General features: G+C 36.6%; 52 protein-coding genes and 1 rRNA gene (1 of these 53 running past the window's edge). 34 read left to right on the top strand and 19 right to left on the bottom strand.

Annotated elements, in window-relative coordinates; all coding sequences use genetic code 11:
• From pdxA to N0B16_RS13140, 8 genes are all read left to right on the top strand, one after another.
• Positions 1 to 1,005: the 3' portion of a 4-hydroxythreonine-4-phosphate dehydrogenase PdxA gene (pdxA, locus tag N0B16_RS13175; RefSeq protein WP_262991415.1), read on the top strand. Its footprint begins 87 nt before the window's first position; the window shows 1,005 of its 1,092 coding nt (coding positions 88–1,092); its start codon lies off the left edge, out of view; the stop codon is at positions 1,003 to 1,005.
• An 80-nt stretch (positions 1,006 to 1,085) separates the two neighbouring features.
• The gene (locus N0B16_RS13170; RefSeq protein WP_262991414.1) at positions 1,086 to 1,604 is read left to right on the top strand and encodes a YceD family protein; all 519 of its coding nucleotides are present in this window, start codon (positions 1,086 to 1,088) and stop codon (positions 1,602 to 1,604) included.
• Between the two features lie 70 nt (positions 1,605 to 1,674).
• The gene (rpmF, locus tag N0B16_RS13165) at positions 1,675 to 1,881 is read left to right on the top strand and encodes a 50S ribosomal protein L32 (protein WP_262991413.1); all 207 of its coding nucleotides are present in this window, start codon (positions 1,675 to 1,677) and stop codon (positions 1,879 to 1,881) included.
• A 123-nt stretch (positions 1,882 to 2,004) separates the two neighbouring features.
• Positions 2,005 to 2,487 (top strand): acetyl-CoA carboxylase biotin carboxyl carrier protein, encoded by a 483-nt coding sequence (gene accB, locus N0B16_RS13160; RefSeq protein WP_262991412.1) that lies wholly within the window; start codon positions 2,005 to 2,007, stop codon positions 2,485 to 2,487.
• 92 nt (positions 2,488 to 2,579) lie between these two features.
• A complete protein-coding gene (accC, locus tag N0B16_RS13155; RefSeq protein WP_262991411.1) occupies positions 2,580 to 3,935 on the top strand; it encodes an acetyl-CoA carboxylase biotin carboxylase subunit in 1,356 nt (451 codons plus the stop codon).
• A 101-nt stretch (positions 3,936 to 4,036) separates the two neighbouring features.
• On the top strand, positions 4,037 to 5,287 hold the full coding sequence (rocD, locus tag N0B16_RS13150) for an ornithine--oxo-acid transaminase (protein WP_262991410.1): 1,251 nt from the start codon (positions 4,037 to 4,039) through the stop codon (positions 5,285 to 5,287).
• A gap of 48 nt (positions 5,288 to 5,335) precedes the next feature.
• A complete protein-coding gene (locus N0B16_RS13145; RefSeq protein WP_262991409.1) occupies positions 5,336 to 6,094 on the top strand; it encodes a glycosyltransferase family 2 protein in 759 nt (252 codons plus the stop codon).
• Complete coding sequence (locus N0B16_RS13140; protein WP_262991408.1) at positions 6,091 to 6,837, top strand: polysaccharide deacetylase family protein; 747 nt, start codon at positions 6,091 to 6,093, stop codon at positions 6,835 to 6,837. The genes N0B16_RS13145 and N0B16_RS13140 overlap by 4 nt, the downstream gene beginning before the upstream one ends.
• Here N0B16_RS13140 and N0B16_RS13135 read toward each other — a convergent pair.
• A complete protein-coding gene (locus N0B16_RS13135) occupies positions 6,834 to 7,913 on the bottom strand; it encodes a glycosyltransferase family 4 protein (RefSeq protein ID WP_262991407.1) in 1,080 nt (359 codons plus the stop codon). The genes N0B16_RS13140 and N0B16_RS13135 overlap by 4 nt on opposite strands.
• Positions 7,914 to 7,974: 61 nt before the next feature.
• Here N0B16_RS13135 and N0B16_RS13130 point away from each other — a divergent pair, with 61 nt between their 5' ends.
• The 4 genes from N0B16_RS13130 to N0B16_RS13115 all read left to right on the top strand — a co-directional run bounded on the left by N0B16_RS13130 (position 7,975) and on the right by N0B16_RS13115 (position 12,533).
• A complete protein-coding gene (locus tag N0B16_RS13130; RefSeq protein WP_262991406.1) occupies positions 7,975 to 8,949 on the top strand; it encodes a WaaS/CpsH family glycosyltransferase in 975 nt (324 codons plus the stop codon).
• 2 nt (positions 8,950 to 8,951) lie between these two features.
• Complete coding sequence (locus N0B16_RS13125) at positions 8,952 to 9,932, top strand: glycosyltransferase (protein WP_262991405.1); 981 nt, start codon at positions 8,952 to 8,954, stop codon at positions 9,930 to 9,932.
• A gap of 92 nt (positions 9,933 to 10,024) precedes the next feature.
• Positions 10,025 to 11,530: a glutamate--tRNA ligase gene (gene gltX / locus N0B16_RS13120; RefSeq protein WP_262991404.1), complete on the top strand. Its 1,506-nt coding sequence runs from the start codon at positions 10,025 to 10,027 to the stop codon at positions 11,528 to 11,530.
• Positions 11,531 to 11,576: 46 nt separating this feature from the next.
• Positions 11,577 to 12,533, top strand: coding sequence for an acetyl-CoA carboxylase carboxyltransferase subunit alpha (locus N0B16_RS13115; protein ID WP_262991403.1), 957 nt, complete (start codon positions 11,577 to 11,579; stop codon positions 12,531 to 12,533).
• A 38-nt stretch (positions 12,534 to 12,571) separates the two neighbouring features.
• Here N0B16_RS13115 and N0B16_RS13110 read toward each other — a convergent pair whose 3' ends face one another.
• On the bottom strand, positions 12,572 to 13,264 hold the full coding sequence (locus N0B16_RS13110; protein WP_262991402.1) for a DUF6759 domain-containing protein: 693 nt from the start codon (positions 13,262 to 13,264) through the stop codon (positions 12,572 to 12,574).
• A gap of 148 nt (positions 13,265 to 13,412) precedes the next feature.
• Here N0B16_RS13110 and tsf point away from each other — a divergent pair, with 148 nt between their 5' ends.
• The 9 genes from tsf (at position 13,413) to N0B16_RS13065 (ending at position 30,393) form a co-directional block, all read left to right on the top strand.
• Complete coding sequence (gene tsf, locus N0B16_RS13105; protein ID WP_262991401.1) at positions 13,413 to 14,240, top strand: translation elongation factor Ts; 828 nt, start codon at positions 13,413 to 13,415, stop codon at positions 14,238 to 14,240.
• A gap of 193 nt (positions 14,241 to 14,433) precedes the next feature.
• Positions 14,434 to 17,775 carry an FIDD domain-containing protein gene (locus N0B16_RS13100; protein WP_262991400.1) on the top strand — a complete coding sequence of 1,114 codons (3,342 nt, stop codon included), beginning with the start codon at positions 14,434 to 14,436 and terminating at the stop codon, positions 17,773 to 17,775.
• Between the two features lie 79 nt (positions 17,776 to 17,854).
• The gene (locus N0B16_RS13095) at positions 17,855 to 20,674 is read left to right on the top strand and encodes a T9SS type B sorting domain-containing protein (RefSeq protein ID WP_262991399.1); all 2,820 of its coding nucleotides are present in this window, start codon (positions 17,855 to 17,857) and stop codon (positions 20,672 to 20,674) included.
• Between the two features lie 132 nt (positions 20,675 to 20,806).
• Positions 20,807 to 23,641: a T9SS type B sorting domain-containing protein gene (locus N0B16_RS13090; RefSeq protein ID WP_262991398.1), complete on the top strand. Its 2,835-nt coding sequence runs from the start codon at positions 20,807 to 20,809 to the stop codon at positions 23,639 to 23,641.
• A gap of 111 nt (positions 23,642 to 23,752) precedes the next feature.
• Entirely contained in the window at positions 23,753 to 27,175 is a 3,423-nt protein-coding gene (locus N0B16_RS13085) for an FIDD domain-containing protein (protein WP_262991397.1), read from the top strand.
• Between the two features lie 142 nt (positions 27,176 to 27,317).
• Positions 27,318 to 28,106, top strand: coding sequence for a hypothetical protein (locus N0B16_RS13080; protein WP_262991396.1), 789 nt, complete (start codon positions 27,318 to 27,320; stop codon positions 28,104 to 28,106).
• Positions 28,107 to 28,276: 170 nt separating this feature from the next.
• A complete protein-coding gene (locus tag N0B16_RS13075) occupies positions 28,277 to 29,059 on the top strand; it encodes a DUF6759 domain-containing protein (RefSeq protein WP_262991395.1) in 783 nt (260 codons plus the stop codon).
• Between the two features lie 76 nt (positions 29,060 to 29,135).
• Positions 29,136 to 29,813: a tRNA (guanosine(46)-N7)-methyltransferase TrmB gene (gene trmB, locus N0B16_RS13070; protein ID WP_262991394.1), complete on the top strand. Its 678-nt coding sequence runs from the start codon at positions 29,136 to 29,138 to the stop codon at positions 29,811 to 29,813.
• A 121-nt stretch (positions 29,814 to 29,934) separates the two neighbouring features.
• Complete coding sequence (locus tag N0B16_RS13065) at positions 29,935 to 30,393, top strand: DUF6759 domain-containing protein (RefSeq protein WP_262991393.1); 459 nt, start codon at positions 29,935 to 29,937, stop codon at positions 30,391 to 30,393.
• A 77-nt stretch (positions 30,394 to 30,470) separates the two neighbouring features.
• On the opposite strand, the gene rpsB is transcribed toward N0B16_RS13065, so the two are convergent.
• The 3 genes from rpsB to rplM all read right to left on the bottom strand — a co-directional run bounded on the left by rpsB (position 30,471) and on the right by rplM (position 32,290).
• Positions 30,471 to 31,238, bottom strand: coding sequence for a 30S ribosomal protein S2 (gene rpsB / locus N0B16_RS13060; RefSeq protein WP_162088218.1), 768 nt, complete (start codon positions 31,236 to 31,238; stop codon positions 30,471 to 30,473).
• Between the two features lie 204 nt (positions 31,239 to 31,442).
• Positions 31,443 to 31,829, bottom strand: a complete 387-nt coding sequence (rpsI, locus tag N0B16_RS13055) for a 30S ribosomal protein S9 (protein WP_054511446.1) — start codon at positions 31,827 to 31,829, stop codon at positions 31,443 to 31,445.
• A gap of 5 nt (positions 31,830 to 31,834) precedes the next feature.
• Positions 31,835 to 32,290 carry a 50S ribosomal protein L13 gene (rplM, locus tag N0B16_RS13050; RefSeq protein WP_262991392.1) on the bottom strand — a complete coding sequence of 152 codons (456 nt, stop codon included), beginning with the start codon at positions 32,288 to 32,290 and terminating at the stop codon, positions 31,835 to 31,837.
• 187 nt (positions 32,291 to 32,477) lie between these two features.
• Here rplM and N0B16_RS13045 point away from each other — a divergent pair, with 187 nt between their 5' ends.
• Positions 32,478 to 33,587: a DUF3667 domain-containing protein gene (locus tag N0B16_RS13045; RefSeq protein ID WP_262991391.1), complete on the top strand. Its 1,110-nt coding sequence runs from the start codon at positions 32,478 to 32,480 to the stop codon at positions 33,585 to 33,587.
• On the opposite strand, the gene N0B16_RS13040 is transcribed toward N0B16_RS13045, so the two are convergent.
• Complete coding sequence (locus tag N0B16_RS13040; RefSeq protein WP_262991390.1) at positions 33,584 to 33,916, bottom strand: hypothetical protein; 333 nt, start codon at positions 33,914 to 33,916, stop codon at positions 33,584 to 33,586. The two genes, N0B16_RS13045 and N0B16_RS13040, sit on opposite strands and share 4 nt — an antisense overlap.
• A 183-nt stretch (positions 33,917 to 34,099) precedes the next feature.
• On the opposite strand from N0B16_RS13040, the gene N0B16_RS13035 reads away from it, so the two are divergent.
• Positions 34,100 to 37,447, top strand: a complete 3,348-nt coding sequence (locus tag N0B16_RS13035) for a methylmalonyl-CoA mutase family protein (protein ID WP_262991389.1) — start codon at positions 34,100 to 34,102, stop codon at positions 37,445 to 37,447.
• Between the two features lie 63 nt (positions 37,448 to 37,510).
• On the opposite strand, the gene N0B16_RS13030 is transcribed toward N0B16_RS13035, so the two are convergent.
• Entirely contained in the window at positions 37,511 to 38,125 is a 615-nt protein-coding gene (locus N0B16_RS13030) for a tetratricopeptide repeat protein (RefSeq protein ID WP_262991388.1), read from the bottom strand.
• A gap of 109 nt (positions 38,126 to 38,234) precedes the next feature.
• Between N0B16_RS13030 and N0B16_RS13025 the strand changes: the two genes are divergently transcribed.
• Positions 38,235 to 38,957, top strand: coding sequence for a Dph6-related ATP pyrophosphatase (locus N0B16_RS13025; RefSeq protein WP_262991387.1), 723 nt, complete (start codon positions 38,235 to 38,237; stop codon positions 38,955 to 38,957).
• Between the two features lie 18 nt (positions 38,958 to 38,975).
• Here the strand turns inward: N0B16_RS13025 and N0B16_RS13020 are convergent, their stop codons facing one another.
• Positions 38,976 to 39,533 carry a hypothetical protein gene (locus tag N0B16_RS13020; protein WP_262991386.1) on the bottom strand — a complete coding sequence of 186 codons (558 nt, stop codon included), beginning with the start codon at positions 39,531 to 39,533 and terminating at the stop codon, positions 38,976 to 38,978.
• A 50-nt stretch (positions 39,534 to 39,583) separates the two neighbouring features.
• Complete coding sequence (locus tag N0B16_RS13015) at positions 39,584 to 39,907, bottom strand: PadR family transcriptional regulator (protein ID WP_262991385.1); 324 nt, start codon at positions 39,905 to 39,907, stop codon at positions 39,584 to 39,586.
• Positions 39,908 to 40,003: 96 nt separating this feature from the next.
• Here N0B16_RS13015 and N0B16_RS13010 point away from each other — a divergent pair, with 96 nt between their 5' ends.
• Positions 40,004 to 40,522, top strand: a complete 519-nt coding sequence (locus tag N0B16_RS13010) for a 2'-5' RNA ligase family protein (RefSeq protein ID WP_262991384.1) — start codon at positions 40,004 to 40,006, stop codon at positions 40,520 to 40,522.
• 44 nt (positions 40,523 to 40,566) lie between these two features.
• On the opposite strand, the gene N0B16_RS13005 is transcribed toward N0B16_RS13010, so the two are convergent.
• A complete protein-coding gene (locus N0B16_RS13005) occupies positions 40,567 to 41,931 on the bottom strand; it encodes a T9SS type A sorting domain-containing protein (protein ID WP_262991383.1) in 1,365 nt (454 codons plus the stop codon).
• Positions 41,928 to 42,413, bottom strand: coding sequence for a hypothetical protein (locus N0B16_RS13000; protein WP_262991382.1), 486 nt, complete (start codon positions 42,411 to 42,413; stop codon positions 41,928 to 41,930). Before N0B16_RS13000 ends, N0B16_RS13005 begins: the two co-directional genes overlap by 4 nt.
• Before the next feature lie 93 nt (positions 42,414 to 42,506).
• Here N0B16_RS13000 and ruvC point away from each other — a divergent pair, with 93 nt between their 5' ends.
• The 3 genes from ruvC (at position 42,507) to N0B16_RS12985 (ending at position 44,556) form a co-directional block, all read left to right on the top strand.
• Complete coding sequence (gene ruvC / locus N0B16_RS12995; RefSeq protein ID WP_262991381.1) at positions 42,507 to 43,061, top strand: crossover junction endodeoxyribonuclease RuvC; 555 nt, start codon at positions 42,507 to 42,509, stop codon at positions 43,059 to 43,061.
• Positions 43,062 to 43,198: 137 nt separating this feature from the next.
• Positions 43,199 to 44,269, top strand: a complete 1,071-nt coding sequence (locus N0B16_RS12990; RefSeq protein ID WP_262991380.1) for a DUF4407 domain-containing protein — start codon at positions 43,199 to 43,201, stop codon at positions 44,267 to 44,269.
• Positions 44,270 to 44,358: 89 nt separating this feature from the next.
• A complete protein-coding gene (locus N0B16_RS12985; RefSeq protein ID WP_262991379.1) occupies positions 44,359 to 44,556 on the top strand; it encodes a KTSC domain-containing protein in 198 nt (65 codons plus the stop codon).
• A gap of 97 nt (positions 44,557 to 44,653) precedes the next feature.
• On the opposite strand, the gene guaB is transcribed toward N0B16_RS12985, so the two are convergent.
• The 7 genes from guaB to N0B16_RS12950 all read right to left on the bottom strand — a co-directional run bounded on the left by guaB (position 44,654) and on the right by N0B16_RS12950 (position 50,891).
• On the bottom strand, positions 44,654 to 46,114 hold the full coding sequence (gene guaB, locus N0B16_RS12980; protein WP_262991378.1) for an IMP dehydrogenase: 1,461 nt from the start codon (positions 46,112 to 46,114) through the stop codon (positions 44,654 to 44,656).
• A 151-nt stretch (positions 46,115 to 46,265) separates the two neighbouring features.
• Complete coding sequence (locus N0B16_RS12975; RefSeq protein ID WP_262991377.1) at positions 46,266 to 46,766, bottom strand: DUF4252 domain-containing protein; 501 nt, start codon at positions 46,764 to 46,766, stop codon at positions 46,266 to 46,268.
• Between the two features lie 13 nt (positions 46,767 to 46,779).
• On the bottom strand, positions 46,780 to 48,045 hold the full coding sequence (locus tag N0B16_RS12970; protein WP_262991376.1) for a DUF4252 domain-containing protein: 1,266 nt from the start codon (positions 48,043 to 48,045) through the stop codon (positions 46,780 to 46,782).
• 54 nt (positions 48,046 to 48,099) lie between these two features.
• Positions 48,100 to 48,741 (bottom strand): hypothetical protein, encoded by a 642-nt coding sequence (locus tag N0B16_RS12965; protein WP_262991375.1) that lies wholly within the window; start codon positions 48,739 to 48,741, stop codon positions 48,100 to 48,102.
• Positions 48,716 to 49,225 (bottom strand): GFO_1088 family ECF-type sigma factor, encoded by a 510-nt coding sequence (locus N0B16_RS12960; protein ID WP_262991374.1) that lies wholly within the window; start codon positions 49,223 to 49,225, stop codon positions 48,716 to 48,718. The genes N0B16_RS12965 and N0B16_RS12960 overlap by 26 nt, the downstream gene beginning before the upstream one ends.
• Positions 49,226 to 49,324: 99 nt before the next feature.
• Complete coding sequence (locus N0B16_RS12955) at positions 49,325 to 50,485, bottom strand: putative sugar nucleotidyl transferase (protein ID WP_262991373.1); 1,161 nt, start codon at positions 50,483 to 50,485, stop codon at positions 49,325 to 49,327.
• Positions 50,486 to 50,639: 154 nt separating this feature from the next.
• On the bottom strand, positions 50,640 to 50,891 hold the full coding sequence (locus N0B16_RS12950; protein ID WP_262991372.1) for a type B 50S ribosomal protein L31: 252 nt from the start codon (positions 50,889 to 50,891) through the stop codon (positions 50,640 to 50,642).
• A gap of 184 nt (positions 50,892 to 51,075) precedes the next feature.
• On the opposite strand from N0B16_RS12950, the gene N0B16_RS12945 reads away from it, so the two are divergent.
• The 6 genes from N0B16_RS12945 to N0B16_RS12920 are packed head-to-tail and all read left to right on the top strand — an operon-like array spanning position 51,076 to position 57,139.
• The gene (locus N0B16_RS12945) at positions 51,076 to 52,479 is read left to right on the top strand and encodes a hypothetical protein (RefSeq protein WP_262991371.1); all 1,404 of its coding nucleotides are present in this window, start codon (positions 51,076 to 51,078) and stop codon (positions 52,477 to 52,479) included.
• The gene (locus tag N0B16_RS12940; protein WP_262991370.1) at positions 52,479 to 52,805 is read left to right on the top strand and encodes a nucleotide pyrophosphohydrolase; all 327 of its coding nucleotides are present in this window, start codon (positions 52,479 to 52,481) and stop codon (positions 52,803 to 52,805) included. Before N0B16_RS12945 ends, N0B16_RS12940 begins: the two co-directional genes overlap by 1 nt.
• A gap of 39 nt (positions 52,806 to 52,844) precedes the next feature.
• The gene (locus N0B16_RS12935) at positions 52,845 to 54,065 is read left to right on the top strand and encodes a carboxyvinyltransferase (RefSeq protein WP_262991369.1); all 1,221 of its coding nucleotides are present in this window, start codon (positions 52,845 to 52,847) and stop codon (positions 54,063 to 54,065) included.
• On the top strand, positions 54,062 to 54,721 hold the full coding sequence (locus N0B16_RS12930) for a hypothetical protein (protein ID WP_262991368.1): 660 nt from the start codon (positions 54,062 to 54,064) through the stop codon (positions 54,719 to 54,721). Before N0B16_RS12935 ends, N0B16_RS12930 begins: the two co-directional genes overlap by 4 nt.
• Positions 54,721 to 55,515: an SDR family NAD(P)-dependent oxidoreductase gene (locus N0B16_RS12925; RefSeq protein WP_262991367.1), complete on the top strand. Its 795-nt coding sequence runs from the start codon at positions 54,721 to 54,723 to the stop codon at positions 55,513 to 55,515. Before N0B16_RS12930 ends, N0B16_RS12925 begins: the two co-directional genes overlap by 1 nt.
• A gap of 19 nt (positions 55,516 to 55,534) precedes the next feature.
• Positions 55,535 to 57,139, top strand: a complete 1,605-nt coding sequence (locus N0B16_RS12920; RefSeq protein WP_262991366.1) for a BamA/TamA family outer membrane protein — start codon at positions 55,535 to 55,537, stop codon at positions 57,137 to 57,139.
• A gap of 448 nt (positions 57,140 to 57,587) precedes the next feature.
• On the opposite strand, the gene rrf is transcribed toward N0B16_RS12920, so the two are convergent.
• Positions 57,588 to 57,671 (bottom strand): 5S ribosomal RNA (gene rrf, locus N0B16_RS12915); the annotation flags it as partial.

Genomic DNA, 57,671 nt, shown 5'->3' with positions numbered 1-57,671 from the left:
CAGGACAAAACAATCACCGATTTTTTTACGCCCGTCATTTTTGGCTCTGGAAAGCTTTTTACTTATCAGAAAAATATATTTAAGCTTACGATCAATTTTAATTACATTACAGAACCGTCGCAGGCACAGAACGGCAAGATCAATATGCTGAATCTTGTGAAAGATAATGTAACCGTAGAACTGGGAAAACCTACAGAAGATTCTACCAGAATGGCAATCGATTCTTTAGAAGCCGCAACAGAAGCTTTAATGAAAGGAGAGATTGATGTATTGGTAACGGCCCCTATTAATAAGGATGAAATGGTGAAAATGGGTTTTAAACATGCAGGGCATACCGGATATTTTGAAGAAAAATTTAATAAAAAAGGACTGATGTTTTTAGTATCAGACGATCTAAAAGTAGCCGTTTCCACCCACCATATCCCGATTTCCCAAGTCGCGGAAAATATTTCTAAAGAGAAAATTAAAAAACAGATCCGGGCTTTAAATCAGACATTAATAGAAGATTTTTCCATTCCAAGACCGAAAATTGCTGTTTTGGGTTTAAACCCGCATTCCGGAGACGGCGGTGTTATCGGGAATGAAGAAATTGAAATTATTTCACCGGCGATCAAAGAACTTTCTGACAATGGCATTTTGGCTTTCGGCCCATTTCCCGCAGACAGCTATTTCCAGCCCGGAAAATACAAAAATTTTGATGCCGTTTTAGCGATGTATCACGATCAGGGTTTGGCGCCTTTCAAAACACTTGCTTATGAGGAAGGAGTAAATTATACTGCAGGACTTCCGTTTATCAGAACCTCTCCCGATCACGGAGTTGCCTATGATATCGCCGGAAAAAATATCGCCGACGAACAGAGTTTCAGAGAAGCTGTTTTTGCCGCGATCAGGATATTTAAAAACAGAAACGATTACAGCGAAATGATGAGTAACCGCCTACAGCCAAGAAGAATGCCTGCCGATAATGGGGTGGATGAAGATCTTCCTGTTGAAAGCGAATTGTAATCAATCCTAATTAAAAATAATTTAGTTATCAATTTTATTTGCAATATTAAAAAAAATGCATATTTTTGCACACTCATTTTATGGACAGGTTAAGAAACTATGATATAAGCTTTTCCGGACTAAAAACCGGTAAACACGAGTTCAGCTTTGAGATAGATAAAGAGTTCTTTCAATTATTTGACACTGAACAGGAATTTACAGATCCTAAGATCAATGTACATGTTTTTTTAAATAAACATACTACATTTTTAGAATTTGAGATTAAGGTAAAGGGAACAGTAGAATTGGTTTGTGATATCACTACCGATAACTTCAGTTATCCTATTGAAAACGAGATTGGTATTTTGGTAAAATTCGGGGAAGAATATGATGACAGCGAAGAAGATGTGATTACCATCCCTACGAATGACCATGCTTTCAATGTATCACAACTGATTTATGAAATTGTGGCCCTATCAATACCTATGAAAAAAATATCACCGAATATCAGTGATGAAGATTTAAAAATACTTGAACAGTTCAGTCCAAAAGAAATTGAAATAGAAGAGGAAGTAGACCCGAGATGGGAAGCTTTGAAGAAATTAAAAGATAAAAATTAAAAATAATTATAATATGATGAGATGATGCAAAGATTCTCATCGCTCATCAAATTAAAAAAGTTATTACAAAATGGCACATCCAAAGAGAAGACAGTCGTCCACAAGAAGAGATAAGAGAAGAACTCATTACAAAGCAACAGTTCCTCAATTAGCAAAAGATGCAACAACAGGAGAAATGCATTTATACCACAGAGCTCACTGGCATGAAGGAAAATTATATTACAGAGGTAAAGTAGTATTGGAAAAAACTGTTGAAACAACTACAGAAGAAAACTAAGAGCTTTTATCTGAAAAAACTCTATTTAATACAAAAAACCACTCATTTTAATAAAAATGAGTGGTTTTTTGTTGCTTTTTGTCTTTTTTTGGTATCTTTGACGCCAAATTAAATATCAATTTTATGGACATTAAAGACATACAGAATCTTATTAAATTTGTATCCAAAGCTGAAGTTTCAGAAGTAAAATACAAAACTAAAGATTTCGAAATTACTATTAAAACCCCGCTTGGAGGGAATGAAGTAAGCTATGTTGCACAACCTGCAATGTATCATTCTGCGGCTCCTCAACAAGCTGCTCCTGCACAAACTCCTGCCGTTGCACCGGTTTCTGCAGAACAGACAGAAGCTGCTTCCGATAGTAAATATGTAACAATTAAATCTCCAATGATCGGAACTTTCTACAGAAAGCCATCTCCAGATAAAGATGTTTTCATCAACGTAGGTGATGAAGTTTCAACCGGAAAAGTAGTGTGCGTTATCGAAGCAATGAAATTATTTAACCAGATTGAATCTGAAATCAGTGGAAAAATCGTAAAAATTTTAGTAGACGATGCATCTCCGGTAGAATATGATCAGCCTTTATTCTTAGTAGACCCATCTTAAGGAATTTTAGATGAAAGATTATAAATTTTAGATGACTTGTTTCATTTAAAATAATTTAAAATTCAAAATTTAAAATTTAAAATTTCAGAGAGATGTTCAAAAAAATATTAATTGCCAATCGTGGCGAAATTGCAATGCGTATTCTGCGTACTTGCAAAGAAATGGGAATCAAAACCGTTGCAGTCTACTCGACTGCAGACAAAGACAGCCTTCATGTGAGATTTGCTGATGAAGCAGTTTGCATTGGCCCGCCAATGAGTAAAGATTCTTATCTGAGAATTCCAAGCATTATCGCAGCCGCAGAAATTACCAATGCCGATGCTATTCATCCGGGATATGGTTTCCTGTCTGAAAACGCTAATTTTTCAAGAATTTGCCAGAAAAACGGCATCAAATTCATTGGTGCAAGTCCTGAGCAAATCGAAAAAATGGGTGACAAGGCAAATGCAAAAGCTACTATGAAAGCGGCAGGTGTACCATGTGTACCGGGTTCAGAAGGATTAATTGAGTCTTACGAACACGCGGTAAAAACTGCAGAAGAAACAGGATATCCTGTCATGATCAAAGCGACCGCAGGAGGAGGCGGAAAAGGAATGAGAGCGGTATGGAAAGCAGAAGACCTTAAAGATCATTGGGAATCTGCCATTCAGGAAGCTGTTGCAGCCTTCGGAAACGGAGGAATGTATATGGAGAAACTGATTGAAGAACCGAGACATATCGAAATTCAGGTTGCAGGTGACCAGTTCGGAAAAGCTTGCCACCTTTCTGAAAGAGACTGTTCCGTACAAAGAAGAAATCAAAAATTAACCGAAGAAACACCTTCACCATTTATGACCGACGAGCTTCGTGAGAAAATGGGTGAAGCAGCCGTGAAAGCAGCCGAGTTTATTGGATATGAAGGGGTCGGAACAATCGAATTCCTTGTAGACAAGCACAGAAATTTCTATTTCATGGAAATGAATACGAGAATTCAGGTGGAGCATCCGATTACTGAGCAGGTCATTGATTATGATTTGATCAGAGAACAAATACTTTTGGCAGCAGGAACCCCTATTTCAGGAATCAACCATTATCCTAAATTGCATTCTATTGAATGCAGGATCAATGCGGAAGATCCGTATGCTGATTTCAGACCTTCTCCGGGAAAAATCACAGGATTAAACATTCCAGGCGGACACGGAATCCGAGTGGATACGCATGTATATTCAGGATACACCATTCCTTCCAACTACGATTCTATGATTGCAAAATTAATTACAACGGCACAAACCCGTGAAGAAGCGATTGCAAAAATGAAACGTGCCCTGGAAGAATTCTACGTAGAAGGGGTAAAAACAACCATTCCTTTCCACAGACAATTGATGGAAGACGAAAGATATCTTTCAGGAAATTACACGACAAAATTTATGGAAGATTTTGTAATGGATAGAAAATATGAAAATCACTAAGATTTTTTTTAAATACAACAGAAACTGCTTCATTTTGAAGCAGTTTTTTTGTATTCGCCTTTTTCGTATTAAATTATTAACTTTGCCAAAATCCTTATTTTATGTCAACAGCAGAACAAACAAAAAATTCACAATATTTCATCGAACTTGAAGAAAAGCACGGTGCTCACAATTATCATCCGCTTCCGGTGGTTTTGGATAAAGGTGAAGGTGTTTTTGTTTGGGATGTGGAAGGCAAAAAATATTATGATTTTCTTTCAGCTTATTCTGCTGTAAATCAAGGACATTCGCACCCAAAAATTGTGGAGGCTTTGGTAAATCAGGCTAAAAAACTGGCATTGACTTCAAGAGCGTTTCATAATTCTGTTTTAGGGGAATATGAAAAAAAGATTACCGCTCTTTTTGGTTTTGATAAAGTGTTACCAATGAATTCCGGAGCGGAAGCAGTAGAAACAGCCGTAAAATTAGCCCGAAAATGGAGCTATGAAGTAAAAGGCATTGCTGAAAATGCAGCGAAAATTATCGTTTGTGAAAACAATTTTCATGGAAGAACAACCACGATTGTTTCTTTCTCCAACGATCCTGATGCCAATAAAAACTACGGTCCGTTCACGCCCGGATTTATTAAAATTCCTTACAATGACCTTGCTGCACTGGAAGAAATCTTAAAAAATGACGCTCAGAATATTGCCGCATTTTTAGTGGAGCCTATTCAGGGAGAAGCCGGAGTGTATGTTCCGGATGATCATTTCCTGAAAAACGCTTCTGAACTGTGTAAAAAATACAATGTCCTTTTTATTGCGGATGAAGTGCAGACCGGAATTGCAAGAACCGGAAAACTCATCGCCTGTTATCATGAAGAGGTACAACCGGATATTCTGATCTTAGGAAAAGCACTTTCGGGAGGGATGTACCCTGTCTCGGCAGTTTTGGCGAATGATGAGATTATGAATGTAATTAAACCAGGACAGCATGGTTCTACCTTTGGTGGAAATCCTATTGCATGTGCGGTTGCCATTGCCGCTTTAGACGTGGTTGCAGATGAAAATCTATCAGAAAGAGCTGAAGAATTAGGCCAATTATTCAGAGCTGAGATTCAAAAACTGATTGAAAAATCTGATCTCATTACTAAGGTAAGAGGAAAAGGTTTATTAAATGCAATCCTGATCAACGACACGCCGGAAAGTTCTACTGCATGGAATCTTTGCTTACAGCTTAAAGAAAACGGATTATTGGCAAAGCCCACCCACGGAAATATCATCAGATTAGCACCGCCATTGATTATTACCGAAGAGCAGCTTTTAGATTGTGTGAAAATTATTGAGAAAACAATTCTTGAATATAAAAGATAATATTAAAATATACTGAATTAAATATTTGCAGAAGTAAGTTACTGATCTATGAGTCTTTCTGTTGCCATTATTACTTTTAACGAAGAAAGAATTCTCGAAAAAACATTACGTTCGGTTCAGGACCTTGCGGATGAAATTATCATTGTCGACAGCTTTTCCGAAGACAATACTGCAGAAATCTGCGCAAAATTTCCGAATGTTACATTTTATCAACATCCGTTTGAAGGTTTCGGGCGCCAAAAAAACTTTGCCATCAGTCTGTGCAGTTCAGAATGGATTCTTTTTCTGGATGCCGATGAAATTCCTGATGAAAAGGCAAAAAAAGAAATCGCAAAAATAGTTTCTGAAGCACGAGCCGAATTTTCTGTTTATGAGATTGAGTTTAACAACATTTTTTTGGGCAAAAACCTAAAATATGGAGGTTGGGGAAATGTCAAAAGAGAACGGCTTTTTAAAAAAAATGCAGGAAAATATTCTGAAGATATTGTGCATGAGGAGTTTCTCACAGATCAGGAAAAAGGTAAATTAGAAGGCAAAATCAATCACTATACCTATAAAGACATTCACCATCATATTGAAAAATCAAATAAATATACTTCACTGATGGCCGAGAAAATGTATAAAAACGGCAAGAGGTCAAGTGTGGCTAAAATCTTATTCAAACCGTTCTACCAGTTTATCAAATCTTACTTTATACGACTTGGTTTTCTGGACGGTCTTGTGGGATATTATGCCGCCGTAACAGCCGCATTTTACACATTTTTAAAATACCAGAAACTTCACGAAATACATCGTTGCAGACCATGATAGTATTTCATTTTTTAAAAAATATTGCCGGAATTCAGCGTCATAAAAGCGTTCGTATTCTGATGTACCATCAGGTTTTACCTCAAAGTATCAGCTTTAAGAATGATCTGGTTGTCACGGCAGAAAATCTCGAAGAGCAGTTTAAATATATTAAGGAACATTTTAATCCTGTTTTTTTTAAAGATGTACAAGAAAATACATTTCTTAAAAATAAGATCATCATCACTTTTGACGACGGATATTATAATAATCTTCAATATGCAATCCCTTTGCTTGAAAAGTACAGGCTTAAAGCTACCATTTTTATCCCTACAAAACTCATTGAAGATCAAGATAATAGCTCTGAAAGATATTTGATGAAATTTGAAGAATTGCAGGCTCTTCCCTCAGAATATATAGAAATCGCGCTGCACAGTCATTCCCATACAAATTACACACAGCTGACTTTAGAAGAAGCCGAAAATGACCTGCTGAAGAATATGGAGGTTTTAAAAAAGCATCATATTCCTTTCACCAAAGTACTTGCGTATCCTTACGGAAAGTTTCCTAAAGGTAAGACTGAAAAAAAACTATTCTTCTCTATGCTTGAAAAACTGGGAATTATGGCTGCTTTGAGAATCGGGAACAATATCGAAACTTTTCCCTGGAAAAATAAATTTGAGATCAACCGAATCAATATCAAATACAGTGACAGCCTGAAAATATTTAAGTGGAAACTCAGATTGGGAAAATTAAAATTTTAAATTAGTAGAGATTCGTAAAGCTGTTCATAAGAATCTGCCATTTTTGTATAGCTGAATTCCAAGGCTCTTTTCTTTAGTTTTGCAGAATATACTTCTTTATTTGCATCATACACTTCCATACCAGACTCGTATACTTTTTTCATATTTTCGGCAGAAAAATCATCAAAATAAAAAGCCAGATCACCCCCGATTTCCGGAAGGCTCGTTAAACGGCTTAAAAATAGAGGTTTCCCGAAAAACATGGCTTCTACCGGCGGAATTCCAAAACCTTCTGCCAAAGACGGATGACAATACGATTCACAGTTCTGAAGGAGATTATACTTTTCATCATTCTCAATATTTTCCAAAATATGAACTCTTTTTTCAAGACCTAAAACCCTTATCTTTTCCAGGAATTTCTCCTTATAGTCTGATTTCGCTGATGAAGTGACCAAAACCAGGTCTCTGTCGGTTTGTGAAATCAAATCCAATAAAACTTCCTGGTTTTTCTTGGGAAATAAAACCCCGATATTGAGTATATATTTTTTATTGATAAAATGATATTCGGATTGAGACTCAAAACAATTCTGATCCGGAAAAATCAATCCATTGTAGATGACTTCAATTTTTACATTGCTTTTTAAATGAAAAAGAGACTTATTTCTTAAAAAATCTTCTTTTACAAATTCAGAAATACATACAATCGCGTCTGCATTGCCAATATTTTTCTGAACAAGAGCCGTACTTTTTCTGATTTTCCTTTCTGAGCTTTGATCGTGAAGAAAATTTAAATCATGTAGCGTTACCACTTTTTTCTGTTTGTTATGAATCCGGTGAAAATATTCTGAAAGCTGGTGTGTGGTATGTATAAGTGAAAAGGAAGATTTTTTTACCGGAAGTTTTTTCTGCCAGAATTTCCAATTAATGACCTGAAAATCAGAGCGTATAGAAGGAATATTTTTTTTGGGGCCATAAATAGTATAGGCAAATTTCTGTGTCTTTTCATCAAGCCCTTTTATCAAAGCAATGCATACGTTTGCAATTCCTGATCTTGGATATTTTAATCGCTCTGCATCGATAAGGACTTTCTTTTTCATATAAAAACCTTGCTTTGCTTCAAAAATATACATTTAAAATTAAAATCTTTATTTTTACAGGATGAAAATTTGTTTAATCAGTTTCGACTTTTGGCACTACGACGAGCATATTGTCCGCAAGCTAAAGGAAAAAGGTATTGAAGCACATCACATCAATATCGGCGCTTTCACCCACAAAAACTTCGGAGAAAGAGTAAAAAATACCTTGAGCAAAATTTTCGCAGGCAAAAATCTGAAGCATGAAAAACGACAGAATTTCATCATAGAATCTTTACATACAATAGGGAAACAGGATCAGATTTTAGTGATCAATCCGGAAGCGATTGAAGAGCGTGTACATCAGGAAATACGAAAATTTGCAAAACGAAATATTGCCTATCTCTATGACAGTATGTCCCGGAATCCGGCGCAACATATTCTTCATTTTTTCGATTCTGTTTTTTCGTTCGATGATGAAGATGTTAAAAATTTCGGATTCGAAAAAATAAACAATTATAATTATCTGAAATACATTCCTGCCGAACAGCAAAACCCTGAAAATGACTTATTTTATATTACGTCTTATGACAAAAACAGAATAAGCCGGCTCAACGTTTTAGTCAAAAAGCTGAAATACCTGTCGATACAATTCAGAGTGATTATTGCTGGGAAAAAAAGCTGGAAGCATAAAGTACAGCAAATTTTTGATCAAACAAATGCTGATATATTGACGTTTAAGACTAAAAACATTCCTCATCACGAACTTCCCGATTATTACAAAAACACAAAAGTAATTCTTGATCTCATGCGTAAAAACCAGACCGGATTGAGCTTTAGGATTTTCGAAGCCATGGCGCTGGAAAAAAAGATCATTGCAGATAATGAAACCCTTAAAAATTACGATTTTTATAATCCTAACAATATTTTGATCCTGAATGAATCGTATAATAACATCGAGCGAGACTTTTTTGATACTCCGTATGAAAAACTGCCAGAAGATATTTATCAGAAATACACTTTGGACCATTGGATAAACACCGTTTTTAAAATCAATTAATCATGAAAACTTCTGTAGCGTTATGTACTTATAACGGAGAACATTTTTTAAGAACGCAGATCGAAAGCATCTTGGATCAGACTGTTTCTATTGACGAAATTGTAGTTTGTGACGACCGTTCCACTGATGACACGCTAAAAATCCTCAATGAATATCACGAAAAACATCCCGGGCTTTTTAAAATATTTGTTAACGAGAAAAATCTGAAAAGCGTCAAAAACTTTGAAAAAGCAATTTCATTATGCAGCGGAGATCTTATATTTCTGAGTGATCAGGATGATAAATGGAGGAATGATAAAGTTGAAAAAATCACCGACTTTTTAAACGCCAACCTCAATATTACTGTGGTTGCCACCAATGGATATGCGATTAATGATCAGGATGAGTTGATCGAAAGATATTCTCTATGGGATGTTCCCATGTTTTTACGTGAAAAAAATCAGAAGCCTGATTATTTTAAAATGATTTCTAATGTGTCTAATATTGCGACAGGAGCGAGTATGGCAATAAGAAAATCTTATTTGGGGCATATTCTTCCATTCCCTGCAGTAGAAGGTCTGCATCACGATGAATGGATCGCGATGGTTTCTTCATATGAAAACAAGTTTGAGATGCTGGATGATAAATTATTTTATTACAGAGAGCATTCTTCTCAACAGGTAGGAGGTGTTTTTTTTAAAAAAACCGAAGACGACAAATTATTTCTGATTCAGTTTTTTGATTTAAGCCTTGAGCATCAGGATTTTTCATCGCTTAAAAAACTCATTAAAAAATTCTCAGTATCTCATCAGAAAACAAAAAATCTGTTGTCTAAGGTTGAGGATAAACAGAAATTCCATTTTATAGAAAAAAATCTGCCGCTTATAGAAAAAGCATACCATGAAGCTAAAAAGAGAATGGCAGAAAAATATCCCGTCCGGTTTTTTTTATTAAACCTTACCGATAAAATACTCAACAAAAGACAGCTTACTAAAAACGGCTAAATATTCTTATCTCAAAGAAAAGCAAAGATAAAACGGGTATAAAAACTAATAAAAAATATAATTTAAGTAAATTTGCACCAAAATTTGATAAAATGGGGAAAGTGAGAGTCCGTTTTGCACCCAGTCCTACAGGACCGCTGCATTTAGGAGGAGTGAGAACTGCATTATATGACTATCTTTTTGCGAAAAACCAGGGTGGTGATTTTGTATTGAGAATTGAAGACACCGACACGGCAAGATATGTGGAAGGTGCGGAAGAATACATTGAAGAAGCCTTGGAATGGTGCGGAATCATCCCGGATGAAAGCCCTAAAAAAGGGGGGAAATTTGCCCCATACAGACAATCGGAAAGAAGAGACATTTATGACCGGTACACGAAACAGATTTTAGAAACCAACTATGCTTATCTTGCTTTTGATACATCAGAGGAGCTGGACGCCATACGTGCTGAATATGAATCAAAAGGAGAAGTGTTTTCTTATGATAACCAAACCCGAAACCGCCTGAGAAACAGCATTGCGCTTTCTGAGGAGGAAGTTCAGAGATTACTTGACGAAAAAACACCGTATGTTGTCAGATTCAAAATGCCGGTTGACAGAACCTTAAATCTGGTAGATATTATCAGAGGAAATTCTGCGGTAAACACCAATACTTTAGATGATAAGGTGCTGGTAAAAAACGACGGAATGCCTACTTACCATTTTGCCAATATTATTGATGATCACGAAATGGAAATCACCCACGTTATTCGGGGTGAAGAATGGCTGCCTTCTTTAGGTTTGCACACTTTATTATATGAAGCCATGGGTTGGGAAGCACCACAGTTTGCTCATCTTTCATTGATTCTCAAACCCGAAGGAAAAGGAAAACTAAGCAAAAGAGACGGGGATAAATTCGGATTTCCGGTATTTCCCTTAGATTTCAAAGATCCTGAAACCGGAACGGTTTCCAAAGGATACAGAGAAAACGGTTATCTTCCGGATGCATTCATCAATATGGTTGCATTATTAGGCTGGTCTCCCGCAAACGATAAAGAAATTTTAACTTTAGAAGAAATGATTCAGGAATTTGATCTTCATAAAGTTCACAAAGCCGGTGCGAGATTCAGTAAAGAAAAATCAGAGTGGTTTAATCATCAGTATATCCAGTTAAAATCAGATGAAGCATTGCTGCAGATCGTAAAAAGCTCAGGTTTAAACCTCAATATCGAAGATGAAAAACTGTTAAAGATTATTCACCTGATGAAAGAACGAGCAACCTTCCCTAAAGATATTTATGAAAACGGAAAATTCTTTTTTGAAGCGCCTGTTTCTTATGATGAAAAAGCATCAAAAAAAGCGTGGAATGATGAAACTTCAGACATTTTAAAAGATTTTGCCCAAAAATTGGAAGTCACAGAATTTAATTCGGAAGCCTTGAAGCAGCAAATCCACGATTTTGCCGAAGATAAAGGTTTAGGAATGGGTAAAGTAATGATGCCGCTACGTTTGGCATTGGTGGGAGAACTGAAAGGTCCTGATGTTCCGGATATATTGGAACTCATTGGAAAACAGGAAAGTATCTCCAGAATAAACAATGCAATCAATAATTTCTCATAAAATTTCATTATTTTTCATAAATTTGAAAGATTAATTTACTTCAAGAATGGAATATTTAAGTTTCGAACTCCCTATACAAGAACTGATGGATCAGTACCAAACCTGTTCACTGGTAGGAGAAGAAAGTGGTGTTGATGTAAAATTAGCATGCAGCCAGATCGAAGATAAGATCATAGAAAAGAAAAAGGAAATCTACGGAAATCTTACGCCTTGGCAAAGAGTACAGCTGTCCCGTCATCCGGATCGTCCTTATACGATAGACTATATCAACGGTATGGTAGATAAAGGAAGTTTTCTGGAGCTGCACGGAGACAGAAATTTTGCAGATGATCCTGCCATGATCGGTGGCCTGGCTACGCTTGACGGCCAGAAAGTCATGATTATCGGTACTCAGAAAGGCAGAACAACCAAAGAAAGACAGTACAGAAGATTCGGGATGCCGAATCCTGAAGGATACAGAAAAGCTTTGCGACTGATGAAGCTTGCTGAAAAATTCAGAATTCCTGTAATCACTTTGGTCGATACACCGGGAGCTTATCCTGGTTTAGAAGCTGAAGAAAGAGGACAGGGAGAAGCCATCGCCAGAAATATTTTTGAAATGACGATGCTCAAAACCCCGATTTTCACCTACATTATAGGTGAAGGAGCAAGTGGCGGAGCATTGGGAATTGGTGTCGGAAATAAAGTATACATGCTTGAAAACACTTGGTATACCGTAATCGCACCGGAAAGTTGTTCTTCAATTTTATGGAGAAACTGGGAGCATAAGGAAGATGCTGCAAACGCGCTGAACCTTACTCCAAAAGATGCTTTAAGAGAAAAGTTCATAGACGGAATCATTGAAGAACCTCTTGGAGGCGCCCATTATGATCCGGAAACGACATTCCTCAATCTGAAAAGCTCCATTTTACAAAACATCAAAGCGTTTTCAAAATTTACAGGAAAAGAACTGGAAACCCAAAGACAGGATAAATTTATTGCAATGGGTCAGTTTAAAGGATAATAAAAAAAGCTAAGAACAATTTCTTAGCTTTTTTTGTTTTAATCAGACACATTCAACTCAAGCTCGATATCTTTCGTAATCTTCTTGAGGGAAGAATATTTTGCATCACACACCATGGTTGTTAAAATATATTCTCCTTTATCAATCAGGATAAAATTCTGCCCTTTTGCCGGAACATCGAGATTATAATATTTTTTGCCGCTGATTTTTACAATCAGTCTGCAGTTGGATTTATTTTTAATATTGATATATGCTTCCTTATCACTTGGGTCATTATTAAAAAGGTGAGTGAGCATCGCTGCAGTCTTTTTGCTTTTCTCGCTGGGTTCAGATTTTTTTACAGCTGTCCCTGTACTTGCAAAACTAACATCTCTTGCGGGTGTCGCTGCTTTTGAATTTGATGCGGCCGGTTTGTTAAGTTCACTATTGCTTACAATTTTTGCAATCTTATCTTTACTGATCGGTTTGATCGTCGGTTTGGCTTCCGGTGAATTATCTGCCATGATGAGATCGATCAATCTTCTTTTCAGTTTATCGGTTTTAGCATGACCCGGGTTTTGCTTCAAAAAACCTGCGATAATTCTCGCTTCATTGGTACTTTCTGCTTCAGCTTCAGTATATATAATCGCGGTCTCCTTTTCGGCCACTACTTTAGATTTAGCTTTTTTCTTCTTTTGGGAGAAGCCCAGACTGAATATGCATAAGAATATAATTAGAAATATTTTTTTCATTAAACGGAATCTTTTAAAAAATTATTAAATAAATACTATAACGTGAAAACTCGTTTTTTAGTTTATCATTAAAATCATTATCTTTGCACAGCTCAAAAATAAACGATTAAAGTTAATCCTAATTTAAATAAAAAAAATAATAAATATTATGTCTTATACACCAGCTGCTGCAGACGTAGCAAAATTGAGAAACCAAACAGGTGCAGGTATGATGGACTGCAAAAAAGCTTTAGTTGAAGCAGAAGGAGATTTCGAAAAAGCAGTAGATATCCTTAGAAAAAAAGGTCAGAAAGTAGCGGCTAACAGAGCAGACAGAGAGTCTTCTGAAGGTGCTGTAATCGCAAGAGTAAACGAAGATAATACTTTAGGTACGATCATTTCTTTAAACTGTGAGACTGATTTTGTTGCTAAAAATGAAGCTTTTATTGAGTTAGCGTACGAATTGGCTGAGATGGCTGTTTTTGCTGCAACTAAAGAAGAATTGTTGGCTACAGATTTCCACGGAGTAACTGTTGCTGAAAAATTAATCGAGCAAACTGGGGTAATCGGTGAAAAAATCGAGATCGGTGCATTCGAAAGAATCACAGGACCTTACTTAGGCGCTTACATCCATGCCGGAAACAAAATTGCTGCAATCACTTCACTTTCTGCAAAAGTAGACGGTGCAGACGAAGCTGCAAAATCTGTTTCTATGCAGGTTGCTGCCATGAACCCTATTGCGCTTGACGAAACGATGGTTTCTCAGGAGACAATCGATAAAGAATTGGAAATTGAAAGAGAATTACTGACTAAAGAAGGAAAACCTGCCAATATTATCGATAACATCCTTAAAGGTAAAATGCAAAAATTCTACAAAGAAAATACTCTGGTACACCAGTCTTTCATTAAAGACGGCGGGATGTCTGTTGCTGATTATGTAAAATCTGTAAACGGAGATCTTAAAGTAACAGGATTTGTAAGAGTAAGCTTAACATAATCTTTCTTTTATTATACAATATAATCCCGGTGGAAATTTCTACCGGGATTTTTTATGATGGTATTGCTATATTAATTTTTTATGACCTGTATCTTAATTTTATGATATTCCTAATGCATCAAACGATAGATTAAAAAATTTATGTAAAAATTTGATTATTAATGCTTAAATTTGTCGCCCTTCAAATTTAGGCATGAAAAAATTTTTACTAAGTATCTTTACATTTCTTTGTGTAGTCGTGAATGCTCAATTGGATACGGATCATTGGTTTGCTCCAATGGCGGCAAGAGCCGGTACCAATGGGTTACAAAGTTATTTGTACCTGTCGACAAATGAGGTTACACCTTTTTCCGTACAGATTTATAACAGCAATACGCTTTATACCACCGTACAGATCAGTAAAGGAAACCCTCAGCAGGTCGATATCCCCGGTAATTTTTTACTGGCTACGGATCAGTCTGATATTCTGACACCCAATTCTATGGGAATGTATGTGAAAGGGCCGAAGAAATTTTTTGCCAATTACCGTTTTTCGGTCACCAATCATGCTGAAATTATCACCTCAAAAGGCTTAGCCGGATTAGGAACAAAATTTTATGCCGCTATGGCTCCGCTTACAGCGGGTGAATTTTATATCAATTCAACAATTGGCGTTACTGCCACTGAAGACAATACAAACGTTGTGGTTTCCGGTTATGATCCTGCCGTGGTTTTTTCTGACGGAACCTCTTCTGCTACCAAAACTTTTACCCTGAATAAAGGCCAGTCTTACATTCTGGATGCCATAAGCACAGATGGAACCGCCAATTTTGACGGATTGGTAGGCGCTAAAATTGAATCTACAAAACCCATTTCTGTAACCAATGGTAATTTTAACGCCATTTATACCAATCAGAATTTTACCAATAATGATATTCTGATGGATCAGGCTGTCCCTACAGACCGGCTCGGTAAAGATTTTGTTGTGGTAAAAGGAAACGGACCTGCAACATCGGGAATGGAAACGGTTTTAGTGATTGCTACCGAAAACAATACTCCTGTTAATGTAAACGGTGTTTATTCTGGAGTTACATTGAATGAAGGAGAATATTTTATGGTTCCCGGAGCGGCCTACAACAATCAGGGGAATAATAATTACAACATGAGTATTTCTTCAACGAAAAATATTTATGTTTATCAATTACTAGCAGGTGTTTCCACAGGGACCATCTACGCAACCGGAGGATTTAATTATATTCCGCCATTGAGCTGTTTTTTACCTAATAAAATTGATGAGATCGGTTTTATCAACCGGATCGGTTTTCAAACGTACAATACTAAACTTAATATTATTACCCAAACCGGTGCAACAGTTACCATCAACGGGAACCCGATTATTTCGGCAAACGGACCTTATCCGGTAACAGGAAATCCGAATTGGGTATCCTACTCTATCCCGAATATTACGGGAAATGTTACCGTAAACTCTACAAAATCTGTGACAGCAGGTATTACCGGTGGAAGCGGCGCGGTAGGATATGGCGGTTATTTTGCGGGATTTTCTTCCGTTCCTTCGATTTCAAAAACCGGGGATTGTTATACCGGCGTTATTTTGCAGGTAGATAATACATATGATGCCTATCAGTGGTTTCTGAATGGAAATCCTATTCCCGGAGCAATCTCCTATTCTATCAACCCGGAATTGTATGGCGCAGGAAATTACACGTGTTTGATTACTAAAAACAACTGTGATTCTAAACTGACAAATCCGTACGCGTATACGGTTTGTCCTCCTATATCTACAACGACATATACGATAGGATCTTGCAACACAAAAGTAATCACCCCCGTTTTTACAGCTTCTACACAAATGGTTACCCCAGCAAATACCAGCATCATTGTAGCGCCTACTTCAGGAACGGCAACAATTAACCCTGCAAACGGACAGATTACCTATACTCCTAATCCAGGACTCACCACAGATACTACCGATACCTTTACTTATTACATCCAGGGCAATGGCAATCCTGCTGATTTTGAATATTTTAAAATCAATATGAATATTGATGTTTTACAGACTAATAATGCTACGCTTACTTCGTGTACCAATGCTTCAGGAAGCGGAACATTTAACCTGACCAGCGCAGGGGTCACCCCGGATGCGGGAACTACTGTAAGTTATTTTTCTGATGCGGCATTAACACAACCGATTACAACTCCGGCCGCTTATAATTCCGGTTCAGGGATAGTATATGCAAATGTGACTTCAGCGTATGGCTGTTCAAAAACAGCTCAGATTACTTTGACATTAAGCCCTGCTCCCAACATCAATACGGCAAATTATAATGCCAGTCTTTGTGATGATAACTTTGACGGAATTATCAGCGTCAACTTTACAACGGTTACTCCGCAGATTGTTTCGAATTCTGCTAATTTTAATGTAAGATACTACCTCGTTCAGGCAGATGCCACCGCGGGAAACAACAATACACTTCCTTCTAACTGGACTTATACTTCCAATACTACAGTTTACGTAAGAGTAGACAGCAATAACAATTGTCCTCCCGTATTTGGGCAGATAAATTTCACAGTCGGAAATAAAATACCCTTACTTACCACACTTGTTAACACACAAGTGTGCGATACTGATCTGAATGGTTCTGAAACAGTCAATCTCAATGATTACAAAAACCAGTTTACTGCTGATCCTGCAGTGGTCCTAACTTTTCATTCAACATTAGCCGATGCACAGGCTGGTGTAAATGCAATAGCTGCTTCACAGATTATCACAACCACCAGTACTTTTTATGTAAGATTTACAAGCCCTACAAGCTGTCCCAATATAGGAACCCTTAAAATCACTTTGAAAGCCGGGAAAAAATCTGATGTTTTAAGAGATCAGGTGGTCTGTTCTGGTGAGCAGGCTGTTTTGGATGCAGGCTCCGGATTTACATCTTATCTTTGGAGTACGGGTGCCACGACACAGACCATCAGTGTTGGTGCGGGGAATTATTATGTAGATTTAGGGTTTAATGGGTGTATATACAGACAAACCGTAACGGTAACCACCGCACAATCTCCAACGATCACGAGCATTGTGGTAACAGGACCTAATGCAACTGTTAACGTTTCCGGCGGAACAGCACCGTATCAATACTCGCTGAATGGCTATGATTATCAGACTTCTAATATTTTTACAGGTTTAACAAGAGGAATTCATACGATATATGTTTTGTCGGCAGACGGCTGTCAGCCAGTACGCAAAGAATTTTTAGTTCTGAACCTCATCAATGCTATTACTCCTAATGGTGACGGAAGGAATGATGTACTGAACTATTCTGATTTAAGGATAAAACAAGATGTAAGCATCGAAATAGTAGACAGATACGGGGCAGCAGTTTATAAATCTTCAGATAAAAATTATATCTGGGACGGAAAATCTGCCGGAAGAACTCTTCCAACAGGTACGTATTGGTATATTCTGAAATGGATTGAGCCGGATACCAAATTACCAGTTTCGTACTCGGGATGGCTTTTAATTAAGAATAGAGAATAATCTTTCAACATTCTTTAAGATTTATTAACAATATATTAAATTTTGTTTTAATTTTGTAGAAATCCTAATTCAATTTCACATGAAAAGATTTCTACTCAGTTTTATATTATTTTTCTGTACCGCAAGTACGCTTTTTGCACAAAGAGATACAGATCACTGGTTTGCACCATATTATGATGTTTCGGGTAGCTCATACACCAACGCATTATATTTATCTACCGATTCTGTAACCCCATTTGTTGTTACCATCTACAACGGTACAGGGAGTACGGTGGTAGGAACATCAACGATCAGTAAAAACAATCCGCAGGTATTTACTTTACCGGTTACGGCCGGAGTTGACTTGATAAGAGCCAGCTCATTGACGGATGCCTTTACCAATATTACAAAAGGGCTGTACGTAAGAGGGGATAAACCTTTTTTTGCTACTCTTAGATCTGCGGTAAGTTCTCATGGTGAAATTGTGACCAGCAAAGGAAAAGCTGGAATCGGGAAATTATTTTATGCCGCTTATACACCGACCAACTTTACTGGAAATAACTTTACGGTAGGTATTCTTGCCACCGAAGACAATACAGTAGTGACGACCACATGGACTACTGCCGGATTGGTATTTATCAATGGAAATCCTACAGGAACCACTCATACGATCAATTTAAATAAAGGGCAATCTTTCATTTTTTCAGGAAATACAACCACAGTTGCCAACAGAACCGGATTTATCGGGGCTAAAATTGTTTCTGATAAACCCATCAGTGTAACCAATGGTAACTCAAATGGTAATTTTGGAGCAGGCAGCAGCTCAGGTTCAGATTTAATCTTAGATCAGTCTGTTCCGGTGGAAAGATTAGGAAGCACTTTTGCAATGGTAAAAACGAGATCGACTGAACCGAGTGAAAACATGGAAGGTGGAATTGTTATTGCTACAGAAAACAATACCCAGATATTTGTAAATGGATCTACAACTCCTCTGACCACTTTGAATGAGGGCCAATTTTACAGAATTGATGAAACAAATTATGTAAATCAAGGCACAAACGGACACGCCAATATGTTGGTGACTGCCTCAAAAAATATTTATCTTTATCAGTTAGTCGGAGTAGGATCAGCCAATAATACGGGAGGATATAATTTTATCCCGCCTTTAAGCTGTTTTTTACCTCGTAAGATTGATGAGATAGGGAAAATTAACGAAATGCCTACCATTGGAAGCGGCGGGATCAATGTCAAACTGAATATCTTGACCGAAGCAGGAGCGACTGTAACTGTAAATGGTGTCGCACCTACTGCTGCACAGGGACCATATCCTCTTACCGGTAACGCAACATGGGTAACATACGCTGTTGAAAACATTACAGGGAATGTTACCATTGAATCCAATAAGGCAGTAACTGCCGGAATTAACGGAGGATACAGCACCGCAGGATATGGAGGATATTTTGCCGGATTCTCTTCGATCCCTATCATTTCTAAACAAACGGGAGAATGTGTACCAGGAATTATTCTTGAAGTGGATGACAGCTATGATACTTATCAGTGGTTCTTAAATGGTGTTGCCATTCCGGGAGCGACCTCACATACCTTTACACCAACTGCTGCAGGAAACTATACTTGTAAAGTGACCGTAGGAACTTGTCCGCCGGTTACAACACCTATCTACAAGGTATATCCTTGCTTGAAATTAACTACGAAATCTTTAAATATCTGTGGAACGACTTTAATTGTACCTGCCTTTACGAGCTCAACCCAAAGTCCGGTTCCAAGTACGGTAATTATCCTTACACAGCCTACCCATGGTACTGCCACTCTGAATACCTCTACAGGAACTATTACCTATGTACCGACAGCGGGATATTTAGGACCAGATAAAATCGTATACAGATTCTGCGGGAATGCCACTGAATTTACGGATTGTGAAGAAATTACCTTAAATTTAAATATTGTTCCATTTGTTGTAAATGATAAAACATTGACCTCATGTAACTTTGCTGATAAAGCGGTATTTGATTTAACATCGGCAGCGGTAACAACCTACAATGCAGCTGTTAAAGTATTTTACCCGACTTTAAATGATCTGAATACCAATCAAAATATCATTACCAATCCTACAACGTATCTTTCCGCAGGGGGCTTTGTGTATGTAAAAGTAACCACAGCCGAAGGATGTTCTGCCAACGCAAAAATTACGCTGATTGCGATTCCTATTAAAAAATCGCCGACATTGGTTGATAAATACATTTGTATTGATGACAGAACAGATCTAGATGCAGGTCCTGGTTACAGCAGCTATTTATGGAATACAGGAGCAACAACACAAAGCATTCAGGGCGTTCCGGTAGGAGAATATTGGGTGAAACTTGAAAATAACGGATGTTTTGTAACACAGATCGTCAACGTGAAGAAAACTCCGGATCCTGTAATTACCTCTATTGAAATATCAAACACGACTGCAACAGTGATGGTAAACGGCGGAAAAGCACCTTATAAATTTGCTGTTGACGGAATTACCGTTTGGCAGGATTCAAATGTATTTACCGGTCTTTCCAGAGGGCAGCATACATTCTATGTAAAAGACGCATATGACTGTACCCCAACCTCTACAGAAATTACGGTTCCTAATTTATTGAATGCCATTACTCCAAACGGTGATAATGTAAACGATTTTATCGACTACAGCGAATTATCTTATAAACTGAATCTTACTTTTGTAATCTACGACCGATACGGGAACAAGATATTTACGGGAGATAAATTCAACGATTATAAGTGGGACGGGAAGCATTTTGACAAGAAAATACAGACCGGAACATATTGGTATCATATCAACTGGAATGAGCCGAATGCCGCGAAGACTCCAATAAAATATACCGGTTGGATCTTGGTAAAAAACAGAGAATAATTCAATATAAACTACAAAGCCACGATAAATAATTATCGTGGCTTTTTTATATCTGCAATACAGATTCTAAAAAATATTGCAAACATTATAAATATTCTGCTATTTTTGTAAAAACCATAATATTTTTTGCTTATGAGAAAACTTTTACTCTCTTTATTATTAATTTTTTCAACAATTAATACGCTGTTTGCTCAGCGGGATACAGATCATTGGTTTGCACCAATGGCAGCAAGATCTACCAATCTCAGCAGTCCGCAACAGGCTTTATATTTTTCTACCGATTCTATAACCCCTTTCCCGGTTCAGATTTTCAGCAATAATGTGGTGATAGGAACGGTAACGGTAAGTAAGGGAAATCCACAAACATTTACAGTGCCGTTAGGAAATATAATTGTCAGCAATACTTCAGATTTGTTTAATCCTGTTAATAAAGGTTTATACACAAAAGGTACAAAGCCTTATTTTGTTACCTTGAGATTTTCAGTACTGAGCCATGGAGAAATCTTAACCTCTAAAGGAAAAGCAGGGATCGGAACCACATTTTACGCAGTAGTTTCTCCTATTGAAAACCCTTCTACAATCCTGAATTTTACAACCGGAATTCTGGCAACAGAAGACAATACCACGGTGACGGTTTCCGACTATTCTCCGGATGTGATTTTTACCAACGGATGGACCGGAATTACAAATCCTACCCTTACTTTCACCTTAAATAAAGGACAATCTTACGTCATAGAAGGAGTAGGAGATAAACAGGGAAACAGGAAAGGGTTTATCGGAGCAAAAATTGTTGCCAACAAACCCATTTCGGTAACCAATGGAAATTTTAACGGGCAGTTTGCCTTGACCACTTCATTTGACGGATCAGATATTGTGATGGATCAGTCTGTACCCGTAGACCGTTTAGGAAACGAGTTTGTTCTTGTAAAAGGAAATGGCAACATCAATGAGAGAATGGAAGATGCTTTAATCGTAGCGACGGAGAACAATACACAGGTTTTCATCAATAATAATCCTACACCGGTTACCACATTGGGCGAAGGCGACAGCTATAGAGTAAATCAGCTGAGCAACACCAATTATATCAATCAAGGCAACGAGCATTACAATATGTACATTAAAACAACGAAAAACGTATATGTTTACCAGCTTCTTGCAGGGGTTGCAGCAAGTAACGCAACGATAGGATTTAATTATGTTCCGCCATTGAACTGTTATCTTCCAAGGAAAATTGATGAAATAGGGCTGATTAATATCCTCCCTCCCACTACGAATAATGTAAAGCTGAATATCTTAACGGAAGCAGGAGCCGCTGTTACCGTAAACGGAGCGACACCTCCCACTGTACAGGGACCTTATCCTGTAACAGGCACCGCAAATTGGGTTTCGTATTCTGTACCGAACGTTTCGGGGAATATGACCATTACTTCCACAAAAGCAGTAACCGCGGGAATTTCCGGCGGGAGTGGCGTTGTAGGATATGGTGGTTATTTTGCAGGATTTTCTTCGATTCCTGTTATCGCAAAGCAAACGGGAGATTGCATTCCCGGTATTGTTCTAGAAGTGGATGACAGTTTTGAAACGTATCAATGGTATTTTAATAACACCCCGATTCCGGGTGCAACTACCAATTCTTACACTCCGAATCTGGCAGGGAATTATACGGTCAGAATTACAGTAGGATCTTGTCCTCCTGTATTTACACCGGTGTATAAAGTGTTTACCTGTCTTAAAGAAACGACTATTGCTAAAACGGTCTGTGAAGGGTATTTAACGATTGTACCGGAATTTACCTCATCCACTCAAAATTTTGTTCCTGCAACAGTTCAGATTCTTACATCACCGGCCAATGGAACGGCGAGTGTGAATCCTACCACAGGAATTATCAGCTATACTCCGAATTTTGGATTTGCAGGTACAGATACCATTGTTTACAGATTCTGCGGGAACGCCCCCGAATTTATTGATTGTGAAAAGATCACCTTAAATCTTACGGTCTCAGAAAGCCCGATTGTAAACAGTGCAATATTAAGATCCTGTTTTCTTGAAGCCAACCCTTCTACCGCGTTGTTTAATCTTACAGTTGCTACCGTAACATCGCAGCCCGGAGTTACTAAAAAGTATTATCCTTCCCCTACGGATGCGGTAAACGGAACCAACGAAATTACCAACCCTTCTGCATATATTGCCCCGAATGGCGTGGTATACATCAGAGTTACCAACGCTAACGGATGTTACAGAGTAGCCGAAGTTACTTTAGTTGTTCTCCCTCCAGTATTTTCTACCGTTTTAGTTGATAAAATTATCTGTATAGAAGATAAAACAACATTAGATGCCGGAATCGGTTTTGACGGATATCTCTGGAGTACCGGTGCAATTACGCAGTCTATTTCTAATGTAGGAGTAGGTACATATTGGGTAAATTTAAAAAAAGGAGATTGTATTACAAGACAGAACGTAAAAGTATATGCTTCTGAACAGCCGGTTATTTCGAATGTAAATATTGACAATAACGGAATCTCTGTAAGTGTCGTTTCAGGAACCCTTCCTTATCAATACTCAATAGACAATATCAACTGGCAGGATTCTAATGTATTTTCAAATCTGCCGAGAGGAGAGATCAATGTATATGTAAAAGATGCTTATGATTGTGAGCCAATAGAAATCGGGATTACGGTTCCTAATTTAATTAATGTTATCACACCAAATGGTGACGGGGTAAATGATATCCTGGATTATTCTGCACTTGCGGGAAAACCTAATCTGATCTTTGATATTTTTGACCGGTATGGAACCAAAATTTATCAGGGAAATAAAGAAAACGGATACAAATGGGCCGGAACCACCAACGGAAGCAAAAAAGTTTCTACAGGGAGCTACTGGTACAGCATAAGCTGGAACGAAAATAATAAGAATCAGACTCCTGTAAAATATTCGGGCTGGATCTTGGTTAAAAACAGAGAATAGGTTATTCTTACCATATTAAAATGAAACCGCGATTTTATATCGCGGTTTTTTGTTTATTTTTTAGCAGATAATACTTTTTATTATTAAATTTGTTGTCAATGCAATACCTGAATGAAGAAAATTTTATCTTTTTTTCTTATTTTTTTTATATTCTCTATCACATTCGCACAGCTGGATAGAGATCACTGGTTTGCGCCTATGGTAGACCGTACGGGAAATCCCAATCCTTATCAAAAACTATACTTATCAACTAACCGCACCACTCCTTTTCCGGTAAGCATTTATAACAATAATGTTTTAATAGGTACAGTAACCATCAGCAAAAACAATCCTCAGAAATTTGATGTTTTAAGAGATTATATTATTACCACACTGCAGGCAGATCTATTTACTCCCACCACAAAAGGGATATATGTGAAAGCAGAATTTCCTTTTTACGCCAATCTGAGATTTTCGGTTTTTAATCATGCCGAAATTATCACTTCTAAAGGCATTGCCTCCATCGGGAAAAATTTTCATACCGCCAGTGCACCGATTACGGTGAGCAATGGGATTTTAAATTTTATGACCAGTATTTTGGCTACGGAAGACAATACGACGGTTACCGTTTCGGGATATAAGCCGACCGTTCAGTTTTCCAACGGAACCACCGGAGCCACCAATCCTACCCTGACTTTTACCCTTAATAAGGGACAATCATATATCATCGACGGAATTGGAAATATTACGGGAAACTTTGACGGATTTATCGGCGCAAAAATTACATCCAATAAAGACGTCAATGTCACCAACGGAAATTTTAACGGTCAGTATGCAGGGAATAATCCCAACAGTTCTGATATTTTGATGGATCAGTCTATACCCGTTGAGAAATTGGGAAACCAGTTTGCTCTGGTCAAAGGCAATGGAAGCATAGGATCAAATATGGAGGGAGCTTTGGTGATTGCCACACAAGATAATACCCAGGTTTTTGTTAACAATGAAGCTACTCCTGTTACTACTCTGAATACGGGACAATACTTTGTAATTCCCGATACCAAATATCAGCTTCAGGGTACCAATCATTACAACCTGTACATCAGAACCACAAAAAATGCCTATGTGTATCAGATGCTTGCCGGAAATTCCAGTGTGGGAAATGAGATTGCAACCGGCGGTTTTAATTTTATTCCGGGGCTTAACTGTTATCTTCCGAAGCAAATTAATGAAATAGGATTGATTGATGAAAATTTTGTTCATACCAATGTAAATCCTTCCGGGGTATTAAACATTCCGACAAAATTGAATTTAATTACAGAAAGAGGAGCAGTAGTTACCGTAAACGGTGTCACGCCGCCTGCTGTTACAGGCCCTTATGATATGACGGGAAATCCAAATTGGGTTACCTATGGAATCCCGAATACGGTAGGAACCATAACTGTAATTTCCACCAAAGCGATTACAGCGGGGATTACAGCGGGAAGTGATGCTGTAGGATATGGAGGTTTTTTTGCAGGATTTCCAACGCAGCCGGTCATCTTAAAATCAGGCGGAGATTGCGTTCCGGGAATTGTACTTACAATTGATCCTATTATTTATGACACGTATCAATGGTACAGGAACGGTAATTTAATACCCGGCGCAACATCTGCATCCTATACTCCTACGCAATCAGGGTATTACACCTGTTCAGTAACATTGGGAAGCTGTGCACCTCTGGTAACCGAGCAGTATAAAGTTTTAAACTGTACGAAGCAAAGTACGGCAATATATGATGTCTGTACATCCAAAACCATTACACCCACATTTACAACATCCGCACAAACACCGGTAGTTTCTACGGTAGCCATTGTAACGGCTCCAACTTTGGGAACTGTAACCATCAACGCTACAACAGGAATTATTACCTATAATGTTACCAATCCCGGGACAACAGGAACAGATACTTTTACCTATACATTTTGTGGAAACGACCCGGATTTCCCTGATTGCGAAACGGTAACCGTCACTCTAAATATTCAGGCTTTAACCGTAACGAATGCTACTCTCAACTCTTGTAATCTGAATAACGGGCAGGGAAATTTTAATTTAACATTAGCCAATGTAACGTCGAATTCTCCTGTAACAATCACCTATTACCCGAGTTTAGCAGATGCACAGACCGAAAATGCAGCCGCGCTTATTGCAACGCCCACTAATTATCCTGCTGTAGGCGGAACTATTGTGTATGCTGTGGTTAAAAACTCGCTGGGTTGTAAAAATATCGCACAAATTACACTTAACGTATATCCTTTAGCAGTAATAGCTCCATTGAACGTTATTGCATTATGCGACGAAAATGTGGATGGGATTGTAGATGTTTTATTATCTGATATTACGCAACAGGTGCTTAATAATCCGGCCTATTTTACCAATGTAAGATATTATGCAGTTTTAGCTGATGCCAATGTAGGAAACAATAATACCCTTCCTAATGCATGGAGCTACAGCACCAATACTACGATTTATATACGCGTAGATTCTCCGGACGGGTGTGCTCCGGTGATTGACAATCTGAATTTTGCGGTTAACACTAAAATTCCTTTGCTGACAGGCAGTGTTATTACCAATTTCTGTGATGACGATTTAGATGGCATTAAACAGGTCAATCTTGCACAATATGTCAGTCAGTTTACTACAGATCCTTTAGTGACTATAAGTTATCACACCACTTTAGCAAATGCTCAAAATGATGTTTCACCTATCGGAAGTACCGTATCTGCTACGGGAACACAGACCTATTATTTACGATTTGAAAAAGCAGGAGCCTGTCCGAATATCGGGTCAGTCAGCATCACCATAAAAACGCCTAAAAAATCTGATATCCTTGTCGATAAAAAGATATGTACCAATACATTAACCAACCTTGATGCGGGTCCCGGTTTTGACAGTTATTTATGGAGTACGGGTGCAACTACACCAAGCATTAACAATGTCCCTGTAGGGAATTATTGGGTTGATCTTTCTTTCAACGGATGCGCTTACAGACAAAATGTAAGTGTTACAGAATCTCCTTTGCCATCAATTACATCCATAGACATTAACGGCACTACCGTTACAATTGGAGTCAGCGGAGGAATACCTCCTTACGAATATTCTTTAGATGGTTTCAGCTGGCAGGATTCTAATATATTTAATAATGTTCCGAGAGGAAATAATACGATCTATGTAAGAGATTCCCAAAGATGTGAGGTTGTAAAAAAACCATTTATCGTTATCAACCTCATCAATACCATCACGCCAAACGGAGACGGATTGAATGATGATATTGATTATTCTTCTCTAATGAATAAGAAAAATATCGAGTTCAGAATATTTGACCGATATGGAGCAGAAGTATTCAGAGGTGAAAAATTAAATAAGCTGACCTGGGACGGCAATATGCAAGGCAGACCTGTACCTACAGCGACCTATTGGTATTTTATAAGCTGGACAGAAGACGACAATATAACTTCCGTGAAATATTCGAGCTGGCTGTTGGTAAAACACCGAAATGACAATTTGTGGGATAAATAAGCTGTTCTTCTTAATCATATAAAAATTCTTACTTCTATAACATTCCTTAACATTTTCGGGTGAAAGTTTAATATACTTTAACCTGCTTTCTGAAATTTCGTGATAAAGTATTCATATATTCTTATGTAATTTTGCACATTATATGAAAAACCTTATTACCCTTTTACTGTTAATTTTTATTGCTGAAATTAATGCTCAGACTTTTTCCGGACAGGTGTTTTTAAGAGATAATTCCGTTTTATATCTTAATCAGGCTTATGTGACCAATCTCAACACACAAAAAACCGTTCTTACGAATTATAACGGCGATTTCAGCCTGGAAGCGACTTCCGGAGATGTAATCCGCTTCACCTCCATTGTTACAGAGAGAAAAGACATCATCCTTACTCCGCAGATGTTTAATGCTAAAAGTTTAGTAGAACTGAAAATTGCATATCATGATATTCAGGAAGTGGTAATCAACAGATTCCGGCCCACCGGAAATTTGCGGTATGATGTGAATTCTTTAAGGAAAGAAGATAAAGCATATGCCTTAAAAAAGGTAATCGGGTTGCCGGAACCGAAAGGTGATGGCAGTTCTCCTGTTTTACCGGTTGCGGGTTTCAGAGACGGTGGTTTGACGTTCAGCTTAGAAAGTATATTTGATATTTTATCGGGAGAGAGAAAGAAAAAGCAGCGCTATGTCGCATACGAAAGAATGAATACTTCCGTTACTCAAATCAAGAATTATTTAGGAAAAGAGTATTTTACCAAATTTAAAATCCCTGAAAATCTTATTGATAATTTTTTGCAGTTTGTCTATACTTCAGAAAATATTGATGTTTTTGTACAGTCCGGAAATTTTGAAGCAGTAAAAATTCCTATTGAAAAATATGTACCTATCTATCAGCGAAGGCTGAAAAATTCTCATCTTCAGGAAATTATTAAATAGATATTTTAAAAGTATGATAAAAAATATGCACGTATAACATTTAAAAATTGTTTATTTTTATTCTTTCATATTGATATTTATTATGCATTTAAGTAATTTTAATGATACTGTATCGATGATAATCAAAAACATCTTAAAAAAAATAACTTTGACCGTATAATTATTATTCAATGAAAAAGTTACTTATATTCTTTTGCACTTTACTATCTGTAAGCATTTTTTGCCAACAGAAAGGCAAAGATTACAGCAATATTTTGAAAAGCAAAAGTATTTACGAGATCAACGCTTTTTTAAGAGACGCGCATCCAGATGATCCACGCAGATCTGTCCTGAAACCAAAAGTAATGGACATGATGAAAGAGTATATCAAAACCGCTCCGCCCGGAGATCAGAAAGTAAAACAGATTCAGGAATGGCTTGCCATGTTGAAAAGGAAGCCTTCTACAAAAATTACTTTTGATGAGATGAATGCCATTATCAGGCAAAAACAGATTGCAAAGTACCAGAAACAGCTTCAGGTTGGCCAGTCTGCGGTAGTATATATTCCCAGCAAACCTCAGAATGTCTATGTTGCCCCTACAGCAGCTATAAAAACCGTTGTTGCCATTGCAGATACGGAAGCGGCAGAATTTAATATGCTTATGGCAGATAACCCGGTAGAACATAAAAATAAAACCGTAAAAATACTGAACTCTCTGTTTGATAATGACCCTAATGCAAAAGAATGCATTATTATGATTGAGAATAAGTCTGACTGCAATATTATCATGAGAATAGATGGCATTGGAAATACTAAATACAGGCTTCCTATTCCTGCTCATGGTGATAATTCTATTGTAATACAAAAAGGGGATTATTTGCTTACAAGCATAGTCTGCGGAGCTCAGTATGCCTCCCAAAAAACAATTCAGAAACCATTAATGGTCGCTTTGGGAAGTTCTTCATCTAAATAAATATTTAAAACTAAAAGTCTTTAAAAGCAAGTTCTGTTTTATTTTTGTTAATTTTGCGGCTTTCATATACATTTTCATGGGCAAAAACAAATTAGCGAGATTCGCTGAGAATAAAATATTACCAAATGTCATCCAGCCGACCAGAGAAGAAGCACTTAACGGTTTTGAATTAAAAGGAAACTGGAGAAAAACATTCTTTAAGAATGACAAACCTATTGTGCTTGAATTAGGCTGTGGTAAAGGAGAATATACGGTAGGACTCGCAAAAACATTTACAGAAAAAAATTTCATCGGAGTTGATATCAAAGGAGCAAGATTCTGGTTTGGCGCAAAAGAAGCCATTCAGAATGACATGCATAATGTTGCTTTCATCCGTACTCAGATTGAGCTGGTAGATTATTTCTTTGCTGAAAATGAAGTTGACGAAATCTGGATTACCTTTCCGGACCCGCAAATAAAGTACAAACGTACCAAACACAGACTTACCCATCCCGATTTTCTCGAACGCTACAAAAAATTCCTGAAACCGGGCGGAATCATTCATCTTAAAACTGATTCAGAATTCTTACACGGGTATACTTTAGGATTTTTACAAGGCGCAGGATACGAAATCATTTCCGCGCACCACGATATTTACGGAGCATTGGAATACGATCCGGATACGCCACACTTAAGAGATATCAGAACCCATTATGAAGAACTTTTCTCGGCAAAAGGAAAAACGATTACGTATATAAAATTCAAGATCAATTAATCTTTACTGAATCAAAAAATAACTAAAAGCTGTAATCTATACAGCTTTTTTTGGCAAAAGAAAGTAGATACATTCAGATTTAAAAGAATAACATTTAAATTTACATTACGAAAATATTAATATGATAAAAACTTTTTCAATTTCGACCCTGGTTATCTTGTTCCTGACCAATTGCGGAGGTACAATTCACCATACGAAACAACCTGTAAAAAGACCTGCTGCGCCTGTAATCTCAACCACCGGAACAAAAACCAGCCCTGCAGCCCAAACTGAAATAGAATATCAGACATTAATAAAAACCTATAAATCTGAAACAGCAGATGTTTTAAATGATTTGCTAAATGGTTCATCCCAAAACTCCAAGACCTCAATTATTGCGGAAAACCAATCTGCGTGCAACATGGTTTTAACGATAAGCGGAAATAATTATTTTAAAAAGATACCGATTGGCGCAAAAAAAACAGGATCGGTTATGGTTCCCAAAAATCAGAATTACAATTTATCCGGAATGATATGCAATTCAGTTTATCAAAAGACAAAATTTGTTACCGACTCATATTCTGTAAAGCTTTCAAACTAATTTAATTAATCCACATGAAAATAAAAAACTCCGCTAAACAAGTTTAGCGGAGTTTTTTATTTTAAAGATAATTTTAATTATTCAGCAGCAGCGTCGAAATCTGCATCTTTATCAGCAGATACTACTTCTCCTTCTTCTTTAGATTTTTCTTTATCAGCTTTTCTCTGAGACTGACCTTCTTTGATAGAATCTGAAACTACGTTTAAGATCATATCGATAGATTTTGAAGCATCATCGTTTCCTGGGATAACGAAGTCTACTTTTCTTGGGTCAGAGTTGGTATCAACAATTCCGAAAACAGGGATCCCTAATTTCTTAGCTTCCGTTACGGCGATGTGTTCTCTCATGATATCTACTACGAAGATTGCAGAAGGAAGACGCACCATATCAGAGATAGAACCTAAGTTCTTTTCTAAGTTAGCTCTCTGTCTGTCAACCTGTAATCTTTCTTTTTTAGATAAAGTTTCGAACGTACCGTCTTTTTTCATTTTGTCGATAGAGTTCATCTTCTTTACAGCCTTTCTGATGGTAACAAAATTTGTTAACATCCCTCCCGGCCATCTTTCTGTAATATAAGGCATATTAAGTTCTGAAGCGTGTTTTGCAACAACCTCTTTCGCTTGCTTCTTAGTAGCTACGAAAAGAACTTTTTTACCTGCAGAAGTTAATTTTTCTAAAGCGCTGCACGCTTCATCCAATTTAACAGCTGTTTTATGTAAGTCTACAATGTGAATACCATTTTTCTCCATAAAAATGTATGGAGCCATATTTGGATTCCACTTTCTAGTCATGTGACCGAAGTGTACACCAGCCTCTAGAAGGTCTTTTACATTTGCTTTTGCCATGTTTTCTGTTTTTGTTAGTTTACTTTCCGTCTTTTAAACAATCAACAACTTCTTTAGATGGGAGAAGTGTTTGGATGCTAAACGTAACGGGCAAAGTTGCTGTTGGCTTATTGCATTGGCAACTGGCTTTCCAGCATTGGTTAAAAAATAATTTTAAAAATTTTTCTAAAGCTATCCGCCATAAGCCAATAGCCATACGCTTTTTTAACGTTTTGAGAATTGGAATCTCTTTCTTGCTTTTTTCTGACCTGGTTTCTTTCTTTCTACCATTCTTGCATCTCTGGTAAGTAACCCTGCAGGTTTCAATGCTAACCTGAATTCTGCATTGATCTCACAAAGCGCTCTAGAAATCCCCAATCTGATCGCTTCTGCCTGACCTGTATTTCCACCACCGAAAACATTTACGGTAACGTCGTACTGACCAACAGTTTCAGAAAGGATAAACGGCTGATTTAATTTATAAACCATTACGTCTGTAGAGAAATACGTTGCAGCCTCTTTACCGTTTACTGTAATAATACCAGAACCCGGCTTTACATAAACTCTTGCTACAGAAGTCTTTCTTCTTCCGATTTTGTGAACTATAGACATATTAATTATTTAAATTCGTTAATATTAATTGTTTTAGGCTGCTGCGCTTCATGCTTATGCTCAGTTCCTTCATATAAATAAAGGTTTTTGAACAAAACAGATCCTAATCTTGTTTTTGGAAGCATTCCTTTTACAGATTTTTCCAATACTTTCAGAGAATCTTTCTTTAGAAGTTCAGTTGCCGTCATAGACTTTTGACCTCCAGGATATCCTGTATGCCAGATATAAGTCTTGTCTGCCCACTTGTTTCCGGAAAGCGTAATTTTCCCAGCATTCAAAACAATAACATTATCACCACAATCTACGTGAGGTGTAAAGTTTGCTTTGTGCTTACCTCTCAAAATCTTTGCAACCTGAGAAGCTAATCTTCCCAATGGTTGTCCTTCAGCGTCTACCACAACCCATTCTTTATTTGCAGTAGCTTTGTTCGCTGAAACAGTTTTGTAACTTAATGTATTCACACGTTTTAGTTAAAGATTAAACATAATTTTCCCTTTTACGGGTGTGCAAAGATACAATTATTTTTTTACTGTAAAAGTATAATTTATCTAATATCTAGAAAAGAATTGAAAATAAAGCACTTATGCTAAATAATAAAAATATCTATATCTTACTCCAAATAATTATATTTGCTGAAAACTATAAAAAATGAGCCACGGAAAAATAAGAGATGATAAAACGTGCCTGAACTGCAGCCATATCGTAGAAGAAAGATTCTGCCCGTACTGCGGCCAGGAAAATACTGAAAGCCGACAACCTTTTTATTTTCTGTTTACTCATTTTATTGAAGACTTCACACATTATGACGGCCAGTTCTGGAAAACCTTACAATACCTTCTTTTTAAACCCGGGAAATTAACAAAACAATACCTTTCAGGTAAAAGACAGGTATTTGTAGCGCCTGTAAAGCTTTATATCTTTATCAGTTTTATCACTTTTTTGCTTCCGGGTCTCTTGCCTGAATCTAAGAAAGAGGCACCTGCCTTCAAAACACAGACTAATTTAAATCTCGAAAAAGAAAACACCAAAAAAACACTGGAAAAAATGCAGCAGACCGGTATTTTATCAAAAGCTACTTCTGATAAGATCAAAAAAAAGATGGATTCAAAAGATTATGTAAAAATTACAGACTCTACCGGTAATGCGATGACCAATGAGAGCAAAATTATCCGGGAAACGTTTTCGGATAAAAGCCGCACCATTATGGGTGCAGATTCTATGAAAGAATATGATTCTATAAAAAAGACTGATAAAAGCGGAACGTATACCGTTTTTCGTCCGTTGGCAGAAAAAATGTTTGAAATGAAAGCAAATGGCCTGAGTAAAAAACAGATGGTCAATAAATATTTTGAAACGCTTATTCACACCATTCCTAAAGCACTGTTTATTTATCTTCCTGTATTCGCATTTTTCTTATGGATTTTTCATAATAAGAAAAAATGGTGGTACTTTGATCATGGTATTTTTACACTCCACTATTTCTCATTTTTACTTTTAACGATTCTGATTTTGATTGTAGTCAAGAAAATATTTGCCTGGCTTCCCGATTATCTGCTGTTTAATTTTCTTTCCGGACTTATCACACTGGTCATTATTGTATATATGTCGGTTTACTTTTTTATTGCCCATTACAGGGTGTATGAGAGCAGCAAAAGGATGAGTATTTTTAAAGGGTCTGTACTTTTTATCGTCAATTGTATAGGATTATCCTGTATGCTGATGATTTTGGCGTATATCAGTTTTGTGATGCTGCATTAATTTCGGAGCGATTTGCTTCCTCTGAAACTTGCAATCAGGTAATACGCTACAAACACCGTAGAAAATTTAAGAATAGAAGGAATGGCCAGTTCCAGCGTAAACATCAACGTTCCTGCTAAAACCAGTAATCCCATTGCTGCAAATGAGAAAATAAGCTTTTGGGGCAATGTAAAATCCGGAGTGTCTAAATAATAAGCCAGTCCCCACGCAATCCCGAACGCCAAAGCATAATAAATATCCAATGCGATATTCTCGGAACTGTAGAAAAAATAATTAATCAGGAAACTTAAAATACTTCCTAAAGCAAAATAGAGCAGCGCTTTTTTCATACCTTATATAATATGATGCAAAAGTAAGATTTTAGTTGTGATCTCTTATGGGTGTATCTCATTTCAGGAGAGATTTATTTTATTTGAATAGATTAAATCCATATAAATCAAAGTGTTAAACAACAATTAAATGTTCTTATTTTATTATTATATTTGGAAATTCAGAAATTCTCAAGATTTTTTATGGAAACCCAAAAATATACTCCAACCAATAAAGTAAGAATCGTAACAGCAGCGTCATTATTTGACGGTCATGATGCTGCGATTAACATCATGCGTCGTGTCATTCAGGGTACAGGATGCGAAGTGATTCACCTTGGCCACGACAAATCAGCTGAAGAAGTCGTAAATACAGCTATTCAGGAGGATGCCAACGCAATTGCATTAACTTCTTATCAAGGAGGTCACAATGAATATTTTAAATATATCTATGACCTTTTAAGAGAGAAAAATTCTCCTCAAATTAAAATTTTCGGCGGCGGCGGCGGCGTTATTCTGCCCGAAGAAATCGAAGATATCATGTCTTACGGAATCGACAGGATTTATTCTCCGGATGACGGCCGAGAACTCGGTTTACAGGGAATGATTGATGATCTGGTAAAAAGATCAGACTTCGCAACGGGAAAAGATATTACGGCTAATGATTTAGATTCAATCAGTTTTGAAAATTCTACCAGCATTGCTAAAATCATTTCTGCTGTTGAAAACTTCTCAGAAGAAAAACCGGAATTGGTAAAAGCCATTGACGAAAAATCAAAAGATTTAAATATTCCAATCATCGGGATTACAGGAACCGGTGGAGCCGGAAAATCTTCTTTAACAGACGAATTGGTAAGACGATTTCTCCGTTCCAATCCGGATAAAAAAATCGCTATCATTTCCATTGACCCTTCGAAAAAGAAAACCGGCGGCGCATTATTGGGCGACAGAATCCGCATGAATGCCATTAATGATCCAAGAGTCTATATGCGTTCGATGGCGACCAGAGAAAACAACGTTTCTGTTTCTCCGTTCATTCATTCTGCTTTGAACGTATTGAAACTGGCTCATCCTGATGTTATTATTCTGGAAACTTCGGGTATCGGACAATCTGGTTCGGAAGTTTCTGATTTTGCAGATGTTTCCATGTACGTGATGACTCCCGAATACGGAGCTTCCACGCAATTGGAAAAAATCGACATGTTAGATTATGCAGATCTGGTTGCATTAAATAAATCTGATAAACGTGGTGCTTTGGATGCACTTCAGGCGGTCAGAAAACAGTTCCAGAGAAACCATCTGTTATGGGAAAGCCCATTGGATGATATGCCGGTTTATGCGACAAAAGCTTCTCAGTTCAATGACCACGGCACCACGGAATTGTACAACAGATTAGTCGAAAAAGTAAACGAAAAATATTCAAATTTAAATCTTCAGGGTTTTGTTGAGCAGGAAATTACAGAAGAAGTAACCATCATCCCTCCGAAGAGAGTGCGTTATTTATCTGAAATTGTTGAAAACAACAGACAGTACGACGCTAATGTTCAAAAACAGGCAGAATTAGCCAGAAAAATGTATCATATCGAAGGGGTAAGAAGTTTCCTTTCCAATGAAACATTAGATGCTGAATATCAAAAAGCCGAAAAAGACCTTCAGCAGGAAAATATTGACTTCCTGAACAATTGGGAAGATACTAAACAGGCTTTTAAGGCTGAGTTTTATTCTTATTTTGTTCGTGGAAAAGAAATTAAAGTGGAAACCTCAACAGAATCTTTATCTCATTTAAAAATTCCAAAAATATCTTTACCAAAATACACCGATTGGGGTGATTTGATTAAATGGAAAGGTCAGGAAAACCTTCCGGGAGGATTTCCTTACACTGCAGGAATTTATCCTTTCAAAAGAACCGGAGAAGACCCGACAAGGATGTTCGCCGGAGAAGGTGGACCTGAAAGAACCAACAGAAGATTCCATTACGTTTCTGCGGAAATGGATGCAAAACGTCTTTCCACAGCATTCGACTCTGTAACGCTTTACGGACAAGATCCTGCTTTACCACCGGATATTTACGGGAAAATCGGAAATGCGGGAGTTTCTATCGCAACTTTAGATGATGCGAAAAAACTGTATTCCGGATTTGATTTGGTGAATGCTATGACATCCGTTTCCATGACCATCAACGGACCTGCACCGATGTTGCTGGCTTTCTTTATGAATGCGGCCATCGACCAGAATGTTGAAAAATATATCGCTGAACATCAATTGGAAGCGAATGTTGAAAAAGCTTTAAAAGCAAAATTTGACGATAAAGGTTTAGAAAGACCAAAATATAACGGAGAATTACCTCCATCAAATAATGGTTTAGGTTTAAAACTATTAGGAATCACGGGAGATGAAGTGATTCCTGCGGAAGCGTATGCTGAAATTAAAGCCAAAACAATCGCAACAGTTCGTGGTACGGTTCAGGCAGATATTTTAAAAGAAGACCAGGCTCAGAATACCTGTATTTTCTCTACTGAATTTGCCTTAAGATTAATGGGTGACGTTCAGGAATATTTTATCACCGAAAAAGTAAGAAATTTTTACTCTGTTTCTATTTCGGGTTATCACATTGCAGAAGCGGGTGCAAATCCGGTTTCTCAACTGGCATTTACTTTGGCAAATGGCTTCACGTACGTCGAATATTATTTGTCAAGAGGAATGGATATCAATGATTTTGCTCCCAACTTATCCTTCTTCTTCTCCAACGGGATTGACCCTGAATATTCAGTGATTGGACGGGTAGCCAGAAGAGTTTGGGCAAAAGCCATGAAACTCAAATACGGCGCAGACGAAAGAAGCCAGATGTTGAAATACCACATTCAAACTTCAGGTCGTTCACTTCACGCTCAGGAAATTGATTTCAATGATATCAGAACTACGCTTCAAGCTTTGTATGCGATTTACGATAACTGTAATTCACTGCACACCAATGCTTATGACGAAGCGATTACCACGCCGACTGAGCAGTCTGTAAGAAGAGCGATGGCGATTCAGTTGATTATCAATAAAGAATTAGGATTGGCGAAGAACGAAAATCCGCTTCAGGGTTCATTTATTATTGAAGAATTGACGGATCTGGTGGAAGAAGCTGTTTACGCAGAATTCGACAGAATTACAGAAAGAGGTGGCGTTCTGGGCGCGATGGAAACCATGTATCAACGTTCAAAAATTCAGGAAGAATCAATGCATTATGAATGGTTGAAACACACCGGAGAATATCCAATCATCGGGGTAAATACGTTCCTTGGAAAAGATGGTTCCCCAACGGTTCGTCCGGGAGAAGTGATCCGTTCTACTGAGGAAGAAAAGCAGGTACAGATTGAAACGCTTCATAATTTCCAGAAATCGAATGAAGATAAATCTGAAGCCGCACTTAAAACGCTACAATACGCAGCCATCAATCAGCAGAATTTATTCAACGTCATGATGGATGCCGTGAAATACTGTTCGCTTGGGCAGATTACCAATGCTTTGTTTGAAGTGGGTGGTAAATATAGAAGAAACATGTAAGCCCGTAATCGGACGGGCAATTAAATAAAAAGCCGTAGATTAAATTCTATGGCTTTTTATTTATCAAGGCTTGCTACAATGTTGTGCTGCTAAAATTTTCAAATCAGGAATCTCTAAACCTTTTGCCATTTCAAAATTTTTGCAGGCATCTTCAATTTTATTTTGTTTAAATAAAATCAAACCTTTATAATATTTAATTTCTAAGTCAGAATCATCATATTTTTCCGCTTGATTAAGAGTAAATAATGCATCATTATATTTTTCCATATGATACAGAGCCGTTGCCTGTAATTTTTTTGCGGCTGGATCGTTTGGTCTTGTAATTTCTACTTTTAGAAATCTTATCCAAGCATCTTCATATTTTTTTTGTTGCATTAGAATTGTTCCTGTTCTAATATCTATAGTTGCATAATCTTGAACCTTAGCTTTTTTATATCCTTCTTGATAATAATTCCAAGCTGCATCAACATTACCTAATTTAAACTCGCAGTCTCCTAAAAGCACATAAGTCTCCCAGGTTTTATGACCTTTCTTTAAAATTTTTTCATAATAAGTTTTAGCCGTTGAAAAATCATTATTGTTAATCGCTTTTACAGCTTCCTGCCTTAGCATTTTAACACTTTGAGCAAAGGAAAATAAAGTTGAAATAAGAAAAGTCAGGAGTAATATTTGTTTCATTTCGAATATACATGTTTTCAAATATAAAAAAACCTAAGAAATAATTTAAGAATAAATAATTATTGAAATTATAGATTCATATAATTAAATTTGTGATCAATCATTTTAAATGAAACCCAAAGCCATCTTCAACTGGAGCAGCGGAAAAGATTCCGCACTCGCATTATATAAAATCTTACTGGAAAATAAGTTTGAAATAACTTCACTGTTGACAAGCATCAATAAAGAATTCCGGCGAATTTCAATGCATGGTGTTCCTGTTTCATTGTTAGAAAAGCAGGCTGAAAGTTTAGGATTTCCTTTAATCAAAATAGAACTTCCGAGAGAACCTTCCATGGAAGAATATCGCGAAATCATGGCTCAAACAATGAATGCCATACAATCTCAAGGCGTTACGCATTCTGTTTTCGGAGATATTTTCCTTGAAGATTTAAGGAAATACAGAGAAGATCAGTTAAAAGAAGTTGGAATGGAAGCTGTTTTTCCTCTGTGGAAAAGAAATACTTCAGACCTCATCGATGAATTTTTAGATCTCGATTTTAAAACTATTATCACCTGTGTCAACGAGACTTACTTGGATAAAAGTTTTGCTGGAAGAATTATTGATAAAGATTTAATTAAAGATCTTCCTAAAAACGTTGATCCCTGCGGTGAAAACGGAGAGTTTCATACGTTCACTTTTGACGGTCCTATTTTTAAAGCTCCCATACCGTTTGAAATTGGAGAAACGGTTAAAAAAACGTATCCTAAACCAAAATTAAATCCTGAAGATCAAGATGATGAGTATGTTTTCTGGTTTTGTGATCTCATCCAAAGTCAGCGTATAATTTAATAGGTAACACCGCTTGCACTATATTAAAACATTTACTTTTTTACTTCTGAAATACAACAGCTGAATCTGTACCAATGTAGCATAGACGCCAAAAGCCTGCCCTATTCCAAAATTCCAGAAATGTGCACTTTGAGAAATATAACCTATCCCAAAGAATAAAATACCTCCTATAAAAAAGTTTTTCAAAATCAAAGGATGAAAGCTCAATTCGATATACTCTCTGAATTTCAATTTTTTGAATACAAAATTGTATACAAGCATCGCAAGAGAAAGAAATGCTAAACCTATTTGCACGATATAAAAATAATCATTAAAAAATAAAAATACAGCCAGACTCATCATAGAAAGAGCTATTGAAGAAAAAATAATATTTCTAAATCTGGACTTCAAAATCATTTTCTCTATTCTTGCGATTTTTTTGAATGACAGGGCATCAGCATTCACCATTTCCAGTTCGTGTTGCCAGCCGATTTTAGTGGTGAGAAATGCTTCCTGAAAGCTAATATCTTCTTTCATTAATTCTGAAATCTGCGTCAGAAAATGATCATAAATTTCATTTAAAATAACAGCACTCAATTTTTTTTTGCGTAGGAAATCTTTTATTTCACGCTCTTGAAATTTAGTTATCATATATTGAAAATAGTATTTAGATTAAACAAATAGCTTTTCATCTCGTCTTCTTGTGTAGCTTGCTGTTTTTTACCTTTTTCCGTCAAAAGATAATATTTGCGGTCTCGCCCATTAATTTTCTGAATTTCAGAAGTAATGATGCCATCACCTTCCAATCTATGCAATAAAGGATAAAGCGCACCTTCAGTCATTTCAAGCTCGCCCTCTGTAAGTTCTTTTGCACGCTGAGTCATTTGGTAACCATACATTTTTACCTCTTTTGAAAGTAGTTTCAAAATGATGTTCTGTAATGTTCCTTTATAAAGGCTGTTTTTTTTCAATGCTTCATTTTATATATAACAAATTTATGTATAATTTTCTTATGTATAAAATTATAATTATAATTTTTAAAAAGTTATTTTTACTGGATGAAAAAAATGTATTTCATAGCCATCTATCCGTCACAGAAAATTATTGATGCGGTAAAAGTCTTCCAGAAAGATTTAGCCTCAAATTTTAATAATTCGAAAGCCTTAAAAAATGATGCTCACATCACTTTACTCCCGCCTTTTGAGAGAGAGTTAACAATGGAAAATGATATTCATGTGGCATTCGATAAAATTGATACTGATATTTCTCCTTTTGAAGTTGAATTAAACGGTTTCGGAAGTTTTCCTAATCCAAACAGCCCGGTTCTATTTGTACAACCAGAAGAGAATGAAAGTCTAAAACACTTGTTTTTAAATATTAAAGAAGTATTTACGTTTAATAAAAGATCATTTAATCCTCACATGACAATAGGTTACAGAGACCTCAGTTTCGAAAATTACCTGAAAGCATGGGAAATATACAGGGAAAAAGAATTTAAAACTAAATTTACCGTTGATAAAATTTCCCTGTTGCGTCACGACAGAAAATGGATACCGATCGCTGAAAAGAAGCTTTCCGGAAAATAAAAACCGACTGTACAAGCCGGTTTTTATTTTATTGATATCTGATATTATTCTTTAATGATCTTCTGAGAAATAATTAGGCTTTTGCCCTCAGTTGCAGTTACTGTATACATACCTGAAGGCAGATCATGAATATCAACATACACTGTTGCAGTATCTCTCAATTCAAATTTCGCGGACACCAATTTCCCTGATGCATCATATAAAGTTATTTTTAAATCTTTTCCGAAATTTAATTTGCCTTTGATAAAAAATTCCGTGTTTGCAGGATTGGGATAGATGCTGAATCTCCTTTCGTCCACTTTTATTTCAGAAGTTCCCAATGCGTTTTTATTCAATGTCCACGAGACATTTGTAAAATGTACGGTACTGTGATTATCGGTTTTTACAAGAGGCGTCTGATCCGTTACCGAAAAGAGAAGTGTATTAGTGCCTGTCACTAACTGTGCCGGAGAAATTGTAATTGAATTTCCGGTTGCAGTCTGCAGATTTCCATTCAGCGTCCAGGAATTCACCAGTGTGTTGGGAATGGGCAAAATTTCGTTCACGGAAAACGTAACGCTGGAATTTGCATCAACAGTACTGCTATTGGAAGGGGCATAAGAATCTACAGGAGAAACAAGAGCATGAATTTTTTCTATAATTGCTTCTTTACAGACAGAACAAAACTGCTGATTAAGGTATCTCATCTCGCAGCTTTGATGCGGCCGAAACCATGTAGGGCTTTCTGCATGTGCAAAAATCCCAACGTTATTGATATTAAGCCAGTTTTTCCATTTGATCGTAGCCGGGTTTGAAATTTGGGTTTTATTAGGCGATTCTCCCGATCCCGAAAACCAATATTCATCGGCAAGTTTACCGAAAGAATGCCCCAATTCGTGCACTACAATTTCATTGGATGAAGAATTGAGAGAGGCAAATGCATAGGTTCCGCCGCAACCTCCGTATTCTGTAGAATTTCCCAGAACATAAGTAATATCATAATCCGGAACATTTGCCGATAAAACCTGCGCTACTTTATTGGTCGTATTGCTGTATATGCAGCGATGAACTCCGAAATCAAAAGAAGAACCCAGATAATTATTAGGATTGGTAACAGGAATGGCTGGCTCTGTAACATCTGTTGCCGTTCCCGGATGCTTTACGCCTGTATCGGTAGAAATTACCTTTACCGCATACGCATTAAAATAATTTTTATATTCAGAATAAGGACTTTTCGTGAACAGATAATTAATGGTAGACTGTGCAGCAGAAAGAAATGCAGGCTGTTGCGCAGTCGTAAACCCATCACCCAATACCGCAATATTGATCCGGTTATCATTCGGGCCGTTCTGTAAAACAGCAACCGTTTCAAATACCTGTGAAAAGCAAAATGAACTGCTTAACAAAAGAAAAAGTAATGATTTTTTCATGGCTGTATATTTTGGGTAAAAAGCAGATGTGTTCCTTTTTCTGAAGCTTTTTCGATCTGGATTGATGTAATATCTGCAGAAAATGAATATCTGATGCTGAATTCGGCCTGGGTAAGTGAAACTGTATGTCTTGACAAATGATCCGCAAAATTTTCAAGCTCCGGATTCAGAGGGTTTTCTATATGATATTTTTCAACTGATTTCCCGTCAGCATTTTTGAGTGTTATGATATAATCTCCTTTTTTAACTTCATTTTCTTCCAATTCCGGTTTTGATTTCAGTTTTCCGTCAACACGCTTTATCTCTTCAAGAGTTATTTTTTCTGACGCGGAATTATTTTTATTAACCTTAAAAAAAAGATATACAATCTGATCTTTTGTGCGAGTCTCATTGGCAAAGCTTTTCTTAACCTGGCTTCTAAGCTGATTCATACTGCCGCAGAGCAAGAACGGAACGAGAAATAAGATAATGTGATTTTTCATAATCGTTTTTGACTAAGTTAATAAAATTTTTATTTGAAAATTGTTTTGTATCATTTTTCATTCTGAAATTGAGAAAACCTATCTTTGCAGTACATGATTTCAGAAAAAATAATCTTAGGAATAGATCCCGGAACGTCCATCATGGGATTTGGAATTATCTCTGTAATAAAAGGAAAAATGGAGATGATATCCATTCACGAGCTGATTCTGAAAAAATATCCCAACCACGAAACAAAGCTTAAATATATTTTCGACAAGACTTTAGCATTAATTGATGAGTTTCATCCGGATGAAGTCGCCCTTGAAGCCCCGTTTTTTGGGAAAAACGTACAATCTATGCTGAAATTGGGCCGTGCTCAAGGCGTTGCAATGGCGGCAAGCCTGCACAGAAATATTCCGATTACAGAATATTCTCCGAAGAAAATTAAAATGGCCATCACCGGAAATGGGAATGCGAGTAAAGAACAGGTTGCAGGAATGCTTCAGAATCTGCTTAACTTAAAGGAATTTCCTACCAAATATTTAGACGCTTCGGATGGTTTGGCAGTAGCGGTCTGTCATCATTTTAATTCGGGAACTTTGTCTGAAACAAAATCGTATACCGGTTGGGAAAGCTTTTTGAAACAAAATCCGGATCGTCTTAAATAATTCAATTCTCATTTCTGACAAAATAAATCATTGTGATTCAACTGATTATAAGTAAATATCTAATTACTTGGTAAAACATATTACTATTTGTAACAATGGTATGGTTTTTACTACTAATTTTGTATAAATTTTTGTAGATGAAAAACATACAACAAACTATAAATCAGACCAGTCACCGCATCAATTGGTTTCAGAAATTTTTAATGGTATGTTCCGGTGGGAACATCCATATTCTCCGGAAAACCCCCAGCGAATGGAATAAGTTTTCAGGAATCGGCGGCATTGTGCTTTTTACGGCAGTTTTTGCAACACTTTCAGCCGCATATGCAATGTATACCGTATTTGATGATATTTTGATCTCAATAGGATTCGGGATTCTGTGGGGATTAATGATTTTTAACCTGGACCGTTATATCGTTTCTTCCATTAAAAAAACAGGAACGTGGTGGAACCAGATTATCATGTCGATTCCCAGATTGGTTCTGGCAACTTTTTTAGGAATTATCATTTCTAAACCTTTAGAACTAAAAATTTTCGAAAAAGAAGTCAACAAGCAGCTTAATACCATTATCCAGAGAAATAAAAAACAGCTGCAGGGCGAGATGAGCGGAAGGATCCTTCAGCAGAGCGGACCTTTTGAAACAGAGAAAAAACAGATCTCTGATAAAACCGCCCAATATCAGAAATCATATGATTCTGCAGCGGTAGAGCTGGAAAAAGAAATTCTCGGGAAACAATCCGGATTAACAAGCGGAAAAGAAGGTTTCGGCCCAAATGCAAAACGCAAGCAGCAACTGAAAGAACAGAGAAGACAGGATCTTGAGAATTACCAGAAACAATCTGCTCCGAGACTGGATTATCTTGACAAAGAAATTTCCAAAGTCTACAGCAACCTGGAAACGGAAAGAAGATCTACTGAGACTTTTGAGGATAAATTCAACGGATTTGCCGCAAGATTACAGGCTTTGGATGAGCTGGGAAAAAACTCCGCAATCATAGCTACTGCAGCGGCTTTTATTATGGGGCTTTTCATCTGCCTGGAAATTTCTCCGGTTCTGGTAAAACTCATTTCCGCAGTAGGGCCTTATGATTATCTTTTAGAAAAAACCGAAAACGATTTCCGTCTCTACTCTAAAGAAAAAATAGAAAAAGGAAACGCATGGACCGATTACCGGATCGATGATTTTAAGGAAAATTTAAAAAAATAACGATCACAACCTTTCACCAAAAATGAAAGGTTTTTTGATGCATTCTTCTAAAGAAAAAGTTTGGGAATATTTTTTGATTATAAATGCGTATGCCTTCAAGTGTCGTACATCAATATGTGTATTTCCCTGAAACTGAAATATTAAGAATCATATATCAGTCGGGTTCGGTGTATCATTATTTTGGAGTTCCGCCAGAAACGTATGAAAATTTCAGGCAAGCGAAATCAAAAGGGCAGTTTCTCAACACCGTGATTAAACGCAGATTCAGATATCAGAAAATAAACTGAAATTATCAATTTCTGTTGCTGACAATAATTTAATTTATTTACACAAAATAATAAAGCCATGTACGAAACATGGCTTTTATGATGATAAAAATAATTTTTATAAAGAATAATTGGGAGCTTCTGAAGTGATAATCACATCATGAGGATGAGATTCTTTCAGGCCGCTTCCGGTGATCATTACCATTTTTGTATCTTTCTGTAGCGCTTCAATATCTTTTGCCCCACAATATCCCATTCCGGCTCTTAAACCACCGGTCAGCTGGAAAATAACGTCTTCCAGTTTCCCTTTGTGCGGCACTCTGCCTTCAATACCTTCCGGAACGAATTTTTTAGCTTCACTCTGGAAATATCTTTCCTTACCACCTCTTTTCATGGCAGAAAGGCTTCCCATTCCCTGATACGCTTTAAATTTTCTTCCCTGATAAATAATTTCTTCTCCCGGAGACTCATCCGTTCCTGCTAAAAGAGAACCTACCATTACAGCTCCTGCTCCACTTGCGATTGCTTTTACGATATCTCCTGAAAGTTTGACACCTCCGTCAGCAATTACCGCTACATTTTTAGACTTCGCATATTCGTAGACATTATATATTGCAGATAATTGAGGAACGCCTACTCCTGCAACGACTCTCGTCGTACAGATAGAACCAGGCCCCACTCCTACTTTCAGTACATTTGCTCCGGCTTTGATCAAATCTTTTGCAGCTTCAGCCGTTACGATATTTCCTCCAACCAGATCCAAATCCGGATATGCTTTTCTGATTTCTGAAATTTTATCCAAAACGCCTTTAGAATGACCGTGTGCAGAATCAATAGCAATAATATCTACACCGGCTTTCACCAAGGCAGCGATTCTTTCCATTGTATCTTCCCCTACTCCCACTCCGGCTCCAACGAGTAATCGTCCGTTTTCGTCTTTGTTGGCATTGGGATATTCTAACTGATTATCAATATCTTTAATGGTAATCAACCCCACAAGTTTGTATTCTTTATCTACAATCGGAAGTTTTTCTACTCTGTTTTTAAGAAGAATTTCTTTTGCTTTTTCAAGATTGGTGCTTTTGTCAGAAGTGATCAGCTTTTCTTTAGTCATGATCTCTTCCACTTTCACATTAAGATTCTCCTGATATTTTACATCTCTGTTGGTGATAATTCCGATCAGGATATTATTTTCGTCAACAACAGGAAGTCCTGAGATTTTATATTTGGCCATCGTATCTTTTGCCTGAGCTAAAGTATGGTCTTTTGAAAGCGTTACAGGATCTGAGATCATCCCGTTTTCGGAACGTTTTACACGGTTGACCTGTGCAGCCTGTTCGGCGATGGTCATATTTTTATGGATGAAACCCAAACCTCCCACTCTTGCCAAAGCAATTGCAAGATCACCTTCTGTAACGGTATCCATTGCTGCCGAAACGATCGGAACATTGAGCGTAATTTTGTCGGTAAGTCTTGATTTTAAAGAAACCTGGTTAGGTAAAACTTCTGAATAAGAAGGAACGAGAAGAACGTCATCGAAAGTGATGGCTGTCTCTACAATTTTGTTATGAATAGACATCTTTACTTTCTTTGCAAAATTAGGCTATTTGAATGTAATAAAAAAGTGGTTTCTGATAGTTTACATAAAATTTAATAATCAACAGATTATATTAAAAAAGCCGCAATTATAATAACTGCGGCTTTTACAATATAAAAAAACGAATATGAAACTATTTGTCTGAAACTGAATTGATAAATCTTGAAATATCATCTGCCGTGAAATTGCCTTTTACATCTACAAAAACCAGCTCCTTATCGGAATTTACCGTGATCATCATATTTTTAATGGTTTCTCCTGTCTGTTTTACTCTGATATTGACTTTGTCTCCGTCATGCTTAATGGTTGCCCAGTCTTCATAATCATTATCACTGAGATAATTTGCATAATCTTTCAACATCAACTGATTTCCATTCTCTACAGTAAGAACTTTTATTTTGGATACTTTATTGATCAGATGAATCACTTCTTCATCTTCGTGATCTTCTCTTAAAGCTTTTCTGATAAAAGGTTTTGCTAAAAAAAGAGGGACATTCATGCTTACAAATTTGGCATCTTTATAATCATACTCCGAGTTTGAAAAAAAAGCCATATCGGGTCTTTCTGAGACGATGCATGACTGCATCAAAGAAAGCGTAAAAACAAGCAGGATAATACTTTTTAAGATTTTCATGGCAGATAGGTTTTTATTGAATTGACTGTAAGTTTCCTCCGGACATTTTACTGATATTGGACTCAAGTTCCGGGTTTCCTTTATATTTTACAACACCTCCGGATGAAGCACTCACCTTCAGTTTTTCTCTCACATCCAGACTGATGTTTCCGCCGGATGAAGATTCAACATGAGCCACATTCACGGTAAAATTCTCAGATTTACATACGGCTCCGCTGCTGATTTCAAAATTCCCTCTGTCTGTTTTACCTTCAAAGCTGGAATTGGAGCCACTGGTTCCTTTAAAGATAAATGTACCGGAATTAATGTCTGCTTTCATTTTTGAGCCTGAATCAACAGAAACATTCACCGTATTTGAAATATTAAATTTTCCTTTAATTTCTGAGCCTGATGAAACTTCGATATTCATATTATTTTCATTCACGGAATTAACTGTCGTAAAACGGGCGCCGGAATTGGTCTGGATATTTTCCATTCGCGGAGTAGAAACATTGACATTCAGGTTTTTGAATTTTAAATTTTTAACCCCTTTATTATCGACATATACTTTCAGAATACCATTTTCTACTTTGGTCACTACATATTTCAGTTTATCTGCATCTGCGATTACTTTTACATTGATAGGACTTTCCTGCTTGTATACCACATTCACTCCCGAACTGACCTGAATTCCGGTAAACTCCCCTACATTTCTTGCTTCACCATTAAGGTACGAGCTGTTTTCTGAAGCAGAACCGCTTCTGGTATTATTCGTAGTTGTGTTGATTTTATTTTCGCTGGAATTGATGATTTTATTCACATCATCCATAGAAAGTTTCCCATCCAGCATGACCAGAATATTTTCACCGTCATCACCGTGAATGCTTAGTAACAGATTATCCAGAATGCCGTTTTTTGCTTCCGAAGAAAGGAATTTTATCTTACTGCCCCCGTTTTTTACAGACATGATTTCGCTGTAATTCAGATTGCTGATGTAAGATGAGATTTCTTTATTGATAGAATTCATTCTTGCATTTCCACCTTTATTATCTTCCGGATTTTCTGAAATAAGAATTTTCAGTCCGTTGATTTTGGCCAGCAGAGGCTGAATCTGCTCCAGCTGAGAATCTTCAATATTGAGATTGCTGAGCATTCCGAACATGGGTTTTGCAATCTTGATAGAGGTTACTCCTTCCTCTTCCTGATATTTATCGAAAAGCTGGTCTAGCTTATCTTTCTGGCCATACACATTGAAAAAATGTGAAAAAGCCACTGCGAGTATGATGAATATTTTTTTCATGAGTTTAATTTAAATTGACGATTATCTGCCTGATCAGTCGCATAATCTTTATTGTTAATAATCTACGTTATCCATTACTTTAGGTTGTGACAAAGTCTGATGCACATTATTGGCAACAACCTGGAAGGAATATTTTGTGACATTAATTGCCTCCTCCATATTGTCTATTCTTTTTCCGTTTACAATCACATAAGAATCTTTATATCCTGTAGAATCTATTGCTACCGGCGAATTGCTTACATATCTTGGTCTTGATTCTTTTTTCATTCTTCCTCTTTTGGGGAGAATCTCATCCAGAACATCTTTTTCTGCAAAATCAGTATTCTGAAAGATGGAATCTTTTTTGGCTCCTGCTAAAGAATCCGGATTATTGACTGCAACCTGTTGCTGTACTTCATGATTTTCTTTAATAAAATCTGATTTCTGCTTTAAAACTTCATTTTCAACCAGTTTTGCCCGGTTTCCGGTCTGATGATTATAATTCAATATAAAACCAATCCCGAAAATCACAATAATACTTGCTGCCATCCAAAACCATTTTGGAAACGATGTTTTTTTATGAATTGAGATTATCTTTGCGTCTGTACTTTTTCCATCTGCTTTTTGAAGAAAATCTTCAAAATCCCAGTTCATTTTCTCTTCTTTTAAATCTTTTAAGATTTCGTTGTATTTATTCTGATATTGATCTTTGCTCATAGCTCATCAGTTGTGATATTTGTTCTTTTACTTTTTGTCTTGCCCGCATAAGATTCACTCTCACTGCGTTTTCTTCCATTTCCAACATTCCGGAAATTTCAGACACGTCATATTCTTCTACATCTTTCAAATGGATAACCATTTTTTGTTTTTCCGGAAGCTGATTGATAAATCCGATGATATGTTCTTTTAAATTATTTACTTCCATGCTGTAAAGCTCTGACCGGTGTAGCTGCAAATCTGCAAAACCCTGCTTTACATTGTGATGCTTCAGCCTGTTTAAACATTCATTTTTTACGGCTCTCAATGCATAGGATTTTAAATTCCCAAATGTTTCCAGCTCTTCTTTTTTCTGCCAGAATTTAATCATCAGATCCTGAACCACATCTTCTGCTTCATCGCTGCTCATGACAAATCTTTTCGCAAAACGATACATCTCATTTTTGAGAATAAATACCGTGTTTTTGAAAGTTTCCTGAGTCATTAGTTTGGTTTCTATTAGTAAGACAATTAAAAAACAGACTTTATTACATATAAATAAAAAAAACTTCAAAAAAGTTTGAAGTTTTTGCTGTATAAGCGGTTAATACTCGTTAAATATATATTTTAAAATAGCTTTATCATCATCCGTTAACACGATTTTTCTTCTGGCCATTACTTTTTCGGCGACTTCGTAGGCCTTATCTAATTTGAATCTTTCATCGTCTTTAAATCCGCCCCATGAAAAATTTTCGATCAGGTTCGGAGGGAAACCTTCCTTAAATATGTTGGAGGCTACTCCGATCACTGTTCCTGTGTTTAATTGCGTATTGATCGCTGTTTTAGAATGATCTCCCATGATTAATCCTGCAAACTGCAAACCGCTGTCTTCAAAGGCTTTGGATCTATAATTCCAGAGTTTTACATTTCCGTAATTGTTTTTTAAATTCGAAGAATTGGTATCTGCACCCAGATTGCACCACTCTCCGATTACGGAATTACCTACAAAACCGTCATGCCCTTTATTGGAATATCCGAAAATAACAATATTGCTCACTTCTCCACCCACTTTACAATGCGGACCCACCGTAGTCGCCCCATAAATTTTTGCGCCTAAATTGAATTTTGATTCTTCACACAACGCAATCGGGCCGCGAAGATTGCAACCTTCCATCACTTCCGTATTTTTGCCGATGTAGATCTTCCCTGTTATTGTATTGAGGGTAGAAAACTCTATTTGCGCACCTTCTTCAATGAACAGATCTTTTTGATCTCCTAAAAACCCGTTGGTTCCAGACAACTTTTGGGAAACTCTGTTTCGGGTAAGCAGTTCAAAATCAAAATCGATAGCTTTATGATTGTAGGTAAAAAGATCGGTCGGTTTTTTGAAAAAAATGAGGTCTTCTTTAATGTCAGTCATTTTCTCAATCTGGTTTAGAGAAAACCCTTTCATGTTGATTCTTGCAGCCACCAATTCATCTTCATACACCAAAGCTTCCCCCACTTGAAGATCTTTAATCTGCTGAGTGACGTTTTCTGTCGGCAAAAAGTTAGTAACAAGAAAAAGGCTTTCCTTTTCTTCAGGATTTTTAAATTTATGCTGCAGGAACGTTTCGGTAAAAAAAGAAACTTCCTCATTTTCTAAAATTTTCTGCCATCTTTCGGAGAAAGTGAGAATCCCACATCGCATTTCTGCAACCGGGCGTGTAAAAGTAAGCGGAAGAAAATCTTCCCAGTATTGTGCATCTGAAAATACCAATTGCATGATTCAGGATTTTTTTTAAATGTTTAAAATTCTACGTTTATTAAAACAAAAATACAAATACTAAAATGAAATTGTGCTATCTCCAGTATTTCTGTAAGGCACAAAAAAAGTCTTCCAAAAACTGGAAGACCTTACTTATTTTATAAACAAAAAATTACTTGGAGAATTTTTTGTATTTGTTCATGAATTTATCTACTCTACCTGCAGTATCTACCAATTTGGTTTTTCCTGTGTAGAAAGGGTGAGAAGTAGAAGAGATTTCCATTTTAATTAAAGGAAACTCCTGTCCTTCATATTCAATGGTGTCTTTTGTTTCAGCAGTTGATTTGCTAAGAAATACTTCGTCGTTACTCATATCTTTGAAAACAACAAGTCTATAATTTTCTGGGTGAAGTCCTTTTTTCATAATACAATTTTTAAAAAAAATTAAAGTTTTTGCTTTCGAAATAGTAATGGTATTTCTCTGCTAATTTTAGGTTGCAAAAATACAATATTTTTTATAATATACAAATCCCTTATCAATAATTTTTCAGAGACAAGAAAATTAAACTATTTTCGTTAAATTTGAAACGTATATAAACTTTATTTCAATGAAATTCAAATTACTTCTGTTCTGCTCTTTCTGGATGCTTCTGATCGTTGTTTCCTGTAATAAGGATGAGATCACTTTTGATTCTCCCTCTCAGGAACTCAGATTTTCCAAAGACACTGTATTCTGCGATACGGTTTATCATCAGGTGCGCTCAGAAACATACGCAGTGAAAGTATATAATAATGAAGATAAAGATATTCTGATCCCAAGAATCAACCTTGAGAAAGGGGCCGCCTCTTTGTATAAAATAAATGTTGACGGAAAGCCAGGATATGACTTTCAGAATGTTCCGCTCAGAAAAAAAGACAGTTTATTTATATTTGTAGAAATTGCACCACAGGCAACAGGTCCTGAAGCAATTGCAGAAGACCGTGTTATTTTCACCAGTCCTGCAGGACAGCAACATGTTACTTTGTTTTCTGTAGTTCAGGATGCAGAATTTTTTATTCAGACTCCTTCCAATCCAAATATTTTGGCCAGCAATACCACCTGGACCAATAATAAAGCTAAAATTATTTACGGAGATTTAACTGTGAATCAAAACGTAACTTTAGATATTCAGGCAGGAACCAAAGTATATTTCCATAAAAACAGCGGTATGAAAGTTTCTGCCGGAGCAACATTGAATATCAATGGAACCCAAAACAACCAGGTTATTCTCCGTGGTGATCGTAATGATCCATATTACGATACCATTCCCAGAAACTGGAATTCTATCAGAATGGCTGCAGCGTCAACTTTGAATATGAATCACGCAAGGCTTTTCGGCGGAACAAGAGGGCTTGATCTGACGGAAACTACTGCCAATATCAGCAATTCTTTCATCCATACTTTTTATGAATACGGTATTCGTTCTATAAAATCTACCGTTAATACTAAAAATCTTGTGATGAATAACTGTGGTGAATCTTGCATCGGAATTTTTAAAGGAGGAACATATAACTTCCTGCACTCTACGATTGCTAATTATTCCGAAACAATGAATTCTCTGAATAGGAACGGCCTTTTTGCCTCCAATGAATATCAAAATCAGGCAGGACAAATAGAATTAGGGCCATTAGTTTTAAATCTAAGAAACAGTATTGTATATTCTGACCGTGATAATTCGGTACAGCTTGAATTAACTCCCGGACAATATAATTTCCAGATCCAGAATTCACTGCTAAAATATTCCGGACCTTCTGCTGCAGGATTTACTTTTGATAGTTCTCCAAATGTCATTCAGAGCATTAAAAATGAAGACCCGAAATTTACCAATTATTTTGCCGCACAGATGAATCTGAGAGTAAAAACAGATTCACCGGCAAGAAATAAAGGGAATACCGCAGTTGCCGCGACAGTTCCTACCGATATCGTCAATGTAACCAGAACGTCTAATCCTACACTTGGAGCGTACCAATAATGGAAATTACAAATCTCCAACGACAGGTGGATGAATGGATCAAAACCATCGGTGTCCGATATTTCAATGAATTGACCAATATGGCGATGCTTACCGAAGAAGTAGGCGAAGTCGCACGGATTATTGCCAGAAGATATGGCGAACAGAGTGAAAAAGAAAGTGATAAGAATAAAGATTTAGGCGAAGAATTAGCCGATGTTTTGTTTGTGACCTTATGTTTGGCCAATCAAACGGGAGTAGATCTTCAGGAAGCTTTTAACAGAAAACTCAAGGTAAAGACTGAGCGTGATAGAGACCGTCATCAGAATAATGAAAAACTGAAATAGAAAGCATTTATTTTCAGTCTATTAATCCGGAATGCAATCATGAAGCTAGGCAAATCAACATTAATTGGGAATACCACCATACAGATCAGCGGTTCGAAAAGTATCTCGAATCGTTTGTTGATTTTGGAAAGTCTTTTTAAAACGGTTATAATCAATAATATTTCTAATTCTCAGGACACCCAACTTTTAAAAAAAGCATTATTGGAAGACCGTGCAGAAACGGTGGATATTCACCACGCAGGAACGGCGATGCGTTTTCTGACTTCCTATTACTCTATTCAGGAAGGAAAAACAACCATTCTTACCGGTTCCAAAAGAATGAAAGAACGACCGATTAAAAACCTGGTTACTGCTTTACAGAATTTAGGTGTTAAAATTGAATATTTAGAAAATGAAGGTTTTCCACCTTTAAAAATTACAGGAAGAAAAATTACAGAATCCGAAGTTGATATTCCTGCTCATATCTCAAGCCAGTTTATTACTTCGCTTTTATTGATTGCCGGAAAACTTGAAAACGGTTTAACGATACATCTTATCGGAGAAATTACTTCAAAGTCTTACATTGAAATGACATTAGATCTTCTGACTCAATTCGGCATTAAAAACAGATTTGAAGGAAATACCATACATGTTGAGCATTTTATCAGCAACTATTCAACAAATTATGAAGTGGAAAGCGACTGGAGCTCTGCTTCTTATTTTTATTCTTTGTGCGCCATCGGAAGAGAGATTATTCATTTGAAAAGCTTTTATAAAAAATCAAATCAGGGAGATGCAGAAATTTCAAAAATATATGCAGATTTTTTCGGTGTGAAAACAATATTTTCGGATGATCATACCATAACACTACAGCCAAATGACAATTTTTCATTTCCGGAAAAAATTATTTTGGATATGAATAATTGTCCGGATATTGCACAAACTCTCTGTGTAACTGCTGTGGCATTGAAAATACCTTTTGAAATATCAGGATTAGGTACGTTAAAAGTAAAAGAAACCGACCGGCTTTTGGCTTTGCATCACGAATTGAAAAAACTGGGAGCCGAGACAGCAATTACAGATTCTACCATACAATCTGTCAGCTTTAATGAACCCGAAGATAATATTAGCATTAAAACCTATCAGGATCACAGGATGGCTATGAGTTTTGCCCCCTTTTGCCTGATCAAAGAACTACATATTGAAGATGAAAAGGTAGTAGAAAAATCGTATCCCATGTTTTGGAAGGATGTGACAGAGATTTTAAATACGATGTCATGAAAAAAACGTTCTCTTTATTTTTAGTTTTAATGATTTCTCTATTTCGAACACAGATATTGAAAGATTTTGTTATTCCTAAAGGGTACGAAAAAATTATTGAAACTAAAGGAGATTTAGACAAAGACGGAAAAGATGAAACGGTTATTGTTTTTAATACTGATAAGAAAAATCAATCTGGAGGGTATGAAAGAAAGTTTTATATCCTAAAAAGCATCTCCGGTAATTTAAAAGTCTGGAAAAAGAATTCCTCTTTGATTATTGACAGTATATACGGATTTTATCCTGCAGATAATCAAGTTGATATAACCATTAAGAATCAATGTCTCATTATTTCGCAAATGTATTTTACCAATTCCAGACATACAGATCAGTCAAAATATACCTTCCGGTTTCAGAATGGTGATTTTTATCTGATCGGCATAGTCAGCCAATTTGACGATACCTGCGATTTTAATCTTAAAAATGAAATTAATTTTTCGACCGGAAAAGTAATTGTGGATGAGCAATATTCATCCTGCGATGACGAGCACAAAAATCTACCGGAAGATAATCATACAGAATTTACTCATCCATTCGATCTCATCAAAATGAACGATTTCAGGATTGGCGAACATAAGATCAAAATCCCAAATTCAAACAAATATTTATATTACTAATGTCAAAAACTATTATCATTACAGGAACTTCATCAGGAATCGGCTTTGTTTTAGCAGAATATTTTGGAAAGAAAGGCCATAAAGTCTTCGGTTTAAGCAGAAAACATACGGAAAGTCAGTATTTTAAATCTATTCCGACAGATATTACGGATAATAGCGCTGTTCAGAATGCGATTGCAGAAATATTAAAAACCGAAACAGGAATTGATGTTTTGATCAACAACGCGGGAATGGGAATGGTAGGTTCAGTAGAAGATTCTACAAAAGAAGATATTTTAAAATTATTTAACCTGAATCTCGTAGGAGCTGTTCAGATGATGACTGCTGTTTTACCAAAAATGCGGGATAACAAGTTCGGTCAGATTATTAATATTTCGAGTATTGGAAGCGAAATGGGGCTTCCTTTCCGAGGATTTTACTCGGCATCAAAATCAGCTTTAGATAAAGTTACCGAAGCGATGAGATACGAAGTGTATCCCTGGAATATTACGGTTTGCTCGCTTCATTTAGGCGATATAAAGACCAATATTGCCGAAAACAGAGTGAGAACAAAAGTTTCCGAGCCTTATAAAAATGTTTTTGATAAAGTATATGCTTTGATGAATTCCCATGTGGGAGACGGAACCGAACCGTTGGAAGTCGCACAATATATCGACGCACTTTTACAAAAAAATAAGTGGAAAGCTCATTATTATTTTGGTAAATTCGGACAGAAAATAGGTGTTCCTCTCAAATGGATCCTTCCGCAGGGAACTTATGAAAATTTAATGAAAAAATACAATAAACTGGCTTAGTTTCAGTTTGTAAGAAAGCTTGAAGTTACTCCTAAAAATATTTTTCGTATTGTTCTGTGTTTGTTTACAAGCGCAGAAAAAACATTATTTTCTGATTGATACGGAGACCAATGTGAGGAAAAAAGTAAAAGATTCTGCGACAGCCGTAAAATTCTTAGATTCCCTCTCCCAAAGCAATTACTTTTTTACACAATTGAAAGATGTAAAAATAAAAGGAGACAGTACAGAAATCTATTTTGATAAAGGAAAAAACTTCAATCAAACTTTTGTCAATGTATCAGACTCTATTATTGACCGCCTTAAAATTAAAAGAGAGTTTTTTACCAAGAATTTAGATTCCACTAAAAAAAGCATCAATAAAAAATATATTGACGACGGCTATTCTTTCAGCAGAATTAAAACAAAATATAAAGGTCAGAAAGATGGCTTCCCGATCGTGGAACTTGATATTAATAAAAATGATAAAAGAATTATCAACGGGTTTGTAGTGAAAGGGTATGATAAAGTACCAAAACGGTTTATGAAAAATCTTGAAAAAGATTTTAAAGGTAAAACATACGACGACAAAAATCTGATCGCCATTAATAAAAACTTTCAGAGCCATCCTTTTGTAAGCCTGGAAAGACCACCACAAACACTTTTCACAAAAGATTCTACGCAGATTTATCTTTTCATGGAGAAGAAGAAAACAAATACATTTGACGGTGTCATCGGTTTTGGGAATGATAAAACAGACAAATTTACACTAAACGGAACTTTAAATGTAAATTTCAGAAATATGTTTAATGGTTTTGAAGCTATAAATCTTTATTGGCAGAGAAACCCGGATAAAGGGCAGACGTTTGATCTCCAAACAGACATTCCCTACCTTTTCAAATCCAATGTCGGCTTAAATATGAAGATCAATATTTTCAGGCAGGATTCTACATATGCCAATGTTAAAATGCAGCCTGCTTTATATTACCATATCAATAACCGTCAAAAAATCGGTTTCAGAGGAACATTTGAAACATCAACCATTATTGATACATTATATGTTCAGGGGAAAGATTATAACAAAAAAGGAATCGGTATTTGGTATGACATGACAGAGCCCACAGATATTGATCTTTTCCTGTACAAAACTAAAATACGGGCAGAATTTGATTATCTGACGACCAATTACACCCTAGATAATGTGAATGCTATTCAAAATCAATTTTATCTTTTTGCAGAACATAATTATCATATCAATGGTAATCATTTCCTCAATATAAAAGGGGAAGGTGCGATGATGAGTTCAAAAAATGAGTTTTCTGCCAATGAATTGTATCGTTTTGGAGGATGGAATTCTTTGCGAGGTTTCAATGAAAACTCTCTTGCTGCAGATTTTTATTATTTTGGAAGTTTGGAATACCGTTATTTAATTGGAAATCAGGCATTTTTTGATGTATTTGGACAATACGGGCAGCTTAACAATAAAACGCTGAATGTAAAGCCAAAGTTATACAGTGTTGGTCTCGGGTTTAACTTTTTTATTCCAATAGGTTTAATGAGCTTCCAGCTGTCTAACGGTAATGAGTTCGGAAATCCTTTCAAATTTAATGATATCAAGATTCATTGGGGAATTTTAAGTAGATTCTAGATTGGGTTTTAGGTGTGAGAGTTATCATCATCTACTACTGTAGTCTAGCTCAATGTTCATAGCTATTTAAAGCAAAACCTGCGAAAACCATTTCAACAAAACCTGTAATCATTTCAACAATGCTGCTTATTCCTTCGTGAATGTAATTAAAAGATTCGTAAATACAATCAGATATTCTATTGAAGGGCTCAAGCATTCCGTTGAGACGTTGAAGTGTTTCGAATAAGCAATCAACCACTTCGAAGAGGCAATCAAGTACTATTGATGACATTTCAGTATTTACATTTACAGCCCTTTGTCAACCTCCATGCTGAGGTTAGTAAAAGGTGTTTCTTTATTAATTAAGGATAATAAATAATCTTTAATCAGTACTACGTTTAATCAGTACTGCCTTTATGTATATAAATAAAAAAAGCTCATCAATTGATATTGATGAGCTTTTAAAAAAGACTGGCGGCGACCTACTCTCCCGCTTTCGCAGTACCATCGGCGCTGGTGGGCTTAACTTCTGTGTTCGGAATGGGAACAGGTG

It is taken from the genome of Chryseobacterium gilvum, from assembly GCF_025628965.1.
Taxonomy (GTDB): domain Bacteria; phylum Bacteroidota; class Bacteroidia; order Flavobacteriales; family Weeksellaceae; genus Chryseobacterium; species Chryseobacterium gilvum.
This window is presented reverse-complemented; position numbering and strand designations above follow the sequence as displayed.

Excerpts from the sequence above, each read along its gene's own strand:
- N0B16_RS13170 (WP_262991414.1), top strand. The coding sequence starts at position 1,086 with ATGGACAGGTTAAGAAACTATGATATAAGCTTTTCCGGACTAAAAACC.
- rpmF (WP_262991413.1), top strand. The coding sequence starts at position 1,675 with ATGGCACATCCAAAGAGAAGACAGTCGTCCACAAGAAGAGATAAGAGA.
- accB (WP_262991412.1), top strand. The coding sequence starts at position 2,005 with ATGGACATTAAAGACATACAGAATCTTATTAAATTTGTATCCAAAGCT.
- accC (WP_262991411.1), top strand. The coding sequence starts at position 2,580 with ATGTTCAAAAAAATATTAATTGCCAATCGTGGCGAAATTGCAATGCGT.
- rocD (WP_262991410.1), top strand. The coding sequence starts at position 4,037 with ATGTCAACAGCAGAACAAACAAAAAATTCACAATATTTCATCGAACTT.
- N0B16_RS13145 (WP_262991409.1), top strand. The coding sequence starts at position 5,336 with ATGAGTCTTTCTGTTGCCATTATTACTTTTAACGAAGAAAGAATTCTC.
- N0B16_RS13140 (WP_262991408.1), top strand. The coding sequence starts at position 6,091 with ATGATAGTATTTCATTTTTTAAAAAATATTGCCGGAATTCAGCGTCAT.
- N0B16_RS13135 (WP_262991407.1), bottom strand. The coding sequence starts at position 7,913 with ATGAAAAAGAAAGTCCTTATCGATGCAGAGCGATTAAAATATCCAAGA.
- N0B16_RS13130 (WP_262991406.1), top strand. The coding sequence starts at position 7,975 with ATGAAAATTTGTTTAATCAGTTTCGACTTTTGGCACTACGACGAGCAT.
- N0B16_RS13125 (WP_262991405.1), top strand. The coding sequence starts at position 8,952 with ATGAAAACTTCTGTAGCGTTATGTACTTATAACGGAGAACATTTTTTA.
- gltX (WP_262991404.1), top strand. The coding sequence starts at position 10,025 with ATGGGGAAAGTGAGAGTCCGTTTTGCACCCAGTCCTACAGGACCGCTG.
- N0B16_RS13115 (WP_262991403.1), top strand. The coding sequence starts at position 11,577 with ATGGAATATTTAAGTTTCGAACTCCCTATACAAGAACTGATGGATCAG.
- N0B16_RS13110 (WP_262991402.1), bottom strand. The coding sequence starts at position 13,264 with ATGAAAAAAATATTTCTAATTATATTCTTATGCATATTCAGTCTGGGC.
- tsf (WP_262991401.1), top strand. The coding sequence starts at position 13,413 with ATGTCTTATACACCAGCTGCTGCAGACGTAGCAAAATTGAGAAACCAA.
- N0B16_RS13100 (WP_262991400.1), top strand. The coding sequence starts at position 14,434 with ATGAAAAAATTTTTACTAAGTATCTTTACATTTCTTTGTGTAGTCGTG.
- N0B16_RS13095 (WP_262991399.1), top strand. The coding sequence starts at position 17,855 with ATGAAAAGATTTCTACTCAGTTTTATATTATTTTTCTGTACCGCAAGT.
- N0B16_RS13090 (WP_262991398.1), top strand. The coding sequence starts at position 20,807 with ATGAGAAAACTTTTACTCTCTTTATTATTAATTTTTTCAACAATTAAT.
- N0B16_RS13085 (WP_262991397.1), top strand. The coding sequence starts at position 23,753 with ATGAAGAAAATTTTATCTTTTTTTCTTATTTTTTTTATATTCTCTATC.
- N0B16_RS13080 (WP_262991396.1), top strand. The coding sequence starts at position 27,318 with ATGAAAAACCTTATTACCCTTTTACTGTTAATTTTTATTGCTGAAATT.
- N0B16_RS13075 (WP_262991395.1), top strand. The coding sequence starts at position 28,277 with ATGAAAAAGTTACTTATATTCTTTTGCACTTTACTATCTGTAAGCATT.
- trmB (WP_262991394.1), top strand. The coding sequence starts at position 29,136 with ATGGGCAAAAACAAATTAGCGAGATTCGCTGAGAATAAAATATTACCA.
- N0B16_RS13065 (WP_262991393.1), top strand. The coding sequence starts at position 29,935 with ATGATAAAAACTTTTTCAATTTCGACCCTGGTTATCTTGTTCCTGACC.
- rpsB (WP_162088218.1), bottom strand. The coding sequence starts at position 31,238 with ATGGCAAAAGCAAATGTAAAAGACCTTCTAGAGGCTGGTGTACACTTC.
- rpsI (WP_054511446.1), bottom strand. The coding sequence starts at position 31,829 with ATGTCTATAGTTCACAAAATCGGAAGAAGAAAGACTTCTGTAGCAAGA.
- N0B16_RS13045 (WP_262991391.1), top strand. The coding sequence starts at position 32,478 with ATGAGCCACGGAAAAATAAGAGATGATAAAACGTGCCTGAACTGCAGC.
- N0B16_RS13040 (WP_262991390.1), bottom strand. The coding sequence starts at position 33,916 with ATGAAAAAAGCGCTGCTCTATTTTGCTTTAGGAAGTATTTTAAGTTTC.
- N0B16_RS13035 (WP_262991389.1), top strand. The coding sequence starts at position 34,100 with ATGGAAACCCAAAAATATACTCCAACCAATAAAGTAAGAATCGTAACA.
- N0B16_RS13030 (WP_262991388.1), bottom strand. The coding sequence starts at position 38,125 with ATGAAACAAATATTACTCCTGACTTTTCTTATTTCAACTTTATTTTCC.
- N0B16_RS13025 (WP_262991387.1), top strand. The coding sequence starts at position 38,235 with ATGAAACCCAAAGCCATCTTCAACTGGAGCAGCGGAAAAGATTCCGCA.
- N0B16_RS13010 (WP_262991384.1), top strand. The coding sequence starts at position 40,004 with ATGTATTTCATAGCCATCTATCCGTCACAGAAAATTATTGATGCGGTA.
- N0B16_RS13005 (WP_262991383.1), bottom strand. The coding sequence starts at position 41,931 with ATGAAAAAATCATTACTTTTTCTTTTGTTAAGCAGTTCATTTTGCTTT.
- N0B16_RS13000 (WP_262991382.1), bottom strand. The coding sequence starts at position 42,413 with ATGAAAAATCACATTATCTTATTTCTCGTTCCGTTCTTGCTCTGCGGC.
- ruvC (WP_262991381.1), top strand. The coding sequence starts at position 42,507 with ATGATTTCAGAAAAAATAATCTTAGGAATAGATCCCGGAACGTCCATC.
- N0B16_RS12990 (WP_262991380.1), top strand. The coding sequence starts at position 43,199 with ATGAAAAACATACAACAAACTATAAATCAGACCAGTCACCGCATCAAT.
- N0B16_RS12985 (WP_262991379.1), top strand. The coding sequence starts at position 44,359 with ATGCCTTCAAGTGTCGTACATCAATATGTGTATTTCCCTGAAACTGAA.
- guaB (WP_262991378.1), bottom strand. The coding sequence starts at position 46,114 with ATGTCTATTCATAACAAAATTGTAGAGACAGCCATCACTTTCGATGAC.
- N0B16_RS12975 (WP_262991377.1), bottom strand. The coding sequence starts at position 46,766 with ATGAAAATCTTAAAAAGTATTATCCTGCTTGTTTTTACGCTTTCTTTG.
- N0B16_RS12970 (WP_262991376.1), bottom strand. The coding sequence starts at position 48,045 with ATGAAAAAAATATTCATCATACTCGCAGTGGCTTTTTCACATTTTTTC.
- N0B16_RS12965 (WP_262991375.1), bottom strand. The coding sequence starts at position 48,741 with ATGAGCAAAGATCAATATCAGAATAAATACAACGAAATCTTAAAAGAT.
- N0B16_RS12960 (WP_262991374.1), bottom strand. The coding sequence starts at position 49,225 with ATGACTCAGGAAACTTTCAAAAACACGGTATTTATTCTCAAAAATGAG.
- N0B16_RS12955 (WP_262991373.1), bottom strand. The coding sequence starts at position 50,485 with ATGCAATTGGTATTTTCAGATGCACAATACTGGGAAGATTTTCTTCCG.
- N0B16_RS12950 (WP_262991372.1), bottom strand. The coding sequence starts at position 50,891 with ATGAAAAAAGGACTTCACCCAGAAAATTATAGACTTGTTGTTTTCAAA.
- N0B16_RS12945 (WP_262991371.1), top strand. The coding sequence starts at position 51,076 with ATGAAATTCAAATTACTTCTGTTCTGCTCTTTCTGGATGCTTCTGATC.
- N0B16_RS12940 (WP_262991370.1), top strand. The coding sequence starts at position 52,479 with ATGGAAATTACAAATCTCCAACGACAGGTGGATGAATGGATCAAAACC.
- N0B16_RS12935 (WP_262991369.1), top strand. The coding sequence starts at position 52,845 with ATGAAGCTAGGCAAATCAACATTAATTGGGAATACCACCATACAGATC.
- N0B16_RS12930 (WP_262991368.1), top strand. The coding sequence starts at position 54,062 with ATGAAAAAAACGTTCTCTTTATTTTTAGTTTTAATGATTTCTCTATTT.
- N0B16_RS12925 (WP_262991367.1), top strand. The coding sequence starts at position 54,721 with ATGTCAAAAACTATTATCATTACAGGAACTTCATCAGGAATCGGCTTT.